General features: G+C 72.8%; 45 protein-coding genes (1 of these 45 running past the window's edge). 23 read left to right on the top strand and 22 right to left on the bottom strand.

Annotated elements, in window-relative coordinates; translation table 11 throughout:
- Positions 1 to 340: 340 nt before the first annotated feature.
- The gene (locus ABZ862_RS28620; protein ID WP_360963913.1) at positions 341 to 1108 is read right to left on the bottom strand and encodes a CDP-alcohol phosphatidyltransferase family protein; all 768 of its coding nucleotides are present in this window, start codon (positions 1106 to 1108) and stop codon (positions 341 to 343) included.
- Positions 1109 to 1392: 284 nt separating this feature from the next.
- Here ABZ862_RS28620 and ABZ862_RS28615 point away from each other — a divergent pair, with 284 nt between their 5' ends.
- From ABZ862_RS28615 to ABZ862_RS28605, 3 genes are all read left to right on the top strand, one after another.
- The gene (locus ABZ862_RS28615) at positions 1393 to 2784 is read left to right on the top strand and encodes a condensation domain-containing protein (protein WP_360963910.1); all 1392 of its coding nucleotides are present in this window, start codon (positions 1393 to 1395) and stop codon (positions 2782 to 2784) included.
- Between the two features lie 69 nt (positions 2785 to 2853).
- A complete protein-coding gene (locus ABZ862_RS28610; RefSeq protein ID WP_360963907.1) occupies positions 2854 to 5100 on the top strand; it encodes a hypothetical protein in 2247 nt (748 codons plus the stop codon).
- Positions 5101 to 5135: 35 nt separating this feature from the next.
- The gene (locus ABZ862_RS28605) at positions 5136 to 6683 is read left to right on the top strand and encodes a hypothetical protein (RefSeq protein WP_360963904.1); all 1548 of its coding nucleotides are present in this window, start codon (positions 5136 to 5138) and stop codon (positions 6681 to 6683) included.
- Positions 6684 to 6708: 25 nt separating this feature from the next.
- Here the strand turns inward: ABZ862_RS28605 and ABZ862_RS28600 are convergent, their stop codons facing one another.
- The 8 genes from ABZ862_RS28600 to hemL form a co-directional block, all read right to left on the bottom strand.
- Positions 6709 to 7116 (bottom strand): hypothetical protein, encoded by a 408-nt coding sequence (locus tag ABZ862_RS28600; RefSeq protein ID WP_360963901.1) that lies wholly within the window; start codon positions 7114 to 7116, stop codon positions 6709 to 6711.
- 63 nt (positions 7117 to 7179) lie between these two features.
- Complete coding sequence (gene ccsB / locus ABZ862_RS28595) at positions 7180 to 8316, bottom strand: c-type cytochrome biogenesis protein CcsB (protein WP_360963898.1); 1137 nt, start codon at positions 8314 to 8316, stop codon at positions 7180 to 7182.
- Positions 8313 to 10196, bottom strand: a complete 1884-nt coding sequence (locus tag ABZ862_RS28590; protein ID WP_360963895.1) for a cytochrome c biogenesis protein ResB — start codon at positions 10194 to 10196, stop codon at positions 8313 to 8315. Before ABZ862_RS28590 ends, ccsB begins: the two co-directional genes overlap by 4 nt.
- Before the next feature lie 4 nt (positions 10197 to 10200).
- Positions 10201 to 10962, bottom strand: a complete 762-nt coding sequence (locus ABZ862_RS28585) for a cytochrome c biogenesis protein CcdA (RefSeq protein WP_360963978.1) — start codon at positions 10960 to 10962, stop codon at positions 10201 to 10203.
- A 40-nt stretch (positions 10963 to 11002) separates the two neighbouring features.
- Positions 11003 to 11662, bottom strand: a complete 660-nt coding sequence (locus ABZ862_RS28580; protein WP_360963892.1) for a TlpA disulfide reductase family protein — start codon at positions 11660 to 11662, stop codon at positions 11003 to 11005.
- Between the two features lie 76 nt (positions 11663 to 11738).
- A complete protein-coding gene (locus ABZ862_RS28575; protein WP_360963889.1) occupies positions 11739 to 13076 on the bottom strand; it encodes a hypothetical protein in 1338 nt (445 codons plus the stop codon).
- Between the two features lie 239 nt (positions 13077 to 13315).
- Positions 13316 to 13963 (bottom strand): histidine phosphatase family protein, encoded by a 648-nt coding sequence (locus ABZ862_RS28570; RefSeq protein ID WP_360963975.1) that lies wholly within the window; start codon positions 13961 to 13963, stop codon positions 13316 to 13318.
- A gap of 47 nt (positions 13964 to 14010) precedes the next feature.
- The gene (hemL, locus tag ABZ862_RS28565) at positions 14011 to 15327 is read right to left on the bottom strand and encodes a glutamate-1-semialdehyde 2,1-aminomutase (RefSeq protein WP_360963886.1); all 1317 of its coding nucleotides are present in this window, start codon (positions 15325 to 15327) and stop codon (positions 14011 to 14013) included.
- A gap of 482 nt (positions 15328 to 15809) precedes the next feature.
- On the opposite strand from hemL, the gene ABZ862_RS28560 reads away from it, so the two are divergent.
- A complete protein-coding gene (locus tag ABZ862_RS28560; protein WP_360963883.1) occupies positions 15810 to 16439 on the top strand; it encodes a hypothetical protein in 630 nt (209 codons plus the stop codon).
- 214 nt (positions 16440 to 16653) lie between these two features.
- On the opposite strand, the gene ABZ862_RS28555 is transcribed toward ABZ862_RS28560, so the two are convergent.
- Both ABZ862_RS28555 and ABZ862_RS28550 read right to left on the bottom strand, forming a co-directional pair.
- Positions 16654 to 17343, bottom strand: a complete 690-nt coding sequence (locus ABZ862_RS28555; RefSeq protein ID WP_360963880.1) for a YdcF family protein — start codon at positions 17341 to 17343, stop codon at positions 16654 to 16656.
- On the bottom strand, positions 17340 to 18383 hold the full coding sequence (locus ABZ862_RS28550) for a hypothetical protein (protein ID WP_360963878.1): 1044 nt from the start codon (positions 18381 to 18383) through the stop codon (positions 17340 to 17342). Before ABZ862_RS28550 ends, ABZ862_RS28555 begins: the two co-directional genes overlap by 4 nt.
- Positions 18384 to 18502: 119 nt before the next feature.
- Between ABZ862_RS28550 and ABZ862_RS28545 the strand changes: the two genes are divergently transcribed.
- The 8 genes from ABZ862_RS28545 to ABZ862_RS28510 all read left to right on the top strand — a co-directional run bounded on the left by ABZ862_RS28545 (position 18503) and on the right by ABZ862_RS28510 (position 23218).
- Positions 18503 to 18919, top strand: coding sequence for a hypothetical protein (locus ABZ862_RS28545; RefSeq protein WP_360963875.1), 417 nt, complete (start codon positions 18503 to 18505; stop codon positions 18917 to 18919).
- A complete protein-coding gene (locus tag ABZ862_RS28540; protein ID WP_360963872.1) occupies positions 18919 to 19332 on the top strand; it encodes a hypothetical protein in 414 nt (137 codons plus the stop codon). The genes ABZ862_RS28545 and ABZ862_RS28540 overlap by 1 nt, the downstream gene beginning before the upstream one ends.
- Complete coding sequence (locus tag ABZ862_RS28535; RefSeq protein ID WP_360963869.1) at positions 19329 to 19565, top strand: hypothetical protein; 237 nt, start codon at positions 19329 to 19331, stop codon at positions 19563 to 19565. The genes ABZ862_RS28540 and ABZ862_RS28535 overlap by 4 nt, the downstream gene beginning before the upstream one ends.
- On the top strand, positions 19562 to 19684 hold the full coding sequence (locus ABZ862_RS28530; RefSeq protein WP_360963866.1) for a hypothetical protein: 123 nt from the start codon (positions 19562 to 19564) through the stop codon (positions 19682 to 19684). The genes ABZ862_RS28535 and ABZ862_RS28530 overlap by 4 nt, the downstream gene beginning before the upstream one ends.
- Positions 19685 to 19787: 103 nt before the next feature.
- Positions 19788 to 20948: a radical SAM protein gene (locus tag ABZ862_RS28525; RefSeq protein ID WP_360963863.1), complete on the top strand. Its 1161-nt coding sequence runs from the start codon at positions 19788 to 19790 to the stop codon at positions 20946 to 20948.
- Complete coding sequence (locus ABZ862_RS28520; protein WP_360963861.1) at positions 20945 to 21157, top strand: hypothetical protein; 213 nt, start codon at positions 20945 to 20947, stop codon at positions 21155 to 21157. The genes ABZ862_RS28525 and ABZ862_RS28520 overlap by 4 nt, the downstream gene beginning before the upstream one ends.
- Before the next feature lie 121 nt (positions 21158 to 21278).
- Positions 21279 to 22082, top strand: coding sequence for an aminoglycoside phosphotransferase (locus ABZ862_RS28515; RefSeq protein WP_360963858.1), 804 nt, complete (start codon positions 21279 to 21281; stop codon positions 22080 to 22082).
- A 611-nt stretch (positions 22083 to 22693) separates the two neighbouring features.
- Positions 22694 to 23218: a hypothetical protein gene (locus tag ABZ862_RS28510; protein ID WP_360963855.1), complete on the top strand. Its 525-nt coding sequence runs from the start codon at positions 22694 to 22696 to the stop codon at positions 23216 to 23218.
- A gap of 65 nt (positions 23219 to 23283) precedes the next feature.
- Here ABZ862_RS28510 and ABZ862_RS28505 read toward each other — a convergent pair whose 3' ends face one another.
- Complete coding sequence (locus ABZ862_RS28505; RefSeq protein ID WP_360963852.1) at positions 23284 to 24267, bottom strand: winged helix-turn-helix domain-containing protein; 984 nt, start codon at positions 24265 to 24267, stop codon at positions 23284 to 23286.
- A gap of 139 nt (positions 24268 to 24406) precedes the next feature.
- Here ABZ862_RS28505 and ABZ862_RS28500 point away from each other — a divergent pair, with 139 nt between their 5' ends.
- The 3 genes from ABZ862_RS28500 to ABZ862_RS28490 all read left to right on the top strand — a co-directional run bounded on the left by ABZ862_RS28500 (position 24407) and on the right by ABZ862_RS28490 (position 26334).
- On the top strand, positions 24407 to 24850 hold the full coding sequence (locus tag ABZ862_RS28500) for a peptidase inhibitor family I36 protein (protein ID WP_360963849.1): 444 nt from the start codon (positions 24407 to 24409) through the stop codon (positions 24848 to 24850).
- A gap of 165 nt (positions 24851 to 25015) precedes the next feature.
- A complete protein-coding gene (locus tag ABZ862_RS28495; protein ID WP_360963846.1) occupies positions 25016 to 26089 on the top strand; it encodes a beta-ketoacyl-ACP synthase 3 in 1074 nt (357 codons plus the stop codon).
- Positions 26071 to 26334, top strand: a complete 264-nt coding sequence (locus ABZ862_RS28490) for an acyl carrier protein (protein WP_360963843.1) — start codon at positions 26071 to 26073, stop codon at positions 26332 to 26334. Before ABZ862_RS28495 ends, ABZ862_RS28490 begins: the two co-directional genes overlap by 19 nt.
- A 31-nt stretch (positions 26335 to 26365) precedes the next feature.
- On the opposite strand, the gene ABZ862_RS28485 is transcribed toward ABZ862_RS28490, so the two are convergent.
- The 6 genes from ABZ862_RS28485 to ABZ862_RS28460 form a co-directional block, all read right to left on the bottom strand.
- Entirely contained in the window at positions 26366 to 27235 is an 870-nt protein-coding gene (locus ABZ862_RS28485) for a methyltransferase (protein ID WP_360963841.1), read from the bottom strand.
- Between the two features lie 18 nt (positions 27236 to 27253).
- Positions 27254 to 29839, bottom strand: coding sequence for an FAD-dependent monooxygenase (locus ABZ862_RS28480; RefSeq protein WP_360963838.1), 2586 nt, complete (start codon positions 29837 to 29839; stop codon positions 27254 to 27256).
- Complete coding sequence (locus ABZ862_RS28475) at positions 29836 to 37473, bottom strand: amino acid adenylation domain-containing protein (protein WP_360963972.1); 7638 nt, start codon at positions 37471 to 37473, stop codon at positions 29836 to 29838. The genes ABZ862_RS28480 and ABZ862_RS28475 overlap by 4 nt, the downstream gene beginning before the upstream one ends.
- Positions 37474 to 37475: 2 nt before the next feature.
- Positions 37476 to 38738 carry a cytochrome P450 gene (locus ABZ862_RS28470; protein ID WP_360963835.1) on the bottom strand — a complete coding sequence of 421 codons (1263 nt, stop codon included), beginning with the start codon at positions 38736 to 38738 and terminating at the stop codon, positions 37476 to 37478.
- 162 nt (positions 38739 to 38900) lie between these two features.
- Positions 38901 to 39692: a methyltransferase domain-containing protein gene (locus ABZ862_RS28465; RefSeq protein ID WP_360963832.1), complete on the bottom strand. Its 792-nt coding sequence runs from the start codon at positions 39690 to 39692 to the stop codon at positions 38901 to 38903.
- 171 nt (positions 39693 to 39863) lie between these two features.
- On the bottom strand, positions 39864 to 40415 hold the full coding sequence (locus ABZ862_RS28460) for an EF-hand domain-containing protein (RefSeq protein WP_360963829.1): 552 nt from the start codon (positions 40413 to 40415) through the stop codon (positions 39864 to 39866).
- A 291-nt stretch (positions 40416 to 40706) separates the two neighbouring features.
- Here ABZ862_RS28460 and ABZ862_RS28455 point away from each other — a divergent pair, with 291 nt between their 5' ends.
- The 8 genes from ABZ862_RS28455 to ABZ862_RS28420 all read left to right on the top strand — a co-directional run bounded on the left by ABZ862_RS28455 (position 40707) and on the right by ABZ862_RS28420 (position 47642).
- Positions 40707 to 41579, top strand: coding sequence for an SDR family oxidoreductase (locus ABZ862_RS28455; protein ID WP_360963826.1), 873 nt, complete (start codon positions 40707 to 40709; stop codon positions 41577 to 41579).
- A gap of 21 nt (positions 41580 to 41600) precedes the next feature.
- Positions 41601 to 42137, top strand: a complete 537-nt coding sequence (locus ABZ862_RS28450; RefSeq protein WP_360963823.1) for an inorganic diphosphatase — start codon at positions 41601 to 41603, stop codon at positions 42135 to 42137.
- A 113-nt stretch (positions 42138 to 42250) separates the two neighbouring features.
- Positions 42251 to 42544 carry a zinc-ribbon domain-containing protein gene (locus ABZ862_RS28445; protein ID WP_360963820.1) on the top strand — a complete coding sequence of 98 codons (294 nt, stop codon included), beginning with the start codon at positions 42251 to 42253 and terminating at the stop codon, positions 42542 to 42544.
- Between the two features lie 96 nt (positions 42545 to 42640).
- Positions 42641 to 43579: an MIP/aquaporin family protein gene (locus ABZ862_RS28440; RefSeq protein ID WP_360963817.1), complete on the top strand. Its 939-nt coding sequence runs from the start codon at positions 42641 to 42643 to the stop codon at positions 43577 to 43579.
- A gap of 151 nt (positions 43580 to 43730) precedes the next feature.
- Positions 43731 to 44315, top strand: a complete 585-nt coding sequence (locus ABZ862_RS28435; RefSeq protein ID WP_360963814.1) for a sigma-70 family RNA polymerase sigma factor — start codon at positions 43731 to 43733, stop codon at positions 44313 to 44315.
- Positions 44312 to 45070: an anti-sigma factor gene (locus tag ABZ862_RS28430; protein ID WP_360963811.1), complete on the top strand. Its 759-nt coding sequence runs from the start codon at positions 44312 to 44314 to the stop codon at positions 45068 to 45070. The genes ABZ862_RS28435 and ABZ862_RS28430 overlap by 4 nt, the downstream gene beginning before the upstream one ends.
- A gap of 150 nt (positions 45071 to 45220) precedes the next feature.
- Positions 45221 to 46894, top strand: a complete 1674-nt coding sequence (locus ABZ862_RS28425) for a molybdopterin-dependent oxidoreductase (protein WP_360963808.1) — start codon at positions 45221 to 45223, stop codon at positions 46892 to 46894.
- A 79-nt stretch (positions 46895 to 46973) separates the two neighbouring features.
- Positions 46974 to 47642: a fasciclin domain-containing protein gene (locus ABZ862_RS28420; RefSeq protein WP_360963805.1), complete on the top strand. Its 669-nt coding sequence runs from the start codon at positions 46974 to 46976 to the stop codon at positions 47640 to 47642.
- A 72-nt stretch (positions 47643 to 47714) separates the two neighbouring features.
- Here the strand turns inward: ABZ862_RS28420 and ABZ862_RS28415 are convergent, their stop codons facing one another.
- The 4 genes from ABZ862_RS28415 to ABZ862_RS28400 all read right to left on the bottom strand — a co-directional run.
- On the bottom strand, positions 47715 to 48335 hold the full coding sequence (locus ABZ862_RS28415) for a sigma-70 family RNA polymerase sigma factor (protein ID WP_360963802.1): 621 nt from the start codon (positions 48333 to 48335) through the stop codon (positions 47715 to 47717).
- A 199-nt stretch (positions 48336 to 48534) separates the two neighbouring features.
- Entirely contained in the window at positions 48535 to 49266 is a 732-nt protein-coding gene (locus ABZ862_RS28410) for a hypothetical protein (protein ID WP_360963799.1), read from the bottom strand.
- Positions 49267 to 49332: 66 nt separating this feature from the next.
- Positions 49333 to 49935, bottom strand: a complete 603-nt coding sequence (locus tag ABZ862_RS28405) for a copper chaperone PCu(A)C (RefSeq protein ID WP_360963796.1) — start codon at positions 49933 to 49935, stop codon at positions 49333 to 49335.
- On the bottom strand, positions 49932 to 51759 hold the 3' portion of the coding sequence (locus tag ABZ862_RS28400) for a heavy metal translocating P-type ATPase (protein WP_360963793.1). Its footprint extends 539 nt past the window's final position; the window shows 1828 of its 2367 coding nt (coding positions 540-2367); its start codon lies beyond the right edge, outside the window; its stop codon occupies positions 49932 to 49934. Before ABZ862_RS28400 ends, ABZ862_RS28405 begins: the two co-directional genes overlap by 4 nt.

Genomic DNA, 51759 nt, shown 5'->3' with positions numbered 1-51759 from the left:
CACCGTCGGCGCGTGCCGGAACGACACGGACGGGCGCAACCGCGCGGCGGAGCCGCACATCGGTGCGGCCCCGCAGGACTGCGCGGGCGAGGGCGGCGAAACACCGTCGGCGCGTGCCGGAACGACACGGACGGGCGCAACCGCGCGGCGGAGCCGCACATCGGTGCGGCCCCGCAGGACTGCGCGGGCGAGGGCGGCACGGAAACACCGTCGGCGCGTGCCGGAACATCTGGGCGTGCCCGCGCCGCACAGCCGCATGCCGGTGCAGCCGCGCGGGCGTGGGGACGCCGTCGGTGGGGGGCGGGGTGGCGTATGACCGTGTGGTGGTGCGGGGGTGGGGTCAGCGGAGGCGGGAGGAGGAGAGGATCGAGAGGAGGTGGGCCGGGACCATCAGCCAGGTGATGGCTGCCAGGGCCGTCAGGGCCCAGCGGGTCGGGTCGAGGGTGTCCGTCGCCGTGTCGGCGATCGCCGCGACCAGGAGGACCAGGGACGCCTCTATGCCGTTGGTCACACGGTGGATCTTGAAGGCCGCCGCCAGCCGACGCACCGTCGCCACGCCCTCGGAGCGCGGACGGCTCGCCTCGTCGTCGGCGACGCCGAGACCGCGGCGGGCCCTGGCCACGTCCACCAGGTCGGTCGACGCCTTCAGCAGGACCACGCCGAGCGCGGTGGCGATGCCGAGTGACAGCCAGCCGCCGTAGCCGGAGCCGGCGGCGCGGAATCCGGCGCCCGCCAGCAGCGCGGCGTCGGCCAGATAGGCGCCGAGGCGGTCGACGTAGATGCCGGCCGCGCTGTTCTGGCCCCGCCAGCGGGCCACCTCGCCGTCCACGCAGTCGAAGAGCAGGAACAGCTGCATCAGCACCACGGCGAGGACCGCGCCCGTGAGGCCCGGGATCATCAGTGCGGCGCCCGCGGCGACCCCGCACACCACCATGGTCCAGGTCAGCTGGTCCGGGGTGATCCGGGTCCGTACGAGCCGGCGGGTGAGGCGCAGGGATATGCGGCGCATGTAGAGGCGCCCCGCCCAGTGCTCGCCGTTGCGGCTCGCCAGCTTGGCCTGCGGCTGGCAGACCTCCCGGAGTTCTTCAAGAACCGGTGCGGCGACCATGACCGTTCCTCCCGCCCGCCCGGACCCCGCCGGCCCGGTGACGGGGTCAGCGTACCGAGGACGATCACCCGCCGTTCACCGACGGCCCGCCGTCAGCCGACCCGTCGTCAGCCGGCCCGCCGTCAGCCGCCCTGTGCAGACATCGGCGTGACGCGCGGTCAGCGACTCGCTCCCACGTTCCACAAACCATCCGAACGGCTCAACTTTCGCCGCCTCACCCATCCGGCTTGCTGATGAAGCTTACGTTTGTTCGGCTTGTCCCTCTTTGCCATCGGAGGCTCCGAATGCGCATCACCGAGATCCAGAGCTGCGACGTCCGGCCGGGAAGACTGGTCGAGTGGGCGCTGAGCCCGGACTCCGTCGCGGCGGCGGCACACCTGCCCGACGACGCTCGGCCTCCCGCATACATCCAGGAATCGCACTTCAGGACCGCCCGGTCGGTGCACGAGGACGGGCTGTCCGTGCCGACCTGGCTGGCCGTGTGCTTCGACATCCCCGGCCGGGCCGATCTCGACGCGCTGGAACGGGCCCTGCTCGACTGGACCCTCCGTCACGAGACCCTGCGCAGCGGCTTCCGCTGGAGCGGGGACACGATGAGCCGGTTCACCCTGGCCCCGGAGGCGGTGACCCTGCGCCGTACGGTGATCGGCGAGTTCACCGACGCGGAGCGGCTCGTACGGCATCTGGAGGACCGCTTCGACGCGACCGCGAACGCCCTGACCTGGCCGAACTACCTCTACACGGCGGTCGTCCGGGACGACGGCGCGAGCGTGTACCTGGCGTTCGACCACAGCAATGTCGACGCGTACTCCCTCCACCGGCTGCCCGCGGAGATCCGCGAACGCTACGACGCCCACACCGGCGGCCACGCCGAGCCCCCGCGGCCCGCCGCGAGCTACGTCGACTTCTGCGACCTGGAGCGCGCGGACGCGGACGCCATCGACGAGGACCACGAGATCATCGCCCACTGGCGGGAGTTCGTCCGCCGCAACGACGGACGGCTGCCCGCCTTCCCCGTCGACCTCGGCCTGGAGCCCGGCGGACCGCTGCCGCGGCAGAGCGTGATGCACCACATGCTGGTGGACGCCGACGCGGCGGCCGGATTCGAGGCGTTCTGCCGTCCCTACGGCGGCACCCAGGTCGGTGTGCTGGCCGCGACCAGCCTCATCGTGCACCAGATCGGCGGCGTGCCCGAGTACCGCACGGTGGTGCCGATGCACACCCGGATGAAGTCCCGCTGGACGGACTCGGTGGGGTGGTACGTCGGCGGCGCGCCGATCGAGATCCCGGCCGCCCCCGACCTGCCCAGCGCGATGCGCAGCGTGCGCGCCGAGCTGAAGGCGAGCCGACTGCTGGCGCGGATGCCGCTGGGCCGGGTGCTGCGGCTGCTGGGCAGCGACTTCCGGCCGACCTCGCCCGACCTGCACTCGATCGTCTCCTACCTCGACGCCCGCGATCTGCCGGGCTCGGAGCACTGGACCGAGCTGAACACCTACGGCGTGCTCCGGGTGTCGTACGGCGACCAGGTGTGCGTGTGGATCAACCGGGTCCACGAGGGGCTGTGGTTCGCCTGCCGCCATCCGCTCACCGACACCGCGCACAAGAACATGCGGCTGTACGCGGAACTGCTGCGGGACATGATCCTCTCCATCCCGCGCCAGCAGCCGCATTCGTAACACAACGGACACCATCCGCTACGTTCCGAAACAACTCCCCTCTTTTTACACTGAAGTTGAGGGGGTGCGGTGGACAGACAGCTGCATGGGCGGGGGGCGCTGTTCGATACGGATCCGGCGGGTCTGGCGCCGCGGCTGGTGGGCCTGCGCCCGTACCGGCATCTCAGCCACGCGCCGGAGCACGAGCCCCCGGCCGGGCCGCCGTTCCTGGTGCTCAGCGGGGCGCGCGGGCTCGGCAAGAGCGCGGTCCTGGAGGAGCTGAAGGCGGCCTACACGGGGCACACCCCGGTCGCGCTGATCGACTGCGCGGACGCGCAGTTCGCGGCGCCGCCCGCGGAGCGGCCCGCCGAGTCCTGGTCACCGGTGGCGCAGGCCCTGCTGGTGCTCGCCGAACTCCTCACGGAGCCGGTCACCGGAGCGGGCGGCATCGCGTTCCCCCGGCTGATGGCGGGGCTGCTCGCGGTGGCGGCGGGCGGCTGGCGGAACGCCGACTCGGAGCGGATGCGGCGCGAGGTCGACCGGATCCTGCTGCTCAACGAGGGCGGCACGCCGATGGGCTTCGCCGGGCGGTGGGCCGGGAAGGTGGCGGCCAAGGTGGTCGCCGCGGCGACGGGCAGCGACGCGGTGCTGGCCGGGGCCATCGAGGCGACCCTGGAGTCCATGACCGAGGGCCTCGCGGGCCGGCGCCACCGCCGCGAGGCGCAGTGGTACCGGACGTATCCCGGCTCCGGTGACAACGCCAAACGCGGGCTGATCCTGCTGTCCGGGCACTTCCAGGCGGGCGGCAGCTCGCGCAGGCATGCCGAGCGGCATCTGGTGCGGGCCCTGCTCGCCGACCTGACCGACGCCTACACCGGGGTGCTGCCGCGGATGCGGCGTCTCGGGCGGCCCCTCGTCCTCCTCGACAACGCCCAGGAACGGGCCGGGCGCGGGCTCATGACGGCCGTCCTCCAGGACCGTGCCGCGGGCTTCACCGACCGGACCGCCTTCGTGGCCGCGCTGCGCGGGGACGGCCGTACGGTGCTGCCGGGCGCGGTGCGCCGTACGCTGCCGGAGGTCGCCCGGCGCACCGAGTGGGCACCCGACGACGCCGAGCCGTTCTCCCGGGCGCTGCTCGTACCGCTGCCGCCGCTGGGCCCCGACGACGCCCTGCACATCGTCGGCGCGATCTGCGGCGGCGTCCAGGTGCCGCCCCGGCTGCCGGCCGCCGTCCACCGGCTGACCGGCGGCAACCCGCTCGGCATCGTGCTGCTCGCCGAGGCCGCCGCGCAGCATCCCGAACGGGCCACCGTGCTGGGCGAGCTGCTCACCGCGCCGCTGCGTCCGCACGACGGCCGGCGCGGCGGCGGCCGGGGCCACGGGGACTCCCCCGCGTACGCCGAGCTCCTCGCCCGTCTGGTGCCCGCCGACCGGCTCGACGAGCTGACCGTGCTGGCCGCCGCCCACGACCACGGCTCCGCCTGCGCACTGGCCGACGCCCTGCTGGCCGACGACTTCGGCTCCTCCGCGGTACGGGCCCTGCAGACCCGGCTCGCCGCGGAGGGACTGCCGGGCACCCCCGGCCAGTTCGTCGGCGATCCCTTCGTCCGGACCCTGCTCCTGCTGAGGCTGCATCTGGCCGACGCCGACCACGCCCGCTGGCGCACGGCCCACGAGACGCTGATCGCGCACTGCACCCCGCCCGGGACCCCGCCCGACCCGCAGGGTGGCGGGCCGGGCGACGGGCAGCCCGGTGGAGCGGCGGGCGGACCGGCCGGTGGCTCGGACGCCTTCCGGTTGCAGCATGAACTCGCCCTGGGCCGGACGGAGTCCGCGGTCACCCGGCTGCGCGGCGCCTTCCCCGTCCTGGACGCCCGCGCCTGGCTGCGCATCCTGCGCACGGTGGCGTCGGCGCCGTACCTCCACGCCCACGACGACGAGGGCCGCGACTTCGGCGGCCGGGGCGACCGGCGGACCGCCGTGGCCCTCGGCCGGACCGACGCCCGGCTGCCGGTGCCCGACGGCATCGACACCGCCGGCGCCGAACTGCACCTGCGCATCAGGCGGTTGCTGCACGCGGTGTGGCAGCTGTCCGACCCGCTGGTGCTGCCCGACCCCCGGGTCGCCGACCGGCTGCGCTTCGAGCTGGAGCAGCTGTCCGATCTGCGGCCCGCGGGCAACGCGGTGCTGTGGCGGGCCTCACGGGACTGGCCCGCGGCGGCACTCGCCGGCCGTCCGCTGCCGGACCCCCGCACCCGGGAGTCCCCGGACGGCGGGGACGGCGACGACGACGGCGAGGACGCGGACGACCGGAACGGCGACGGCACGAACGGCTAGGCACGAACGGCGTACCACGAGCGGGGGGAGGCGTGATGGCACGCAGGAGCTGGGGCACGTGGCTGCGGGAGGGCGTGTGGGCGATACCCCTGCGCCGGTATCTGGCGCTGGTGGCGACGGCGCTGGTGGTGGCCGGGGCCGTCCTCCTCGCGCTCCGGCTCACGCACGACGACCGGTCCTGCGCGCCCGGGGTGCACCGGCCCGTCGGCAGCTCCGAGTGCGTGGGCGTGTCGGCGACGGCCTACGACTTCGGCAACCCGAAGCTGAAGGACACCGTGCGCGCGATCGCCCGGGAGAACGCCCGCCTGGCGCCGGGGAGTTACGTCACGGTCGCCGTGATGCTGCCGTACACCTCCACCGCCCCGGCCAGTGTGAGCGACGTGCTGCACGGGCTCCAGGGCGCCTATCTCGGGCAGTACCACGCCAACCATGACGCCAACGGCGAGTCCCCGGCGATCCGCCTGGTGCTCGCCAACCCCGGTGCCACCAGCGCCTACTGGCAGGAGACCGTCGACCGGCTGGCCGGGATGACCGGGGGCGCGGACCGGCTGCGGGCGGTCGAGGGGATCGCGCTGAGCACCGGCAACAACAAGAACGCGGTCAAGGAGCTGACCCGGCTGGGCATTCCGGTGGTCGGCTCCTCGATCACCGCCGACGACCTGGCCAACGGGCAGGACGGCAAGGACCCTTACCCCGGTCTCGCCCGGGTCGCCCCGACCAACACCGACCTCGCCCGTGCGCTCGCCTCGTTCGCCGAGGTGGGCGCGGGCAAGGCGGTGCTGGTCTACGACAAGCCCGGCGACCCGTACACCCGCACCCTGCAACAGGCGTTCACCGGCCTGATCAAGGGATCGCCGTACGAGCCGCAGCCGTTCACCCCGCCCGCCGACCGCAACCAGACGGGCACCACCGCGAACACCTTCCGGCAGATCACCCACCTGATGTGCGACACCGCGCCGGGCACCGACACCATCCTGTTCGCCGGACGCCACACACAGCTGGTGCAGTTCATCAACGCGCTGGGCGGACGCGGCTGCCAGGAAAGGAAGTTCACCGTGCTGGCCGGGGACACCGGTTCCTACCTCACCGAGGAGAAGAACCTCGACCGCGACGCCCTGCGCCACCGTCTCACCGTCCGGTACGCCTCCCTGGCCCACCCCGACGCCTGGGCGAAGGACTCCGCGACGACGGGCGGCTCGGCGGCGGACACCGGCGTACTGCTGAAGCTGCTCGCGAGGAGCGGGCGCGCGCCCCTCGGGCCGATCGGCGCCGCCGACCTGGTCGACGGGCAGCTGATCATCGGCTACGACGCCCTCCAGCTGGCCGTGCACGGCATCCGGGAGGCGGTCCCGGACGGGCGGAAGATCCCCTCGCTCGCCGACGTCGGCCTGCAATGGCCGCAGGTCAAGGGGTCGCTGCGGGTGAACGGGGCGAGCGGCTGGATCTGCCTGGACGCCCACGGCAATCCGTACGACAAGGCCGTACCGATCGTGGAGCTGACCCCGCAGGGCGGCGCGCGGTTCGTCCGGATCGCCTGGCCGGAGGGGAAGCCGCCGGGCAAGGCGTGCCTGCCGCCGTCCTAGCCCGGAGAACCCCGGCCCTGCGGGACTACGGGGACGCCCCCTCCAGGAGGTCGATCAGCTGTTCGAAACGGGCCCGCCAGCGGGGTTCCGTGTCGCCCTCGCCCTGAAACTCCTGGGTGAACCGGAGCAGGCATGCGGCGTCGCCGTCGCGCTCCAGATGGAAGCGGACGCGGTTGCCGTCCGCCACGGTGTACTCGGCGATCCGCTCCACGTCCCACGCGGTGATGTGCCCGTCGCCGAGACCGCGCAGGGTGACGGCGCCGCCGAGCCGGGGTTCCAGGACGTCGGCCGGGGTGAACCAGCCCGCCAGGCCCTCCGGGGTGGACAGGGCGGGCCAGGTCTCCTCCATGGACACCGGCAGCCGCACCAGGAAGTGCAGGATGTGCGTGTTGCCGTGGGTCTGGCTGGTGCCCTGCTCGACGGAACCGGTCATGACACCAGCGTGACCCCCGGCGGGGCGTTCCGCACGCCGCCGCCGGGCCGGTTCCCGCGCTGGTCAGACGCCCGCGTAGGAGTGCTTGCCGGAGACGAAGATGTTGACGCCGTAGTAGTTGAACAGCCAGCAGCCGAACGCGATCATCGCGAGGTAGGCGGCCTTGCGGCCCTTCCAGCCGGCCGTGGCGCGGGCGTGCAGGTACCCGGCGTAGGCGACCCAGGTGATGAAGGACCAGGTCTCCTTGGGGTCCCAGTTCCAGTACCGGCCCCAGGCGTCGCCCGCCCAGATGGCGCCCGCGATGATCGTGAACGTCCACAGCGGGAAGACGGCCGCGTTGATGCGGTAGGCGAACTTGTCGAGGGTCGCGGAGGCGGGCAGCCGCTCCAGGACCGAGGTCGCGAAGGCGCCCGGCTTGCCGCCGCTCAGCAGCTTGGTCTCGTACGAGTCCTTGAACAGGTAGAGGATCGTGGCGACCGCGCCGACGTAGAACACCGCGCCGCAGAAGATCGCGGTGGAGACGTGGATGTAGAGCCAGTACGAGTGCAGCGCCGGGACCAGCTGGTCGCTCGCCGTGTACAGGACGGTGACCGCGAGGCCGAGGTCCAGCAGGACCGTGGTGATCAGGAACAGGCCGAGCCAGCGGACGTTCTTCTTGAGCGCCAGCAGCGCGAGGTAGACGGCGACGGCGACCGTGGAGAACGTGATGTTGAACTCGTACATGTTGCCCCACGGCGCCCGCTCCACGGAGGCCGCGCGGGCGACGACGCCCGCCAGCTCCACCAGGAACGCCAGCACGGTGAGGGAGATCGCGATCCGCCCGTACAGGTCGCCCTGCTCGTCGCCGCCGTGGGCGCCGGGACCGTCCGGCACGTCACGGGCGCCGGACGCGGAGCGCACGACCACCTCGGGCCGCTCCAGCACGGCGGTGCCGCCGCCCTCCTTGCGGACGGTGACCGCGGGCGCGCCCTTCTTCGCCGCGCCGCTCTGCTGCGACGCGGACGCGGTGAGCGCGGCGGCCGTGCGGCCGACCTTGCTGCGGCTGCCGAGCAGCCACTCCGCGATGTACGCGAAGAACGCCAGCGTGTAGACGGCCATCGCCGAGTAGACCAGCGTGTTGCTGATGCTCGCGAGATGCTCGTTCGTGGCGGCGGCCAGGTCGGTCACGGCCGCTGGTGAGGTTGCGGCGGCGAGGGTCATTTCTCAGCCCCTTCGGCAGGTACGGCTCCGGACGCGGAGTCGGGGGACGGTGAGGATCCGGCGGAATCTTCCGGGGCGGGGTCGGGAACGCCCGGGGCCCGGTCGTAGAGGACGCCCGCGAGCTCGCCCAGTTCCTCGGGCACCTTCGCGGACTCGCTGCGGCCGAGTCCGGCCATCTCGACGACGGTCACGCCGTCGGCACCCGTCGCCGCGCGCACCCACACGCGGCGGCGCTGGATGAACAGGGACGCCGCGAGACCGAGGACCGCGCCGACGGCACCGGCGAGCGCCCACTCACTGCCGGGTTCCTGGACGATCTCAAAACCGGCCCACTCCTTGATCTCCTTCTCGAAGGTGACCGACCCGGCGCCGCCCGGCAGCGTCATGGTCTCGCCGGGCTTGAGGTTCTTGCGCAGCTGGCTGCCGTCGGACTTCTCGAAGAACTTCAGATGCGACTTGTCCAGCTGGTACACGCTCTGCGGGATGCCCGAGTTCACCCCGAGGTCGCCGTGGTACGGCGCCAGGTTGAGCACCGGGTTGAGCAGCGACGGGAACACGGACAGCACCGAGGCGCCCTCGCCGTAGGTCGGCAGGAAGAACGCCTGGATGCCGAGCTGCTCGCTCGTCCCCTTCGCGTCCTTGTAGCCGTCCATCACCTTGATCACGCCGTTGGAGGTGACGTTGCCGTCGAGCGGCAGCAGCGGTACGGCGTCGTGGTAGACGACCTTGCCCTTGCCGTCCCGGACGGTGACGACGGGCGCGTAGCCGTGGCTGACCAGGTAGACCTTGGCGTCACCGATCCTCAGCGGCTCGTTCACCTTGATGGTGGTGGACTTCTCCTTGCCGTAGGCGCCCTTGCTGTAGCCGAGGGTCGCCTGGAAGGTGCGCGGGGTGCCGCGGTTCGGGCCGGTCAGCTCGTACGTCGCCCTGAAGTCCTTCAGCGTGAAGCTGAACGGCGTCAGGTCGTCCATGGTGAAGAGGCTGCCGGACTTGAAGTCGTCGTACTGGGTGATCGTGTTGGCGAAGCCGTCGCCCTCGACGATCAGCTTGTTGCCGTCGGACTTGTAGAGCTGGCCCCAGGCGAAGGAGACCAGCAGCACGATCAGCGCGACATGGAAGGCGAGGTTGCCCAGCTCACGGACGTAGCCCTTCTCGGCGGCCACCGCGTTCCCCGTGATGTGGGCGCGGAAGCGGCGCTTGCGCAGGAGGGCGAGCGCGGCCTCCCGGACCTCCTCGGGGGCCGCCTCGGTGCGCCATGTGGTGTAGGCGGGCAGCCGGTCCAGCCGGCGGGGCGCGGCGGGCGGACGGCCGCGCAGCTGGCCGGTGAACTGCCAGGCGCGCGGGATGATGCAGCCGATCAGGGAGACGAACAGCAGGATGTAGATCGCCGAGAACCACACCGAGCTGTAGACGTGGAACAGGCCGAGCCTGTCGTAGACCGGCGCCAGGGTGCGGTGGGCGCTGCGGAAGGCGGCGACCTTGTTGACGTCGGCGCCGGTCTGCGGGATCAGGGAGCCGGGGATCGCGGCGAGCGACAGCAGCAGGAGCAGCAGCAGCGCGACCCGCATGGAGGTGAGCTGCCGCCAGAACCAGCGGGCCCAGCCGATCACCCCGAGGGAGGGGAGGGCGGGGGGCTCGTCGAGGGGGGCGGTGGAGAGCTGGGAGGCGGCGGCGCCGAGGTCGGTGTCCTCGGCGGCGGGGGCCGGCGTCTCGGCGGACGCGGTCTCGGCGGATGTCTCGGCGGACGTCTTCACGGCTGTCTTCACGGCCGTCTCCGGGGCCTTCTCGGAGGCCGTCTCGGGGGCCTTCTCCGGGGTGCCGGAGCCGTCGCCGCCGCCGCCCGTGTCCGGCGTCGTGCCCTTCGATGTCGTACCGCTCATCGCCTCAGATCCCCACAGTGAAGCCGGTGGACCAGGTCTGCATCTCCTGAACCAGTCGATCCCACGCGCCGGTCAGCAGCAGCACGCCGGTCACGATCATCATCGAGCCGCCGATCCGCATGACCCACACGTAGTGGCGCTTGACCCAGCCGAACGCGCCGAGCGCCTTGCGGAAGGCGACAGCGGCGAGCACGAACGGAACACCCAGTCCGACACAGTAGGCGACGGTCAGCAGCGCCCCGCGACCGGCACTCGACTGGTTCATCGCGAGCGCGTTCACCGAGGCCAGCGTCGGGCCGATGCACGGCGTCCAGCCGATGCCGAACAGCGCGCCCAGCACCGGCGCCCCGATCAGACCGGTGGCCGGACGGCGGTGGAAACGGAACTCGCGCTGGGTGAGCCAGGGCATCATCCCCATGAAGAAGACGCCCAGCAGGATCATCAGCACGCCGAGCACCTTCGACAGCGTGCCCTGCTCCTCCTGGAGCGTGGCGCCGAAGTAGCCGAACAGCGCGCCGCCGGACACGAACACGGCGGTGAAGCCCAGCACGAAGAGGGAGGCGCCCGCGACCATCCGGCCGCGCCGGGCCTCGCCCAGGTCGGTGCCGGTGACACCGGTGACGTAGGAGAGGTAGCCGGGGACGAGCGGCAGGACGCACGGGGAGAAGAAGGAGACCAGCCCGCCGAGCACGGCGACCGGCAGGGCGAGCAGCAGCGCGCCGCTGAAGACGGTCTCGTTGCGGCCCGTCACCGCGGCGAGCGTCAGCAGGGCACTCGCGTCGCTCACGTGGCTCACGTCGTCCCGCTCACTTCTCCGCGAGGACGGGCTTGATCATCTTGACCAGGTTCTCCTCGCTGAGCGCCTCCAGGGCCCGCGCCGCGATCTTCCCGTCCCGGTCGACGACCAGCGTGGAGGGGATCAGCTGCGGGTTGAGGGTGCCCTTGGCGAAGCGGAGCATCAGCTTGCCGGTCGGGTCGTAGAGGCTCGGGTAGGTGATGCCGAGCTGCTTCTCGAAGCTGACGGCGGGGGTGGTGCTGGTGTCGCGGGTGTTGATGCCGAGGAACTGCACGCCCCGGTCCGCGTACGCCTGGGAGACCTTCGCGAAGTACGGTCCCTCGGCGCGGCAGGGGCTGCACCAGGAGCCCCAGACGTTGATGACGACGACCTTGCCCTTGTAGTCGGCGATGTCGGCGCTCTTGCCGTCGATGGTCGCGCCGGACAGGTCGGGCACCGCGGTCCGCTTGCCGCGCGTGACGGTGTCGATGCCGTTCTTGCCGGTGACGAAGTTGGTGTCACCGCCGCCGCCGGAGGTGCCGCCGGAACCGCAGGCCGTCAGCACCAGCGCGGCGAGCGCGGCACCGGCGCCGAGCAGCGCGGTGCGGCGGGTACGGCGGCCGGTCCTCGGGGGGCGCTTGGTGCGGTTGACGGGGTTCGAGCGCAGGGGGGCGCGGCAGGCGGCACTCATGTGAAAAGTTTCGCATGCCCGTTCCGCGGATCTTCGGCACCCCCCTCACGCGTCCCGGTGACCGGGGAACCGCAGGTCAGGCGGCCTTCCCGCGGCCGGAGGCGCTGCTGCCGGTGGTCCCGCTGCCGGCGGCGCCGCTCGGGGTCGCCTTCGTGTCGGCGAGGAACGTCTTCCAGCCGCCGGCCGGCTGCTGCCCCACGTCCAGGGTGCGCAGCTTGGCCAGCACCTCCGGCTTCTGCACGTCGATCCAGTCGGTGAACTGCCGGAAGGAGACCAGCCGGACGTCGGCGCCCTTCTCCTTCTCCCGTGCCATGTGCTTGAACGCCTGCTCCACGGCGTCCATGTAGATGCCGCCGTTCCAGTGCTCGAAGTGGTTGCCTATGAAGAACGGCGCCCGGTTGCTCTCGTACGCCCGCCGGAAACCGGATATGTACGCCTGAGCGGCCTGCGTGCGCCAGCCGGGGTAGTTGTAGGCGGGTGCGTTGGTGGAGTTGACGGACTGGTTGGCGAGCATGTTGTAGTCCATGGAGAGCACCTCGAAGGAGTGCCCGGGGAACGGCACCTGCTGCAACGGCAGGTCCCACACCCCCTGGCGCCGGTCCGGCCAGACCTGGCGGCCGCCGGGCGAGGAGGCGTCGTAGCGCCAGCCGAGCGAACGGGCGGTGGGCAGCAGGTTGTCCTGGCCGAGCAGACAGGGCGTACGGCCGCCGGTGAGTTCCTTGTCGTAGTCGAACGGCAGCGACGGCAGGTCGGTCCAGCCGGTGTTGGTGCGCCACTCCTTGACGAACGACTTGGCCTGGTCTATCTCGCTGCGCCACTGCTGGGGCGTCCAGTTGGCGACGGTGCCGGAGCCGCCGCAGAAGTGGCCGTTGAAGTGGGTGCCTATCTCGTGGCCCTCGAGCCAGGCGCGGCGGACGTTGGTGAGCGTGGCCTTGACGTGGTCGTCGGTGAGATAGCCGATGTCGGAGGCGCCGCGCGGGTTGTTCGGGGGGTTGTAGAGGCGCTTCTTCGACTCGGGCAGCAGGTACAGCCCGGAGAGGAAGAACGTCATGTGGGCGCCGTGCTCCTTGGCGAGGTCGAGGAAACGGGGGAAGAGCCCGTTGCCGACCTCACCGGCGCCGTCCCAGGAGAACACGACGAACTGCGGCGGGGTCTGGCCCGGCTCCAGCGGCTCGGGGGCGGCGGGCTGGAGGGGCTGCTTGCCGGTGTAGGCGGTGGAGCCGTCACCGATGGGCTTCGACAGCTGGCGGGCGGGCTTCCTGCCGGACCCGGAACCGCTGCCGCCGTCCTTGCCGGCGGGGCGGCCGGGGTGGCCGGAGCGGCCGGCGGACTGGGTGCCGCAGGCCGCGAGTCCGGCGGCGGCCGCGGCGGAGGCACCGATCCCGAGCATTCCCCGGCGGGTGAGCGTGCGCATGGGTCCCCGATTCGTCACGTTCTCTGAGTTCGCTGTAGGTCACCCATGGAGAGGCCGTGACGCGCCGGTAGGTTCCGGCGCCGGGTACGGGGTTGGCAACGTACGTCACGAATTCGTCTTGGCGGCCCTGCCCGCACGCGCGGGGGGCCGTCCGCCGGTGACGCGGACGGCCCCTGGAACGCGCAGGCCGCGTACGGCCCGCCACGGCGGTCCAGGCGCCGTGGTTCAGGCGCCGTGGTTCAGGCTCCGAAGGCCTTGCCCTGCCCCTTGACCGGCTTGGCGCCGGCGAGGAGGTGGGCGGGGACGAGATCGCGGGCGGGCTCGCTGTAGCCGACGGAGACGATCCTGTCGCCCCGGTAGGTGAAGGACGTCAGCGAGGCGAGCGTGCACTGCCGCTTGCGCGGGTCGTGCCACAGCCGGCGCCGCTCGACGTACGACCGCACGGTCCAGATCGGCAGCTGATGGCTCACCAGCACCGCCTCGTGCCCCCGCGCCCGGTCCCGGGCGGCGTCCAGCGCCTGCATCATCCGTACGACGATGTCGACGTACGGCTCGCCCCAGGACGGCCGGAACGGGTTCGTCAGGTGCTTCCAGTTGGCGACCTTGCGCAGGGCGCCGTCGCCGACACCGAAGGTCTTGCCCTGGAAGACGTTGTCGGCCTCGATGAGCCGGGCGTCGGAGGCGAGGTCGAGCCCGTGCGCCTTGGCGATCGGGGTCGCGGTCTCCTGGGCGCGCTCCAGCGGGGAGGCGACGACATGGGTGATGTCGCGTCCGGCGAGGTGCTCGGCGACCTGGTCGGCCATCCGCAGGCCCAGCTCGGAGAGGTGGTAGCCGGGCAGCCGCCCGTACAGCACCCCGGTGGGGTTCTCGACCTCGCCGTGCCGCATGAGGTGGACGACGGTGATGTCGTCGCCGGTGGGGGTGTTCTCGTCGCTCACGCGGTGGCCTCCGCGGCCGCTCGGGCCGCCGCCGGAAGGGCGTCGGCGATCTTCTGGACGGCCCGCTCGTCGTGCGCGGTGGACACGAACCAGGACTCGAAGGACGACGGCGGCAGATAGACGCCGTGGGAGAGGAGGGAGTGGAAGAAGGCGGTGTAGCGGAACGAGTCCTGCGCCCTGGCGTCCTCGTAGTTCCGTACGGCCCGGTCGGTGAAGAAGACGGAGAACATGCTGGCGGCGCGCTGCACGGTGTGGGCGACGCCCTCCTTGCCGAGCGCCGCCGAGACCAGCTCCTGGAGCTGGGTGGAGACGTCGTCGAGGATGTCGTAGGAGGCGTCGTCGAGCAGGCGCAGCTGGGCGAGTCCGGCGGCGGTGGCGACGGGGTTCCCGGAGAGGGTGCCGGCCTGGTAGACGGGCCCGGCGGGGGCGAGGTGGGCCATCACGTCGGCGCGCCCGCCGAAGGCCGCGGCGGGAAAGCCGCCGCCCATGACCTTGCCGAAGGTCATGAGGTCGGGCCGCACGCCGTCGACGCCGTACCAGCCCGCGCGGCTGGTGCGGAAGCCGGTCATGACCTCGTCGGAGATGTAGAGGGCGCCGTTGGCGCGGCAGGTGTCCTTGAGTCCCTGGTTGAAACCGGGCAGCGGCGGGACGACACCCATGTTGCCGGGCGAGGCCTCGGTGATGACGCAGGCGATCTCACCGGGGTGGCGGTGGAAGGCCTCCTGGACGGCTTCGAGGTCGTTGTAGGGCAGGACGATGGTGTCCCCGGCCTGCGCCCCGGTCACGCCGGGCGTGTCGGGCAGCGCGAAGGTGGCGACCCCGCTGCCCGCGGCGGCGAGCAGCGAGTCGACGTGGCCGTGGTAGCAGCCCGCGAACTTGATCACCTTGGGGCGCTGGGTGAAGCCGCGGGCCAGCCGGATGGCCGACATGGTGGCCTCGGTGCCGCTGGAGACCAGCCGGACCTGCTCGACGGGCTCGACCCGGGCGACGATCTCCTCGGCGAGGGCGACCTCGCCCTCACCCGGCGTGCCGAAGGAGGTGCCGCGGGAGACGGCCTCCTGGACGGCGGCGATGACCTCGGGGTGGGCATGGCCGAGGATCATGGGGCCCCAGGAGCACACCAGGTCGACGTACTCGCGTCCGTCGGCGTCCGTGAGGTAGGGGCCGCGGCCGGACACCATGAAGCGGGGTGTGCCGCCGACGGCGCCGAAGGCGCGCACCGGGGAGTTCACACCGCCGGGTGTGACGGCGGCCGCACGGTCGAACAGGGCCTGTGAGACAGGCGCATCGTATGAATAGGGCAGTTCGCTCATGAGCTGCGGCTTCTCCGACCTCTCGCGCTCCGCTGGTGGATGACCACCCCAGGGTAGGCCAGGGGCGCACGGCGTCCGGGGGGCGCGGGGCGACCACGGCGCACCACCGCGCGGGGGAGCGCGGGACCCGCCGGGCGCGACCGGGCCAGGACCTGCCCCAGCGCCCCGCACCGCCTACGCGCCCGGCGCACACTGCCGACTCCGCCCGGCACCGGCGCACCACCCCCGCAATCCACTGGACCGCCCCCTGTGATCTGCGAAACTGGGAGCCGGCACACACAGTCCGGCCGGTGGCTGATACGCACGGCCCTCGCAGGCGTATTGATCGGTGCGGCAACCGGAGTCGGCAGCCGGTGGAGCAGGAGAACCGCGGCGTGTTCTGCCCGTACGTTTCGGCGGGCGGCCGTGGGGGAGGTCACTGACACGATGATCGGGTTGCGCGACGGGGGTCGCGCAGCCTAGAAAAGCAGTCGGGTGGAGATATGCATCGCGGTGGCGGACTGGGCGAGGGGACCGATGACCTGGGTCCTCGGCGTGCCCGGCGGGGAAGGCACCGGCGCGACGCGGAGGAGGCCGCCGAAGCGAGGCAGCATGGGCACGGAGTACCGCCCGAGCCGGAGAGACCCGAACGCCGGGCCGACCGGACGGGGGCGGGGATCAGGAATGGTGGTCGGGTGGGGGTGACGTACAAATACTTCGGCGCGCCCGACGGCGCGACCGCGGCCCGCGTCCCGATCTCGATGCGCCCCGAGGAACTCGGCGGCGACGAGCTCGGCATGAACGGCATGTTCACCAAGATCAAGCCGGAGACGATGGCGGCCATGGTGCTCACGGGCATCGAGGGCGTCCCCCTGCACAAGGTCCCGCCCCTGGAACTCGTGGTCCTCCACCCGGACTACGCGGTCGTCAAGCTCCCGATGACGGTCGTCGACCCCCTCCGCGACATCGGCGAGGAGGCGGTGGGCGCGGCGGCGTTCATCTGGTCCACGGTCCCCGACCGCGGCGGCCCCCGCGACGCCTTCGACGTCTACCAGCTGCTGCACGAGTGGCAGGACTTCTCGCATCGGTTGCACGAGGCGGGGCATCAGCCTTACTGCCTTGTTTGGCCCTGAGCTGGGGTTTCGGTGGTTTTCGGGCGGGGTTTCCCGACCCCGCCCTCGTCATGCGCCGGGAGGGGCCGTCAGGCGGCCGGGGCGCATGGATGGGGACGGGGGCACTGATGTGCCCTGGTCGGCGGCGTACAGCTTGGCCGGCGTGGACAGCCGTGGGAAGAGGTTCGGTCGGCGGATCGCACACCCCCCCCTCGGCGGACCGGCGTGGAACGGGTCAGGTGCCGATGAGGCGGCTGTCGAATCCGTCACGCATAAGGCGCTCGTAAGCGTCATACACATCCCCCGGTACGTCCTGCTCGACAGCGAAGCCGAGCTTCGGGTACTCGATCACCCGTTGCAGGTCACCGACGAGCATGTCGACGACAAGCTTCTCGTCGCCGATGGACTTGATGTAGTCGTCCAGCTCCAGCGGCTCCGAAGCGCACACGACCTCAGCCTCGGGCCACAGCCTGCGGCAGGTCGCGTACGAGCGGCGCTCCATGTACGGCTTCGAGATCAGCAGCAGCGACTCGACCGCGATGCCCGCCTCTGCCAGCAGTTCACGGGAGAAGGTGATGTTCTGGCCGGTGTTGGCCGCCGCGGGCTCGACCAGGATCGCCTCGTCCGGCACGCCCAGGCTCAGGGCGTGCTCACGGTAGTGGACGGCCTCACCGCGCGGGAAGCGGGCCCGGGTGGTGGGGCTGTTGCCCCCGCTGAACACCACGACCGGGAAGAGGCCGGCGCGGTAGAGGTCGGCGGCCGTGGTGGCCACTCCGAGGTCGTGGCTGCCCAGACCGACCGCCGCCGAGCAGGGCCGCTGCTCATGACCCATCTGGTGGTAGTTCCAGATCAGCGTCGCGTCGTGGAACTGCTCGTCGGTGATCTGGCGCTGCTCGTGCTCCGGCACTGGCACTCCCTGGCTCATCCCTGCTGGTCCTTCCGAATGCCCTCGATACTGCGCAGTTGGTGGATCAGCCCGTACCGGCCGGCCACCTGTGCCGCCTGATCAAGGACCGACAGCCCATCATTCCGGGTCGCCGCATCCGACAGAAGGATGTGCCCGTATGCGGTGTCCAACCGCACCCGCTGCATCGGGGAGTCCACCGTGCCGGTAGTGCGCGCGATGTCGATGCAGTGCAGGGCCTGCTTCAGGTCGCCGGCGCCTCGGTGGGCCAGGGCCAGCTTCTGGTGGGCGACCGACCAGTCCTCCGGCTCGCCCAGATCCTCGAAAGCATGGGTGGCGTCGGCCATGGCACCAGTGGCGTACTCGTTGTTGCCCTCCTTGCTCAGCGCCGTACCCACCCAGAGCCGGGCCCTGGCACGATCGCGGGGACTCAAGCGCTCATCCCCGGCGAGGAGTTCGTATTGGCGGGCGGAGGCTTCCAGCCGGCCGGACATCTCCTGGACGACGACGAGGGAGAGCTCGATCTGGGCTACCCGGCGAGGGATGTCGAGCTCGGTGAACATGTCGCGGGCGGTCAGGTAGGAGTGCCGGGCGGAGAGCGGACCGAGGATCGCACCCTGGTCACGTTGAAGGTCACCTAGAAGCACGAGGGAACGGCCGTAGAGGTAAAGGCCCTTGTCATCCAGGGCATGTGGGTCGTGGCGAGTCAGCCAGCGGTTCAACAGCAAGGTGGCAAAGGGGAAGTTCTGGCGGCTGGCACAGACCACAGCCCGCTCGATGTCCTCGGCCCAGGTTTCGTAGTCTGCCGGCCGCGCGCTCTTCCTGCTGGGGAACATCAGCGCCTCGAACCTGGCCTGAGCAGCGGAGTCCGCGCGGGCCAGTGCTGTGTCGAGGATGGCCTGGGTATCCGGGCGGGGCTGGGTGGCGGTACCGAGGCTCTCCCACTTGGCGACCGTACGCAGCGCGACACCGAGGTGCTCGGCGAAGGCACGCGTGCTCATACGCAGCGCGGCGCGCAGGGCACTCGCCTCCCGGCCCGTCCATTGCTGCACGCTGACCACAGATGACCTCCCTCCGTCACGTAGGGAAGCACTGTCGGTGACGACGTGGGGCGGAAAGTGCAACGGAAGTACAACAGCAAGTCATTTCGAGGCCGCTCACGACGGCCGACGCTGTGGGCATGGACGACGACCTCATCACCGAACGCCGCTCCGTCGCCTGCCCCCAGGTCTTCGGCTACCTGCGCCATGTCACCGGCGGCCCGGCCCGCCACGTGGTGCTCGTCGACTGCCTCACCAAGTACTGCCGACAGCACGAGCTGACTCTGTGCGGCGTGTTCACCGACCACGAGACGACGGTGGCCGTCCGCTCTCCCGCCTTCGTCGGCCTCCTGGACGCACTCGAATTGCCCGACACGTATGGCGCCATGGTCCCTTCCCTCAGCCACCTCGGCCCAAAGCGCGTCGTATCTGAGCGGCAGCGGCAGATAACGGCAACAGGCACTCGTCTGATCGTGGTACGTCCCATCAGACCGACGACGGAACGTGCGCCGCAGTTCGGCGTGAGCCCCGGCCTCCAGCACCAAGGGGATATGTGATGTCCGTCCGTGAGGCGCTGCGCAGCGCGCTCATGGTCAACGATGTACCCAGACTCCGCCTGCTCCGCGTCGGCGACGGCTGGGACCTCGTACGCACCTCCTCGGCGGTCGGCTTCCTGGCCCTGGCCCACCTGCGGGCCACCGGCACGGCAATCGGCCCGGTGCTGTACGACGGGCCCAGCGAACGCCTCTACTACGCCATCGACACCGGCACCGCTGGGAGTTGGGGCGATCTGCCGGTCCGGCATCTCACCACCGACTCGTGGCTCGTCGCGCCTGGGACGGAAGGGATAGACGACTGGTTCGGCGGCTGGTGCGAACTGCCCGACGACGACACCCTCACCGATGCACACACACTCCGTGCCGCACTCCAGCACCCGTACGTCGTCACGGCTCTGGAGACGGTTCGATGATCAGCCGCGCGATCATGTGCCACAAGGAGTGGACCCTCCAGCCCGACCGGGAACCCGACGCCGAGCCCACCACGTACGCGATGCAGTGCGCAGTCTGTGGCGAGACCTCACTGCCCGGCACCGACTTCGCCGAACCGCAGAGCTGGGTGTTCACGCATGGTCGCCGCAATCCCTCGCACCACACGTACCGGGAGATCATCAGCCGCCCGTGGAGGGCCTGGTGGAAGCTGTGAGCTGCCGAGTCACCACCCAGGTCGCCCGCTACGCCAGACCACTGCTGATCGTGCTCGTGTCCACCTCGCGCGGCTTCATGATCGGCGTGATCACCTCGACCGCACGGATCACGCCCTGACCCACGCCTGGAGAAGGTATCCACCGGCCGAGTGGGCGGCCAACCTGATCGCCGCCCACCACCAGGCCCGACCAACCCGTCGCACCCACCTCGTGGAGGCCTCATGATCGAGACGGACACCAGCACCAAGAGGCTGAGGCCCGAAGCAGCTCCGCAGCTCGTGGCCAGCCCGTTTCTCGCCCAGCACCTCCTTGTCCAGCCCGGCCGGGCGACCGGGGTGCGCATCCCGAAGGTCCGCTACGAAGAGCTGCGGGCCGCGGGCGCTGAAGGCCGATCCGTCCCGGACTGGCTGGCCGATGCGGCAAGGGAAGCGTGGGGGACCGAGCTGCCCTCGTCGCCGGTCGGCGACGTCGTCCTCGTCCGCGAGCGGTCACGGCACGGGTACGGCAAGGCGTCGTGGGAGATCAACCTCGGCTGCGACTACGACTGCGAGTTCTGCTACCTCGGGGAGAAGCGGTTCGAGGGCCTGGACTGGGCCGGTAAGCAGACACTGCTCCGGACGCTGCGGGACGCCGGAGTCCTGTGGCTGCAGATCACCGGCGGTGAGGCACTGATCGACCGCGAGTTCGGCGCCGCGTACGAGTACGCCCACCAGCTCGGGATGATGGTCCAGGTCTCGTCGAACGGCTCCTCGCTGCGGAAGCAGCCGATCCGGGACCTGTTCGCCCGCCACCGGCCGTACCGACTGACCCTGAGCGTCTACGGAGCCACCGCCGAAACGTACGACAAGGTGACGCAGAACCGCGGGGCGTTCGACCGGTTCCTGAAGGGCCTGGATGCCGCCCGCGAGGACAGGCTGCCGGTCCGCCTGAACGTGATCGTCTCGGACGGCAACACGCACGAGACAGATGCGATGGTGTGCCTCGCCAAGTCGTACGGCTTCCCGCACCAAGTCTTCACGAACATGTCGCCCACGATCGACGGCGAGGCGAACCCCCTGGCGACGCAGGCACTGGACCGTCTCAAGGCCCGCAGCGTCTTCACCGGCTGCAACGCCGGCCACACGTTCTTCCACGTCAACCCACACGGCATCGCGTCGATCTGCAAGGTCGGCCGCGACCCGAGCGTGAACCTCATCACCGAGGGCGTCGAAGCCCTCCCCCGACTCGGCGCGGTTGCCGAGTCCCTGCAGCTCCGCACCGGTGGATGCTCCGGCTGTACGAAGGTCGGCACGTGCCGCACGTGCCGACCGCTGGCCAGGCTCTACCAGGAGGCGGGGGACCGACGAGAGCTCTACTGCCAGCATGGAGGTTACGGATCATGACTCCGCCCACCACACTCCTGACCCCGCCCCGCGAACCGGTCATGCTCACCATCGGCCGACGTCCGGCGGACAACCCGAGCAGCGCCCCGCCGGTGCCGCTGACCGCCGCGTCGATCAAGGACGACGAGTTCCAGATCATCGCCGACCTGGACGAGGCCGCCGAAGGCGCCGAGTGCAGCTGCTCGGCCGGCGACGACCAGCCGTACTAGATCCACCACGGGCGACCCCCGTGCCGCCCGCTCGTTCCGCCTCCTCAGTGCCGTCCCGGCCGTACCCTGGCCGGGGCGGCATTCCCCATACCCGAGCGCCCCTGAGGAACCGCGCGTGTCCATGTCCCGTATCCCCTTCGAGCAACTTCCCGCCGACGTCCGCCGAGCCGTCACCGATAAGAGCGGCGCCGTTCACCAGGCGGTGACCGTGCAAGGCGGCATGAACTCCGGCATCGCCTCCGTCCTGGAGACGAACAGCGGCAGGGTCTTCGTGAAGGGCATACCGGCCGACCATCCGCAGGTCGGTGCTCAACGCCGTGAGGCAGCCGTCGCACCGTACTTGCCGGCATCCTGTCCGCGCCTGTACTGGCATCTGGAGCTCGACGGCTGGAGTCTTCTCGGCTACGAGGTGGTTGACGGCCGCCATGCCGACTACACACCTGGCTCGACGGACCTGCCGCTCGTGGAAGCCGTGCTCACCGAGCTGCAGGGGATCACGGTCCCGACCGACATCGAGATCAAGGACGCTGCGGACCGGTGGGAGAGCTACGCCCCGCCGGGCGCATTGCAGCACTTCAGCGGCAACGCACTGCTGCACACAGACTTCGCCCCGGACAACGTCCTGATCGTCGGCAAACGGGCCCGGCTCATCGACTGGGCCTGGCCGACACGAGGCGCAGCCTGGATTGACCCCGGTGCCCTGGCACTGCGACTCATGGACGCCGGGCATCCGGCGGAGGCGGCGGTCGCCTTCGCGGGTCGCTTCCCGTCGTGGCGGGACGCCGAGCCGGGAGCACTCGCAGCGTTCGGCACGGCCACAGCGGCACTGTGGCGGGAGATCACCGCGGAGGACGGGACACCGTGGAAGCGGAGGATGGCGAAACAGGCGGCGACGCTCGGGCACATCCTCGCCGAGAGGCCGTAGGGCATCTCGATCCCAGGTCGGCAACCAAATGGCTTGCGGCAGGAAAAGTTAACCGGTCTGGGATGCTGGTCCAGCGCTCGGCCTGATGAAGGAACTGCCAGCCCAGCATGGCTGATGCAAGCGTCTGCACGATGGAAACGATCAGGAGCAGAGGATCGACAGCGCGAGAACTCCAAAATGCGATCAGGACTTCAGCCATTGGCTGCACGAGGCGAGGTATCAGCCGTACTGCCTTATGTGGCCGTGATCTGGGGTTTCTTACGGATCGGGCGAGGTCTTCGGGCCTCGCCCTTCTTGGTGCCGGGGAGGGGCCGTCAGGCGGCCGGGGCGCATCGGTTTCGCCGGGGACGCTGGTGGGCCCTGGGCGGCGGGCGGGTCGCCGTCGTCCTGCTTGTCCACGGCCTGGCGTCGTTCGTGCTCTCCGAGCGGGGCAGACCCCGGCTCGTTGTTCGGCGTTGTTCGGCTTGTTCGGCTTGTTCGGCGTTGTTCACGCGGGCTGTGAGCGCCTTGCTGCACAGTCCGGCCGGGCGTAGTCCTGTGCTCGTCGGAGGCCGCGGCCGCACCGCCGGGGCCTCCCTCTCCAGACGGATGATCTCGACGGAGGGACACCCATGATCGGGCACCTTGCCAGAACCACCCGCGCCAGGCGGACCGTGTCGTTGGTGGTGAGCGCCGCCGCACTGCTGCTCGGCCAGCTGGCCTTCGGTCCGACGGCCGCGTACGCCGCCTCGGCGAGCGCGTGCGCCGCCAACCCCACCGCGGCCAACTGCGACCATGTCGATCCGACGTCCGGCAACGGCGTCTGCCTCCAGAACACCTGGGAGGTGAGCGGCTATCCGGTCGTTCCGAAGTTCGACGTCAACTACGGCGGTGGCAATGTCCCCGTCCGGGTCGAGCTGTGGTGGTCGCAGACCTGCCGGAGCAACTGGGCGCGCGTGGTGTCCACCGGCTACTCGGGCTACGCCGAGGTGTTCGTCTGGCGCAGGTCCGACGGCGCATACGACCGGTACGGGCACACCATGACCGCCACCGGCACCTGGTCGGCGCTCTACACCAACCTCATGTACACCCCCGGACTGGCCGCGGCATGCGCCGACGACGCGAGCACCTGGGGCGGCTGCGGCCCCGACAAGTGATCACCACTCCGCCCGCCCTTCGCGGGGCGCCGACCGGACTGCCCGGTACGGCCCTGAACTGACGCTCAGCGGTCGCCCGGGGTCGATCGGAGGAGGGCGGCTCCGAGGGGGGTCAGGGTGTGGAGGACCGTGTTGGCGTGGCGGTGGCTGGTGATCAGGCCCGCGTCGCGCAGGACCGCGGTGTGGTGGCTCGCCGTCGTCGGGGTCACCCCGGCCCGGCGGGCGGCCTCGGTGGTGGTGGAGCCGGTCGCGCTGGCTCTCAGGATGGCGGCGCGGGTGGGGCCGAGCAGCACGTTCAGCGGTGCGGAGTCGGTCTGCGGGGGCGCCGCCGGCAGGTGGTGGAGGGGGCAGAGGAGGACGGGCGGGAGTCCGGAGTCGGCCAGGGCGATGGGCGCCTGCCAGCAGAAGTGGGACGGGATCAGGAGCAGGCCCCGCCCGTCGAGACGGACGTCGCGGTGTTCGGGGTACGGATCGATCTCCAGGACCGGTGGCCGCCAGTGGATCGTGGGGCCCAGGCCGGTGAGCACGCCCTCGGTCCCGGCGCGGAACAGGGTGTGGGCGTGCCGGACCCGCTCGGCGTGCAGACGTTCCTGGATGCCCTCCTCGTGCGGGGCGATCACGGCGCGGTGGTAGGCGCGCAGGGCGTCCACGAGCTGCTCGCGCATGTCCCGCTCGGTGAGCCGGCGTGACCAGGCGGGGGCGCCGACGGCCCGGTTCAGCACGCCGACCTCGCTCACGACGCGCTCGTACGGTGTCGCCAGCACCGCCTCGAGACCGGCGTCCAGTCCCTGGGTGCCCTCCGGCGGTGTGAGGAAGTCGGGGAAGTAGCTGGCACGCGGGAAGAGCGGCAGCAGGAAGGTCTTCACCGTCCGTTCGAGCCCGGTCCGGTGCAGCGCGGCACACGCCGTACGGAACCAGGACGCGTAGGCCCAGCGGCCCTCACGGGTCTGGAACCGGTGCAGACTGGCCGCGATCTCCCAGAGCGCGTGCGGCTCGGTCGCCACCCTGACCTTGGTCAGGTCCTCGGGCGTGAAGTGAAAGCGGAGCATCCCTTTCTCCGTCGGTCCCCGTCGTCTGCCTGCGAACTGTCAGCACGGTCACATGAGCATGACAGCGACATACCGGGCCGGGAACATGAATTCCAGTCAGCCGCAGGCCCATTGGTACCGTTCACGAGAAAGGCACCGTATGTCCTTGCAGGAGCAGAAAGCCGACCGCACGTCCGGCCGCACCCGCCGCCGGGGCCGCAGGGCCCTCGTCGCCGCGGCGCTCACCTTCGTCACGGCCGCCCTGGGCCTGATCGCGCCGAGCGCCGCGAGCGCCTCGGCACAGGCCTGGGAGTGCAGCAGCGGCAACGTGTGCGTCTACACCGGCGCCTACGGCACGGGCAGCCGGTGCCTGTGGAGCAACGCCGACCCGGACTGGTACAGCGGTTCCATCACATGTTCGTGGTCCAGCAGCACGAACGTCGGGTCGGTCTACAACCTCGGCACGTCGTCCTCGTACGGCTACGTCGTCCTCTACACCGGCGCCAACTACACCGGCACCGGCTACTGCATCTCCCAGAACGGCGGCTACTGGGCGGACCTCAACGTCCGGATCCGCTCCCACCGGTGGGAGGCCTCCTGCTGATCGGCCGGGCGGCAGGGTGACCGGACGACAGGCCGGCGGGTCACGGAGTGCCGGGGCCCGCCGGTCTCCGGCGCGTGCGCGTGCGCGGGCACGGGCGTGGGCACGGGCGGTGCGCGTCGGTCGGGGTGTCGTACCGTTCCGCGTGATACGACTCTACGCGTGCGGGTGACTACGCCGAGTGCCGTTCCGGCGGCCGTTGTGGTGGGTGTCGGGGCGTGTCTGCCGGCGCGCCGGGTGGCCAACGAGGAGCTGAGCGGGCGTCTGGGGCGTTCCGCGGCATGGATGTTCCAGCGGTCCGGGATCCGGTTCCGGCACGTCGTGGAGCCCGGGACCGGCGTCGGGGATCTGGCCGCCGCCGCCGGGCGCCGGGCGCTGGAGCGGGCGGGGGCCGGGGAGGTCTCGGCCGTGGTCGTCGCCACCTCGTCGCCGGACCGGCCGTGCCCCGGTACCGCTCCGGACGTCGCCTCGCGGCTGGGACTGACCGGTGCCGCCGCGCTGGACGTGCAGGCCGTGTGCGCCGGGTTCGTCTACGGGCTGGGGGTCGGGCAGGGGCTGATCGCCGCGGGTACGGCCACGGGTGTGCTGGTGATCGGCGCCGACGCGCTGTCGCTGAGCGTCGCCCCGGACGATCCCACCGGCATGCTCTTCGGCGACGGCGCGGGGGCCGTCGTGCTGCGGGCGGGGCACCGTGCGGAACCCGGCGCGCTGGGGCCCTGTGTGCTGGGCAGCGACGGCGGGGGGCGTGATCTGATCACCGTGCGGGGAGGCGGGTGCGAGGAGCGGTCCCGGACGGGTTCCGCCCCAGGCGTCAGAGGGGCTGGACCGGAGTCCGACCCCTACCTGCGGCTGGAGGGGCGGGAGGTGTTCCGGCGGGCGCTGGAGCACATGGGATCCGCCTCCCTGGCGGCCCTGGACGCCGTCGGGTGGAAGGCGGCGGACGTGGACCGGATCGTCGCCCATCAGGCGAACGCGCGGATCCTCGCCATGCTCGCGGAGCGGCTCGGCGTCGCACCGGAGCGCGCGCTGTCCAACATCGAGCAGGTCGGCAACACCTCGGCCGCGTCGATCCCGGTCCTCCTCGACCACGCCGCCGGCAGCGGGGACCTCGAACCCGGCCACCGCGTCCTGCTCACGGCCTTCGGCGGCGGGCTCGCCTGGGGCGCCACCACCCTCGTGTGGCCGCACCTCCCGGCCCACCCCCCGACCCTTGAGGAGACGGTATGTACGACACCTTGGTGACCATCCTGACCGGCCGCTTCCAGGTGCCGCCCGAGCTGGTCTCCCCCGAGGCCACCCCGGTGTCGCTCGGCCTGGACTCGCTGTTCGCGGTGGAGCTGTCGCTGGTGCTGGAGAAGGACCCCGGCTGTGTGATCGGCTTCGACGAGCTCGCGGAGGCCCGCACCCTGGCCGACATCGCGCGGCTGATGCGGGACAGCCGGGACACGGCGGTCGGCGGGGAGACACAGGCGCAGGAGCAGGCGTAGGCGCGGGCCGAGGACGGAGCAGGCGCGGGCGTCAGCGGCCGGGGGTGTGCGGGGGGCGCCGGAACATCAGGGCGTGGACCGTGAAGCGCAGCCCGTCGAACTCCGCCCGGCCCTCCGCCCGCCGCTCCTTCAGGAGGGTCAGCATGGTGTCCTGGTGCTCGGCGTACGCCAGCAGCGGGATGTCCATCTCGGAGATCTCCAGCGTGTCGCAGGTGTAGCCGCGCCGGGTGAGGTCCGTGACGGTGCGGGGGATGTCGGCGAGCGAGGAGTGCGCCATGAGCAGGGTGCCGCCGGGCGCGAGGAGCGTGTCGACGCGCTCGACGACGGCGTCGTACATCGCGCGGCCGCCCCGGTGCGCGACGAGTGCGGTCTCCAGGCCGTCGCCCCGTGCGTAGCTCGGGTCGTGGGGCAGGTGCGGCGGGTTGGTGATCACCAGGTCGAAGCGTTCCGCCGGTGCGTACTCCTCCAGCGGTGCGGTGACACAGGTGAGGCGGGCGGCGTCCAGGCCGTTGGCCATGACGTTCGCCGTGGTCTGGGCGGCGGAGGCGGGATTGATGTCCAGGGCCGTCACCCGCTCGGCGCCGGCCGCGAGCAGGGCGACGCTGTAGAGGCCCGAACCGGCGCCCAGGTCAAGGGCGTCGACACCCTTCAGGTCAGGCGCGCCGGCCCCGTCGAGGGCGGCGAGCAGGCTCAGTCCGCAGTCGGTCGGGAACAGGACCTCGGCGGGATCCTCCACCATGAGCCGCAGCCGCAGGCCGCGGAACCCGACGATCCCGCACGACGGCCGGGTCTCCCACAGCGAGCCGTTCTCCCCGGCGGGCAGGACACGGCGCCGCACCGGCCCCGCGGGCCGGGCAGGGGGAACCGCGGGAGCGGCGGGAGCGGTCAGGGCATCGGTCATCGCGGGGTGGGCCTTTCGTCACTCGGCGAGGGCGGACAGCACGGTGTGGACGGAGTCGTCGGCGATGCGCCGGGCACGCGACGCCGGGATCAGGTCGTCGATGTAGCCGAAGTTCCAGGCGAGTTCGTCATGGCTGGTGGTCGCCGTCGCCACCATGGCGCCCATCACCGAGACACCCGTGAGGAACTGGGCGCCGCTCACACGCCACGGGCCCACCCGGTCGGGGAAGTCGTAGCGGCCGACGTTGGACAGGCACAGGTTGATCGGGCCCTTCTCGTCCATGAACCGCATGAACGGCTCGCTGTCCGCCAGCGACCACGGTCCCGCCGAGCGCGGCAGGCTGATCGTGGCCAGGTGTTCCCGGCGCCTCTTGCGGCGTACCAGGTCCTGGCTGACGGCCCGGGCCACGGTCCACAGCGGCCGGCCGGGCTCGTAGCGGACGCGGGAGGGGACCGTGGCCACATAGGTGCCGGCCTCGTCGGGGGCGACGGGCGGTTCGAGGTCGGCGCGGAAGTCGACGGGCGAGCCGATCGAGACGTATGTGCCCGCCGGGGCCCCCGCGTCACGGGCGACCGCCGTCACCATCGCGGCGGCCAGCACGCCGTGGACCGTGGCGCCGTGCCGTCGGGCCGCCCGTACGAGCAGCTCCAGCTGCCCGGCGGTGAGCCGCCGGTGCAGCATCCGGGTCCGCCGCCGGTCGAAGGGCACCTGGTGGCTCGGCACGATGCGCTGCGCGGGGCGGCGGCGGGCGGCCCGCTGTTCCCGCCGCATCAGCGCCTCGAAGGCCGCGACGCCCGCCGCGCCCCGGTGGCGGCGCGGAAGCAGGTCGTCCGTGGCGGGCAGGGCCCGGCGCGGGGCGGCGGCGGGCAGGGTGCCGCGGTCCAGCTGCGCGGCGAGTTCGGTCCATTCCCGGACCAGGGACAGGCAGGTCTTGCCGTCGGCGATGATGTGCGACGCCGTCAGCAGGAGGTCGTGGACGGCCCGGTGACCGGCCGGGTGGACGGCCCGTCCGTCCTCGCCGTTCGTCTCCTCCGAGCCCTGCGTCTCCTCCGATGTGACCACCACCGCGCGCAGCAGCGGTCCGGTGCGCCAGTCCAGACGTTCCGCGAGCTCGCGCTCGTCGGTCTCGCGCTCCCATCGGGTGCCGGCCGCCGGGTCGTCCGGCGGTACGTGGACGTGGCGCAGCGGGATCTGCCGTCCGTCCAGCGGGACGAAGGCGGGGTGCGCTCCGGTGCCGTCGTCGGTGATCGCCACGCGCAGCAGGGGGTGCCGGAGCTGGAGGACGTCCAGGCAGCGGCGGTGCAGCGCCGGGGGCAGGTCGCCGTGGACGCGGGCGCGGGCGATGACGTTGAGGGGTGAGGTGCGGTCGGCGATCCAGTACAGGCGCTCCAGCGGGCTCAGTGGGCGCCGGACGGTGCCGGTCCGGGAGGTCCCGTCGTCCGGGAAGGTGAGGGCCCGCACGGTCTGCCGGGTGAGGGCCGGGCCGGGCATCAGCCTGAAGTACGCCTGCCGGCCGAGGCGTTCACGGAGCCGGGCGCCCTGCGTCAGGTCGCTCATGGTGCGGGACCCGAGCACCGTCGCCCTGGTGCGGTCGCGGCGCCGGTCCTCGTAGGCGCGCAGGGCCCGCGCCGGGTCGTCGCCCGTCGCCGGGGCGGCCAGCGTCCGGGCCAGGACGACGGCGTCCTCCATGGCCATGCCGGCTCCCTGGGCGAGGGTGGTGAGCATGGGGTGGGCGGCGTCGCCGAGCAGGGTGACGGGCCCTTCGCCCCAGCGTTCCAGGAAGGCCCGGTCGCGGGAGGGCACGGTGAGGATGTCGGCGGGCGGGGTGGCCTCGATCACCGCCCGTACCTCGTCGGCCCAGCCGTCGAAGGCCCGTACGAGGGTGTCCTTGGCGCGGTCGTCCGGGGCGGCGGCGCCGGTGCCGCCGGCCGGGTCGGCGGACGTGCTCAGCGCCGCCCACCAGTAGCAGCGGCCGTGGCCGATGTCGATGAGGCCGAAACGCCGGTCGGTGCCCCAGTAGTGGCGGACGGCGCCGGTGGTGAGGCAAGGGTGCCGGAAGGGGACGATGCCGAGCCGGAAGAAGTAGCCGCTCTCGCGGACCGGTTCGGGACCGGTGAGGTGCCGTCGTACGGCCGAGTTGATGCCGTCGGCGCCGATCAGGAGGTCACCGGCCGCCGAACGGCCGTCCGTGAAGCGGACGGTGACTCCCCCGCGGCCGGTCTCGAAGCCCGCGGCGGTCGCACCGAGGTGGACGGGGCAGTCCCCGGCCTCCGCCAGCAGGGCCTCCTGGAGGTCGGAGCGGCTGAGGCAGTAACTGGGCGCGCCCGCCCGCTCGCAGGCGTCCGGGAACGGCAGGTCCCGGATCCGCCGGCCGCGCCGGTCCATGATCCGGAACGACTCCACGGACTGGCCTCGTTTGTCCAGGCCGAGGTCGATGCCGAATCCCGTCAGGGCGGTGACGGCGTTGCTCATGACCGAGAGGCCGGAGCCCGCCTCGCGCAGTTCGCCGGCGCGCTCGTACACCTCGACGTCGATGCCGACGCGCCGCAGCGCGACCGCGCACGTCAGTCCGCCGATCCCGGCGCCGATGACCAGGGCTTTCACGGGGCACCCGCGTATGCACCGGCTTCGGCACCGGCTTCAACACCGGCATCGGCCGGGGTTTCGGTACGGGTTCCGGTACGGGTTCCGGTGTCGGTGCTGATCAGCCGCGCGACCGTATCGGCCAGGTGTGCCACGTTCGGCTCCTCCATGAGCGTCAGATGGTCGCCGGGGACGGTGACGACGTGGATCCGGCCGCCGGTCATGGCGCTCCATCCGTTGCGGGGGTCCTGGTGCCGGGTCCGGGCGGCGCCGTGCAGGGCGGCCAGGGCGGCGGGCAGCGGCTGCTCGGCGCGGATCAGCGTGAGGTCGTGGTCCTCGCGCGGCGGCCGGTAGGCCAGCGTGGCCTGCCAGTTGGCGCGGTAGACGTCGTACAGACGGCGGACGACGGCGCCGGAGCTGCCGGCCGGCAGGACGCCGCTCTCGCTCGCGACGCGCGCCATGTACGCGAACTCCTCCTCCGGCGTGCCGAGTCCGGCGGGAAGGGTGCGGGCCGGTGAGGCACCGCCGTCGCGCGGCCAGAGCAGTTCGTGGAAGAACCACTCCGGCCTGGCGTCCTCGTCGTGCGGGGAACGCGGCCCCTGGTCCAGGGCGGTGGTGTCCAGCACCAGCAGGGCCGTCCGCTCCCCCGCGGCCCGCAGCCGGCGGGCGATCTCGAAGGCGACGAACCCGCCGAACGACCAGCCGCCGACGGTGTACGGGCCGTGCGGCTGCACCCTCCGCAACGCGGTGAGGTAGCTGTCCGCGAGGTCCTCCACCGTGCGCAGCGGGACGGTGCCGGGGTCGGCTCCCGCGGCCTGGAGGGCGTAGAGCGGCTGGTCGCCGGGGAGATGCCGGGCGAGACCGACGTAGCACAGCACGGTGCCGCCCATGGGGTGGACCAGGAACAGGGGCGGGCGGGTGCGGACGCGGGTGTCCCGCGGGCGGATCGGGACGAGGGGGTCGTACGAGGCGCTCGCGCCGCCGTCGCGCAGCCGGGCCGCGAGTCCGGCGGGGGTGGGCGCGGCGATGAGGTCCGCCAGGGGGACGTGCGTCCGGTAGCGCTGTTCGATGCGTACGACCAACCGCATCGCGGCCAGGGAGGTGCCGCCGAGGTCGAAGAGGCTGTCGTGCACGCCCACCGTGTCACGGCACAGCACGTCCGCCAGCATCTCGGTCAGCGCCCGCTCGTACGCGTCGCGCGGCCCGGCGGCGCCCGGCCCCGCGCCGTCGGGACCCGCGCCGCCCGGCGCCGCGCCGTTCGGGTCCGCGTCCCCGGGGCGGCCGGGGGCGGTCAGCGGGGTACGGCGCAGGGCGGCGTCGTCGCGCTTGCCGCTCGGGGTGAGCGGCCACCGGCCGATCCACTGGAGGTGCGCGGGGACCAGGTGGTCGGGCAGGCCGGCGCGCAGCCGCTCGCGGATGCCCGTCAGGTCCGCGTCCGTGCCGTCGCCGAGCAGGAAGGCGGCGAGGAAGGTCTCGCCGTCCGTGCGCCGGCGGGCCACGACCGCGGCGTCCCGCAGGCCGGGGCAGTGCTCCGTCAGGCCGGTGAGGGCGAGTTCCACCTCGGCCGGTTCCACCCGGAAGCCGCGCACCTTGACCTGGGCGTCGTCGCGGCCGAGGAAGACGACGTCGCCGCCGGGCAGCAGCATGCCGCGGTCGCCCGTGTAGTAGAGCCGGTCGTCCGGGCCCGCGAAGGGGTGCGGCCGGAACCGCTCCCCGGTCAGGTCCGGGCGGCCCTCGTAGCCGTCGGCGAGGAAGCCGCCGCCGAGGTGGAGGTCGCCCGGCACGCCGGGCGGCAGCGGGCGCATCCGTTCGTCCAGGACGTGCACCTCGGCCCCGTCGACCGCGCGGCCGATGGGCGGCAGCGCGGGGAAGGCGGCCGGGTCCCCGGTCATGGTGTACGCGGTGACCACGTGGGTCTCGGTCGGACCGTACTGGTTCTCCAGCACGGCGCCGGGGAGCGCGGCGCACAGCGCGCGGATCTCCGGGGTGACGCGCAGCTGCTCGCCGCACGTGATCATCACGCGCAGGGCGCGCGGGACGAGGTCCAGGGTGCGGGCGGCCTCGGCCAGTTGCTGGAGGGCCACCGGCGGGAGGAAGACCCGCTCGACGCGTTCCCGGTCGAGCAGGCGCAGCAGGGCGGGCATGTCACGCCGCTCGGCGTCGGCGGCCAGGCACAGGGTGCCGCCGGTGCAGAGCGTGGCGAAGATCTCCTGGAAGGAGATGTCGAAGCTGAGCGGCGCGTACTGCAACGTCACCCCGTCCGCCACCGCGCCGGCCGCCCCGGCCTGCCAGGCCACCAGGGCGGCCAGGGTGCGGTGCGGCATGGCGACGCCCTTGGGGGTGCCGGTGGAGCCCGAGGTGAACAGGACGTACGCGGTGTCCGTGGGCTTCGTCCGGTCCGGCTCCGGGCGGGCGGGACCGGATGCGGGGCCGGGTGCGGCCACCGACTCGGCGGGCAGCAGCAGCGCCGGGTCGCCCGCGAGATGCGCGTACGGGGCCTCGGCGACGACGCGGAAGGGCCGGGCCTGCTCCACCATCGTGGCCAGCCGGACGGCGGGATAGCCGACGTCCATCGGGACGACCGCGCAGCCCGCCCGCAGGACCCCGAGGAGGACGGCCATGGTCAGCGGGGACCGGTTCATGGCGATGCCGATACGGGCTCCGGGCGGGGCGCCCAGCGCGCACAGCCGCCCGGCCACGTTCCCGGCGGCCTCGGCCAGCCGGGCGTAGCTCCAGCGCTCCCCGCCCGCCACCACGGCGGTCGCGTCCGGGGTGCGGGCGGCCTGCGCGGCGAAGCGCGCCACGACGGTGGGGTGCGCGGCGGGGGCGGCGAGGACGGGCGGGGCCGCGAGGAACGCGAAGTCCGGCCTGCCGTAAGGCTGTTCCAGCATGCGGCGCAGGATGCCGAGGTAACCGGCCGCGAAGAGGTCGCCCTGCTCGGCCGGGAACGTCACGCCGTCGCAGTCGATCCGCAGCCACATGCCGCCGCCGTCCGGTTCGGTGACGGCGTTCACCAGGAGCCGGAAGTCGTTCTCCTCCCAGCTGCGGAACTCCCTGAGCCGCAGACCGGGCAGGCCGAGGACGTGGGACAGCTGGCGGAAGTGCACGTAGTTGAAGGCGGTGTCCAGGACGGGGCCGCCGTGGTCCTCCTGGACGGCGCTCAGCGGGCGGCGGCGGTACGGATGGCCGTCCTGTTCCTGGCGGAAACCCTCCCGGGCCACCTCCAGCCAGCTGTCCCGCGCGGTGTCCAGGCGCAGCGGTACGGCGTTGAGGAAGAGCCCGGCGACGCGTTCCGCACCGGCGAGTTCGGGGCGGCCGTGGGTGATCAGGCCGGTCGTCACGTCGCGGGTGCCGGCGAGCATGGCCAGGGTCAGGGCGTGCGCCGCGAAGAGCACGGACTTCACGGGCAGCGCGTGTCCGGCCGCGAACCGCCGCACCCGCCGGGCGAGGTCGTCGGGCAGGTCGACCCGCCGCGAGGCCGGGGGGTGGCCGGTACCGGGCAGGTGACCGCCGGGCCGCTCGCCACCCAGGGGCAGGTGGGGTGAGAAGGACTCGATCGGCAGGGGTTCACAGCCGGCGAGCTTCTCCTGCCAGTAGCGCCGGGCCTCCCGCGAGCGCAGGGCGTCGCGCTCCAGGGGTACGTAGGCCGCCGGGGAGGGAGGCGTCGTGCCGTCCACGGGGCGGGTGTCCAGGCCCAGGGCGTGGGCGTAGTCCTGGAGGAGTTCCTGGAGCAGGGTGGCGACGCTGCCGCCGTCGAGGAGCGCGTGGTGGAAGCTGACGACGAGGTCCACGGTGCCGGGCGGGCGGACGTGGGCGCGGAACAGGTACAGCGGTGCCCGCTCGAACACGTAGGGGTGACGGCGGCGCCGCTCGATGTGCGCGCACACCTCGGCCTCGGCCGCCGCGTCGTCCAGCGGGCGCAGGTCGGCGACCTCCAGGCCGCCGTGCACCCGGGCGTGGACGACCTGAAGCGGTTCGGCTCCGGCGAGGTCGAAGGCCGAGCGCAGCGCCGGGTGCCGGGCCGTCAGCCGGGTGAAGGAGCCGCGGAACTCCGCCTCGTCCCAGGGCATGTCGAGGGTGTAGCGGAAGACGTCACGGTAGCGGGCCGAGGTGTCGTGCCTGCGGCTGTGGTAGAGCATGCCGAGCTGGAGGCGGGTCAGCGGCCAGGCGTCCTCGGCGTCCCGGAGACGGGGGCGGTCGACGTCGGCGACGAGGGCGAACGGGGCCGGGACGGCCTCGGGTCCGGGGCGGGGGCCGGGGGCGGGGCCGGCCGCGGGTTCGGTGCCGCCCGCGGTCGCGGGGGCGGGTGCGGGGTGGGTCTCGGTGTGTGCGGCGAGGCCGGCCACCGTGGGGTGGCGCAGCAGGTCGGTGAGCGAGAAGCGCAGACCGTGGGCCTCCGCCCCGGCGCGCACGCGGAGCATGGTGATCGAGTCGCCGCCGAGGGCGAAGTAGTCGTCGTGGATCCCGACCGCGGGACGGTCCAGGACGCGGGCCCAGACCTCCGCCAGGACGGCCTCGGTACGGTCGCGCGGCCGCCCGTCCGGGGCCCCGCCCGGTACGGCGGCCGAGGCGGTGTCCCGGGGGGTGCCGTGCGGGGCCGGGAGCGCGGCGTGGTCGGTCTTGCCGTGGGGGGTCAGGGGAACGGCGCCGATCCGGGTGAAGGACGCCGGGATCATGAACTCCGGGAGCTTCCGGCCGAGTTGTTCGCGCAGCGGCACCGTGTCGAGCGGGGTGCCGGCGACGTAGTAGGCGGCCAGGACGGTTCCCCGGCCGGGGGTGGCACGGCCCACCACGACGGCGTCCCGGACACCGGGCACCGTGCGCAGGGCGGCGGCCACCTCGCCGGGCTCCACACGGTTGCCCCGGATCTTGACCTGGCCGTCGAGCCGGCCGAGGTACTCCAGTTCGCCGTCCGCGAGCCAGCGCGCCAGGTCCCCGCTGCGGTAGAGGCGGCCACCGGGCACGAACGGGTCGTCGCCGAACCTCTCGGCGGTCAGCTCCGGGCGGCCGAGATACCCCCGGGCGACACCGGCGCCGCCGATGCACAGCTCCCCGGCCGCTCCCACGGGCTGCGGCAGGTCGTCGGCGCCGAGGACGTACAGCGCGGTGTTGTCGATGGGCCGGCCGATGGGCACCCGTGCGATGCGGTGGGCGGGGTCCGCCGGGCAGTCGTGGGACGAGACGTCGACCGTGGCCTCGGTGGGGCCGTACAGGTTCACCAGGCGTACCGGGTGCCCGGCGCCGGCCTCCCGGCGGGACAGCCCGGCCAGGCGGTTGAACCGCTCGACCAGGGCGGCCGGCAGTGCCTCACCGCTGCAGAAGACGTACCGCAGGGTCCGGATGTCCGCGCGGGAGGCCGCCGACTCCGCCAGCAGGTCGAGGAACGGGCCGAGCATCGAGGGGACGAAGTGCACGGCGGTGACCCGGTGCGCGCGGATCGCCCGCAGGACCTCGCGCGGGTCCCGCCGGCCGCCGGGCGGCAGCACGGTCACGGCCGCGCCCTCGACGGCCCACCAGAACAGCTCCCACACCGAGACGTCGAAGGAGACGGGTGTCTTCTGCAGGAGGACGTCGCGTTCCCCGAGCGGGTAACGGCGCTGCATCCACGCCAGGCGGTTGACCACGCTGCGGTGCTCGACCATGACGCCCTTGGGCCGGCCGGTGGAGCCGGAGGTGTAGATGACGTAGGCGAGGTCCCGGGGGCCGGCGAGCGGCTCGACCGGCGCCCCGCTGCCGGTCAGCAGGCTGCCGACGCGCCGCACGGAGACCTCGGCGGGCAGGCCGGCGGGTGCGTCGGCGGGTGCGTCGGCGGGCGTGTCGTCGTCGACGATCACCACCTTGGCGCGGCTGTCGCGCAGCAGGAACGCCACCCGTTCGGCCGGGTGGCCGGGGTCCACCGGTACGTAGGCGCCGCCGGACTTGAGGACGCCGAGCAGCACGGCCGGCAGCCGCGGGCCCGGCCGCGTCAGCACCGCGACCCGGTCGTCCGGGCCGACGCCCTCCGCGCGCAGGGCCCGCGCGACACGGTTGGCGTCCTCGTCGAGCCGGGCGTAGGTCAGCGTCTCCCCCGGCGCCGCGACGACGGCGGTCCGGTCCGGCCGGCGGGCCGCCTGCTCCTCGAACAGTCCGTGCAGGGTGGCCCGGTCCGCGTACGGCACCCGCCAGCCGCGGGCCCGTCCGGCGGTGAGGTCGCGGTACTCGGCCGGTGTGAGCATGGGGAGTTCGGACAGGGGGCGGTCCAGCAGGTCCGGTCCGTGTGCGAGGAGCGTCCTGAGGTGACCGGCCGCGGCGGCGACGGGGAAGTCCGCGTCGAAGACGTCGAGGGCGTGGTCCAGGTCGACGCGCAGACCGGCCGGGCCGTCGCCCGGGCCGGCCGGGGACACCAGCACGCCCAGCGCGTCCTGGTCGTGCGAGGGGGCCAGCAGGGTCCTGCGCCGCACCGTCTCCGGGACCCGCTCCGCCCCGGGGGCCGGGTCCGGGGACCGGTCCGGCCGGGACCAGTTCAGGAAGGAGAGCGTCACGTCGAAGAGCTGCCGCGGGCCCTGGGCCGGCACGGCCGACGCGGGCGCTTCCCGCAGGATGTCGCCGAGTGCGAGCCGCTCATGGCGCCGGAGCACGCGCGTCGCGTCCTGGATCCCGGCGAGCAGGTCCCGCAGGGTACGGCCGCCGGGTGCCGCGATCCGCAGCGGCAGGGTGTTGGCGAACTGACCGAGCACGTCCCTGTGGCGCTCCGCCGGACGGTTCAGGAAGGGGACGCCGAGGACGACCTCGTCGCTGCGGTGCAGGCGGGCCAGGTACACGCCGAGCAGGGCGGCGACGTACGTGAACGGCCAGTGGCCCGCGGCACGGACCCGGCCGACGAGGTCACCGTCGATCACGAACGAGTGCCGGCCGCGGGCGCGCGGACCGGCCGCCGTCCCGGAGGTCTGCGTTCCGGGAGTCTCCGTCCCGGGGGCCGCCGCGCGGGTGAAGAGCGCCGGTGTCACGCCGTGGAGGTACTCCCGGTAGAACGCCCGGTCGCGGTCGCCGTCCGCACCGGCGCGGTAGGCGGCCTCCTCCTCGACGAACGCCAGGTAGGAGGAGGCTCCGCCGGCGCCGTCCCGCGGACCGCCGGACGGCACCCGCGCGTAGTCGTGGAGGATCTCGCGGCCCAGCCGGTCGAGGGTCCAGCCGTCGGCGACGATGTGGTGCGCCTTGATGTGCAGATGGGTGACGTCCGGGCTCTCCAGGAGCAGGGTGGCCTCGGCCAGGGGGCCGCCGGTGAGGGGCAGCGCGCGGGCCAGCGAGTCGCGCATCCACGCGGCGCAGGCGGTGACCGGGTCGGGTTCGTGCGAGAGATCGACGACGGCGACCGGCACCCGCTCCCCCGTCACGCGCTGCACGGGAACGCCCGCGTCGTCGGCGAACCGCAGCCGGAACGTCTCGTGGCGGTACAGCCCGCGTTCCGCGCACGCGGCGAGCCTGCCGTGGTCGAGCCCGCCCTCCAGACGCTCGTGGAGGACGCAGTTGAACTGCGGTGACTCCGGAGCCCGGCAGCCGACGGCCCAGATGTCCCGCTGGTACGCGGTGAGCGGGTGCGACGCGGGCGGGTGCGGGGTGAGCGGGTGCGGCGTGAGCGGGTGCGGCGTGAGCGGGTGCGGGGTCTGCTGGTTCATGCTCACCTGGGGAGGTTTCCTTCGAGCCGTACCGGGATCTCCCGGTGCCCGTTGAAGATGAGGGACGGCAGGGGTGTCAGGGATCCGGGCGCGACGGCGAGGCCGAGGCCGGGGAACCGGGAGAAGAGCGCGGACAGCGCGATCCGGCCCTCCAGGCGGGCGAGTTCGGCACCCAGGCAGTAGGTGGGGCCGAGGCTGAAGGCCAGGTGGTCGCGGGCGGTGGTCCGGGTGAGGTCGAAGAGCTCCGCGTCCGGGCCGTGCACCCCGGGGTCACGCCCGGCCGCGGCGTAGTTGATGACGAGGGCGTCGCCCGGCGAGAACGTCAGCCCGGTCGGCTCGTCGTACAGCTCCTCGGTGGGGAAGCGCATCATGAAGCTGGCCACCGGAGCCTGGTGGCGCAGGGTCTCCTCCACCACCTGGTCCCAGCCGACCCGTCCGGACACGGCCAGGTCCCGCTGGTCCGGGTGCGTGAGCAGGGCGACCACGGCATGGTCCAGCAGATTCGCCGTGGTCCCGTACCCGGCGCCGAGCACCATCCAGATGTTGTCGGCCAGTTCACGCTCGTCGAGCAGGCCCCGGTGGTGGGCGTCGAGCAGGGCACTGGCGATGTCGTCACCGGGGTGCCGGGTCTTGATCACCAGCAGCTCGGCGAGGAGCCGTTCGGCCTCGGCCGCGTTCGCGTCGGCCTGCCCGGTGGTCAGATCGGTGGTGAACACGGTGTCGTTGACGGCCTGGAACCTGTCGTGCATGGTCTCCGGCAGGCCGACCAGTGCGGTGACCGTCCGCCACGGCAGCCGCGCGGCGAAGTGCCTCCGCAGGTCCACGACCCCGTCGGGGGCCGCGGCGGCCGCCTCGGCGAGGTCGTCCAGCAGCGTGGCGGCGGTCTCCTCGAGCCACGGGGCGAGGGCCCGTACGCGGCGGGCGGCGAACGCGGGGACCAGCGGCTGGCGCATCCGGGTGTGGTCGGGCCCGTAGGCGGTCTGGACGGTGCGGATGTCGACCCAGATCCGCAGCGGCCAGTCGGCGGGCAGGCCGCCGTCGCGGAGGGCGGGCCAGTGCCGGCGGGCGTCCTTGGAGATGCGGGGGTCGACCAGCAGCCGCCGGACGAGGCCCGGGTCGGTCACCGACCACGCCGGTACGCCACCGGGCAGCTCGACCCGGGCGGCGGGCCCCAGAGCGCGCAGCGCCCCGGCTTCGCCGTGCAGGTCGGCGGCGCTGCCGTCCAGCCGGTAGGGGCAGCGGGTCCGGAGGGAGGGGGAGGACATGCTTCACGACCTCGACGGCGACTGGAGGGGCTGGCGGGGCTGACGTGACGGGAGGCGGCCGGTGGGGCCGGGGGCCGGAGGGCCGGGGCTGAAGGGGCGCCCCGGGACGAGGACGCCCGGGACCGGGCATGGCCGGGTCCGGAGACGGACAGCGGACGGCGGTCAGAGGCGGACGGCGGTCAGAAGTCCGTAGCGGAGCTGGGGGACCTCGCCGAAGAACCACGCGCCCAGCTCGGCCGCCGTCTCCATCTCGCGCGCCTCCCGGCCGTCGAGTTCGCGGGCGGCCTCCCGCCAGCAGCGGATCATGCTGTCGTAGGAGGGCCGGACGTTCTCGGTGATGTCGGTGTGGTCCACCACTTTCAGCCCGGCTTCCTGCAGCTGCTCCCGGTAGCCGTCGGTGCTCAGCGAGAACTTGAAGAACGCGTACGCCTCGGTCATACGGGCGGCGTCCGCTGCGCCGAGCTCGCCTTCGAGGCGGTGCTCGGCGATGACCAGCCGTCCGCCGGGGCGCAGGACCCGTGCGAGGTGGCCGATGGCCGCGTCCTGGTCCTTCATGTGCATCAGGGACTCGATGGCGTACGCACCGTCGAACGACTCGTCCGCGAAGGGCAGTTCCATGGCGTCGGCCAGCTGGAAGGCGGCCCGGCCGGGCAGGTCCGGCGACTGCGGGCGGCCGGCGGCCACGCCGATCTGGTAGTCGCTGACGCTGACGCCGGTGATCCGGACGGCGTGCCGGGCGATGATGCGCGCCGCGGTGCTGCCGTGGCCGCAGCCCACGTCGAGGAGGTGCTGGCCCTCGGCCGGTTCGAGGCGTTCGGTGACGAGGTCCGTCAGCCGGTCGGTCGCCGCCCGCATGGAGCTGTCGTCCGCGGCGTCGTCCCAGTAGCCGACGTGGATGTTGCCGCCGAGCGCACGGTCGTACACGTCCGTGTGGCGGTCGTAGAAGGTTCCCACTTCGCCGGACGTGTGAGGGGGTCGCGTCAGCATCAGATGGCCTTTCACGCAGGTGGGGGGGCGGGCGGCGGTGCGGGAGGCCGGTCACGCCGGGTTCCGCGCACACCGCAACCGCGCCCGGAGCGTGCGCCGGGACGCGGTCGCGGTAGGTACCGGATCGGGCGGGTCGGCTCAGACGTGCCCGAAGAACAGGCTGCCGGGCGCGTCCGGATCGTTCGAGAGGAAGTGCTCGCGCACCGCGCGGATGAACTCGTAGCGGGAGATCACGCCGTCGCCGTCGGTGTCCAGCTTGGTGAACATGTCCATGGCGTCCGGCGCGTCGCTCTTCCACACGTCCCGCAGGAAGCGCGCGAACTCGTCCTTGCTGATCTCGTTGTCACCGTCGACGTCGATGACGTCGAAGATGGCGTGGCCGCCGCCCTCGGTCACGTTGAGGCGGCTGGTGTCGATGACCGCGAGGCGGTTGGCGGTGACGAACTGGTCCTTCGTGAGCCGGTCGCCGTCCACGCCCGCGTGGCGCAGCAGCTCCAGCCAGTAGATCTGGCAGAAGGTCTGGAGCGCCCTCGCCCGGCGGTCGTCCTTGCCGAGGCCGTAGGCCTGGATGTAGCGGTCGGCGAGTTTCTGGTAGTCCGACCAGTCCAGGTAGCCGTCGTGGTTGGCGTCCATGACGTCGAACGTGCGTTCCAGCTTGACGGTGATGATGTCGTGCGTGGCCGTGGCCATGTTTCCTCCTCGGGGGACGAAGGGGAATGTCCCGGACAACCATCACTTGCATGATTTCCGGGCACAACCGGACGAAAGGTATTCATACCGGCTTTCACCCCTTCGGCCGCATCCCCGTGCGCGTCGCCCCGGCGCTTCTCCCCGCATCCTTCTACTCTGGGCCGGCCGGACCCGCCCAAGGGGGCATGCACCCGGCATCTCATGCATCTCACGCACCTCGCGCATCTCGCCCGTACCGCGAGGAACCGGCCCCCGGACTGGAGCAATCACGTGTCGAGACCGTCGGGGCCCATGGCACCCGCAGGCCGGGCCGTACTGATCACCGGAGCCTCTTCCGGGCTGGGGGAGGCCTGCGCGCTCCATCTGTCCCGGGTGGGTTTCCACACCCTCGCCGGGGTCCGCCGCCCCGAGGACGGGGAGCGGCTGCGGACGGCCGCCGCCGGACGGCTGACGCCGGTGCTCCTCGACGTGACGGACGAGAAGTCGGTCCGGGCCGCCGCGGACGGGGTCACCGGGCTGACCGGCGGGGCCGGACTGTGGGGCCTGGTCAACAACGCGGGCATCGCGGTCACGGCTCCGCTGGAGTGCGTCCCGCCGGAGCTGATGCGCCGGCAGCTCGACATCAACGTGCTGGGCCAGCTGCACATGGTGCAGGGATTCCTGCCGCTGCTGCGCGCCGGTGCCGGACGGATCGTCAACGTGTCCTCGGGCCTCGGGAACGTCGCGCTCCCCTACCTCGGCCCCTACGCCGCCTCCCAGTTCGCCAAAGAGGCGCTCAGCGACGCGCTCCGCCGCGAGCTCGCCCCGCAGCGGATCCCCGTCACGGTGATCCAGCCGGGGGCGGTCCTGACGCCGCTCTGGTCCAAGATGTCCGAGGTGGGCAACCGGGCGCTGGAGAGCGCGCCGCAGCCGGTCCAGGAGCTCTACCGCGGCCCGTTCCTGGGGTTCATGCAGGCCAACGAGGCATCCGCCCGCGCCAGCCGTACGACGCCCGGCGACGTCGCCCGGGTGGTCTTCCGGGCGCTGGTCGCCGAACGGCCCCGGACCCGCTACACCGTCGGCCGGGACGCGGCCGGCAGCCGGGTGCTGGCGAGACTGCTGCCCGACCGGGCGCTGGACCGGATCTTCGGCGGGTCCCCGGCGTGGACGCGCCTGAGGGACTGACCCCGACACAAGGAGGACGACGTGGAGTTCACCGTGACCGTGGAGATCCCCCAGGGCTCCCGCAACAAGTACGAGATGGACCACACGCTGCACCGCATCCGGCTGGACCGTCTGCTGTTCACCTCCACCAAGTACCCGGCCGACTACGGCTACATCGACGGCACCCTCGGCCGCGACGGCGAGCCGCTGGACGCGCTCGTCCTGACCGGCGACCCCACCTTCCCCGGCTGCGTCGTCGAGTGCCGGGCGGTGGGCATGTTCTGCATGACGGACGAACACGGTCCGGACGAGAAGGTGCTGTGCGTTCCCGCCCACGACCCCCGCTACGCGACCGTGCGGGACATCGGGGACATCTCCGAGTTCGACCGGCTGGAGATCACCCACTTCTTCGAGGTCTACCAGGACCTGGAGCCCGGCAAGTCCGTCGAGGGCTCCCACTGGGACGGCCGGGACGCGGCGTACGCGGAGATCGAGGCGTCCCGCCGGCGCGCGGTCGGCGCAGGCCCCTCCCCCTCTCCCACTTCCTCCTCTGCTCCCGCGCCCGGCGAGGAGGCGTGAGCGGCCCGGAGCGGGCGGCAGCCGGGCCGTGAGGGCGGCTCCCGGGGAACTTTCCGGCGGTCAGGGCGGTCATAGCCTGTGCCGAAAGGATTCAGCCAGGAAAGGATCCACCGATGATCGTTTTTGGCACCAAGGGATACCTCTACCAGCTCGCCGTGCTCACGCTCGTGTGCGGCCGGTGCGGAAACCCCGCCGCGCACACGCTCCGCAAACGCGTCACGAAGTTCACGCTGTTCTTCGTACCGCTGTTCCCGCTGTCGGTGAAGTACGCGACGCAGTGCACGTTCTGCGGCGCGGAACAGAAGGTGACCCGGGAACAGGCGGAACAGCTCCGGTCCCGGTCCGCCTCCGGCCAGGGCGGCCCGGCCTCCGGCATGCCGCAGCAGCAGCCCTACCAGCAGCCCTGAGCCCCGGTCGCGGGGAGCGGATCCGGCCGTCCTGCACGGACATCATTTGTGAGCCAAGATGGTGTTCGGCCTGATTGCTCCTGAAAGGGGCCAGCGATGGCTGTGGAAATACCTCCCCTCCTCAAGCCCTCCAAGCTCAGAAGCCGTGGAGGCCTGCTGGGTGAGTGCCTGGCAGAATTCCTGGGGACCTTCGTCCTCATCTCGTTCGGATGCGGGGTCGTGGCCATGGCCGTCGCGGCGCTGCCCGGGTCCGGGCGCGCGGCGACGCCCACGACGATCTTCCTCGCCGCCGGTGACTGGCTCCTGATCACCTGGGGCTGGGCCCTGGCCGTGACCTTCGGCATCTACGTGGCCGGCGGTGTCAGCGGCGCCCATCTGAACCCGGCGGTGACACTGGCGTTCGCCGTACGCCGCAAGTTCTCGTGGCTGAAGGTGGTGCCCTACTGGGTGTCACAACTGCTCGGCGCCCTCGCCGGGGCGTCGCTGGTCTATCTCGTCTACCACAACGCGATCAAGGCCTTCGACGACGCCTCGCAGCCCCCCAAGGTCGGCGGCCACACACTCGCCACGTTCTCGATCTTCTCCACCTTCCCGGCGCCGTACTTCCACGGCGGCAACTGGGGACCGCTGGTCGACCAGATCGTCGGTACGGCCTTCCTGGTCATGCTGGTCGTCGCGGTCATCGACGCGCGCAACACCGCCGTCGGGGCCAACCTCGGCCCGTTCATCATCGGCCTGGTCGTCGCCGCGATCGGCATGTCCTACGGGGCGAACGCCGGCTACGCCATCAACCCCGCCCGTGACTTCGGGCCCCGGCTGTTCACCTGGTTCGCCGGCTGGAAGAGCTTCGCGTTCCCGGGGGACGGGGCATGGTTCAGCGGCTACTGGTGGATCCCGATCGTCGGCCCGCTGATCGGCGGCGTGATCGGCGTGCTGATCTACGACCTCTTCATCGGCGACATCCTGCACGCCCGCCTCCAGCTGGGCGAGCTGCCGGAGCCGGGACGCACGCGGCCCACGGTCGACGAGGGCTGACGGGAGCCACGCGCCGTCCGGCCCCGGCGGCCGGCCCCGGCCGACCACGATGTCCGGGTGCGGTGTCCGGGTGCTCTTCCGCGGTGGGACCAATCCCGCGGTCACACGGAATCGGATTACGTCCGAAGACGTCGTGACCGCGGAGGGTGCCGTGAAAGAGGCCGTGTACATCGGTCGAGATCCGTCGGCGGGGCCGGATCTCGAAGAACTGCTGGGGCGGGTGGCCCTGGGCGACGAGGACGCGTTCGCCGCCGTCTACGACGCCGTGGCCGGCCGGGTGCTGGGGGTGGCACGCGCGGTGCTGCGGGACCAGGCGCAGTCGGAGGAGGTCGCCCAGGAAGTGCTGGTCGAGGTGTGGCGCACCGCTCCCCGGTTCAGCCCCGAGCGCGGCACCGCCGTCAACTGGATCCTCACGCTCGCGCACCGCCGCGCCGTGGACCGCGTGCGCTCGGTGGAGGCCGCGGCCGTACGGGACCACAGGGCCGCCCTGCTGGACCGGACACCGGAGTACGACGAGGTCACCGAGCAGATCGAGACCCGCCTCGAACGCGAACAGGTACGGCGCTGTCTGCGCGGGCTGACCGGGATCCAGCGGCAGGCCCTGGAGCTCGCCTACTACCGGGGGCTCACCTACCGTCAGGTGGCCGAGGCCCTGAGGCTGCCGCTCGGCACGGCCAAGACCCGTCTGCGCGACGGGCTGATCAGGATGCGCGACTGCCTGGGAGTGACCGCATGACCACCGCCGACCTGCACCGGCTGAGCGGTGCCTACGCCCTGCACGCGCTGTCCGAGGACGAACGCGACGCCTTCGAACGCCATCTGACCGGCTGTGAGGCGTGCGCACAGGAGACCGCCGAACTGTGCGCGACCGCCGCCCGGCTGGGCCTGGCCGCGTCGGCCGTGCCCCGCCGCGAGATGCGGGACCAGGTCCTGCGCCGGATCACCACCGTCCGCCAGGAGACGCCCCGCGCCGCCGGGCCCGTCGGCTCCCCCGGCCGGCCCGGGGCGCGGCGGGCGAGGCTGCTGTCCCGGTGGGCGCTGGCCGCCTGCCTCGCCGCGGCCGCCGCCCTCGGCGGCACGGCCGTCCGGCAGCACGACCGCGCCGAGACCGCCCTGGCGCGGGCCCGGGCCGCCGAACGGGGGGCGGCGGAGATCGCCGACGTGCTCTCCGCGCCGGACGCCAGGACCCGCGCCGGCACGCTGTCCGGCGGCGCGACCGGCAGCGTCGTCGTCTCCCGCAGCAGAGACAGGGCGGTGTTCGTCGTCTCCGGCCTGCCGCGCCCGCCCGCCGGGAAGGTGTACGAGCTGTGGTTCGACGACGGCGGCACGATGCGCTCCGCCGGCCTGCTGGACCCGGGCCGCGGTGACCAGACGGTGCTGATGCGGGGAGCCGTCGGCGGCTCGTCGGGCATGGGCGTCACCGTCGAACCGTCGGGCGGCTCCCCGCGGCCCACGGCCCCGCCGCTGGCCCTGATGAGCTTCGCCACCTGACACGGACGTCCGGTACGGGCCCCGTCGCCTCCTCCGACGGGGCCCTTTCCCTTTCCCCGGCGCCCGGAATGCTTTTCTCGCCCCTTCAAGGCATACGGAGCCGATGCCCTTTCGGATGGGTCCGGGAAAAACATTCACCGGATCGAGCGAATGACCAATCCGGCGGCCTTTCCGGACCGGATTCCCCACGTGACCGAAACCGAGACCGACACCGACGCCCATGAGGGCGGCAGCGCGAAGAAAGCGCGGGCCACGCGCCGCCGGACGCTTTTCGGCCTGGGCGCGCTGAGCGGTGTGCTGGCCGGGGCCGCGGCGCTCGCCGTCGCCGAGCTGGTGTCGGCCGCCGTACGGCCGCAGGCGGGTCCGGTGGTGGCCGTCGGCGGGGCGGCCGTCGACCGCACCCCGGCCGCGGTGAAGGACTGGGCGATCAGGAATTTCGGGACCGGTGACAAACTGGTGCTCGAATCGGGAATTCTCGCCACGCTCGCCCTTTTCTTCATCACGTTGGGAATTCTCGCGCTGCGCTTCCGGCGCGGCGGTTCCGCGGGCGTTCTCGTATGCGGTGCGGTGGGTGCGGCGGCGGCCGTCGGGCGGCCCGATTCCACCGGATTCCCCGACGCGCTGCCCTCCGTGGCGGGGGCCGTCGCCGGAGCGGTGCTGCTGTACGTCCTCACCGGCCGGCTCACGACCGCCCCGGCGCGCACCGGGGGGACGGCAACTGCCGGGTCGCCGGGCCGGGACCGGCGGGGGTTCGTGACGGCGGCCGGCGCCGCTGCCGTCGCGTCCGCCTCGGCGGGGGTGCTGGGCCGGTACCTGAACGCCGCCGCCGGGGGTGACGCGGTCGCCTCCCGGCGCTCCGTACGGCTTCCCGCGCCCGGCTCGCCCGCCGGGCCCGTGCCCCGGGGCGCCGGGCTGCGGATCCCCGGCGTCAGCCCGTTCACCACCCCGAACAGCGCCTTCTACCGGGTCGACACCGCCCTCGTGGTCCCGAGGATCGACGCCACGTCCTGGCGGCTGCGCATCCACGGCAAGGGCGTGACCCGGCCGGTCACCCTCTCCTACGACGACCTGCTCCGCCGTGAACTGGTCGAACGCGACATCACCCTCACCTGCGTGTCCAACGAGGTCGGCGGACCCTATGTGGGCAACGCCCGCTGGACCGGGGTGCGGCTGGCCGGCCTGCTGGCCGAGTGCGGGGTACGGCCTCCCTCGCGGGGCGGTCCGGCCGACCAGCTGGTGGCCCGCTCGGTGGACGGCATGACCCTCGGCAGTCCCGTCGAGGAGGTCATGGACGGCCGCGACGCCCTGCTCGCCGTCGGTATGAACGGCGAACCCCTTCCCTTCGCCCACGGTTTCCCCGTCCGCATGGTCGTCCCCGGACTCTACGGCTACGTGTCCGCCTGCAAATGGATCCAGGACATCGAGCTGACCTCCTTCGCCGCCCACGACCCCTACTGGGTGAAGCGGGGCTGGGCCCGCCGGGCGCCGGTCAAGACCCAGTCCCGTATCGACACGCCCCGGCCCTTCGCCCGTCCGAAAGCCGGCACCGTCATGGTCGCCGGGGTCGCCTGGGCCCAGCACCGCGGCATCGACAAGGTCGAGGTACGCATCGACGACGGCCCCTGGCAGCAGGCCCGGCTCGCCGCCGAGGACACCCGTGACACCTGGCGCCAGTGGTCCTTCCCCTGGCAGGCCGTCAAGGGCACCCACACCCTCACCGTGCGCGCCACGGACCGCACCGGCCGGCCGCAGACCGGGCAGCGTGCCCGCACCCTCCCCGACGGCGCCAGCGGACGGCACTCCGTCGTGGTCACCGTCGAGTGACCCCCTCAGCCACTTCTTTCCTCCCGCACATTCGCCCATCCATGCAGCGCACGCTGCGTATGCCGACAGGAGAACCCTCATGAACACCCGTCTCCGCCGTACCGCCGTGACCCTTGCCGCCGCGGCCGTCCTGCCCCTCGCGCTCAGCGCCTGCTCCGGCAGCAGCAACGGCGGCGGCAGCGACTCCGGCACGTCGTCGTCCGCCGCGAAGGCGTCCGCCACCGCCTCCGGCGACAGCATGGCCGGCTCCGGCAGCACCGCGTCCGCGGCGGACCGGCCGTTCGGCACCGCCTGCTCGGCGGTGCCGAAGACCGGCGCCGGTTCCTTCGACGGGATGGCCCAGGACCCGGTGGCGACGGCCGCCTCCCACAACCCGGCGCTGTCCACGCTGGTCTCCGCCGTCCAGAAGGCCGGCCTCGTCGACACCCTCAACAACGCCCAGGGCATCACGGTGTTCGCCCCGACCAATGACGCCTTCGCCAAGATCCCCAAGGCCACCCTCGACAAGGTGCTCAACGACAAGGCGCAGCTGACGAAGATCCTCACCTACCACGTCGTCGGCAGGAAGCTCACGCCGAAGCAGCTGGAGAACGGCTCCTTCGAGACCCTGGAGAAGTCGAAGCTCACCACCTCCGGCATGGGCGAGTCCTACACGGTGAACGACTCCGCCAAGGTGGTCTGCGGCCATGTCAAGACCGCCAACGCCAACGTCTACATCGTCGACACGGTGCTGATGCCCGCGTCCTGACGGGCCGTCCGCCGCCCACCGCCCGGTCCGGCGGTGGGCGGTGGGCGGCGGAGGCCGTGCGGCGGGGCTGCCTCAGGCCGCCAGGGCCGCGGCCGGTTCCTCCGCCGCGTCCAGCAGGCCCATCAGGGTCGCGCGGGCGCGCGCGACCCTGGAACGGACGGTGCCGACCGGGCAGGCGCTGACCTCGGCCGCCTCCGCGTACGGCAGGCCGAGGAGCTGGGTCAGGACGAACGCCTCCCGGCGCTCCTCCGGCAGGACGGCCAGCAGGTCGAGCAGCGCCACCCCGTCGTCGAAGCCCGGCAGGCCCCGCGGCTGGGCCCGCTCCACGGCGATCTGCCAGTCCGGCGCGTCGGACAGGCGGGGCCGGGCGGCGGCGTGACGCCAGCTGTCGACGACCGCCCGGCGGGCGATGGACAGCAGCCAGGAGCGCGCCGAGGAACGGCCCTCGAAGCGGTGCAGGCTGCCGAGCGCGCGCAGGAAGGTGTCCTGTGCCAGGTCGTCGGCGGCCTGGGGGTCGCCGCACAGGTGGGTGACGTAGCGGCGGACGTCGGGATGCAGGGCGCGGACGAACCGTTCGACGGCGTCGGCGTCCCCGCCGCGGGCGGCCAGCGCCCACGCGGTGACCGAGTCGTCAAAGGACGCGAAGCGCGGATCGTCCGCGACGGGCGGGGCGGGCAGGGCAGGGGTGATCACGTGGTGTCCTTCTCGGGATCCGTGACCCGGGCCGGGGCGTGCGAGGGCGCGGCGGTCCGGTGAGCGGTGAGTCGGCCCTACGGCGCGGCCCGGCGGCGCGCCGCACACGGGTGCGGCGCGCGCAGCACCTGCGGTGCCTGCGGGGGCGTACGGCCGACGTCCGGGGCGCGACCGGCGCGGCCCGGGAATCCGGCTGTCGTCAGACGACAGCGGTGCCCGTCGGAGGACCGCGCGAGGTGAGCGCGTCGGCGAGAAGGAGGAGCCCCGGTGCCCGGTCCGAGCGCGGGCGCCGGGGGCGGCACCGGGGCCGGTCCGGCACGGCCGGCAGGGCGAGGAGCAGCCGCAGCGGTGCCGCGAGCCGTCCGGCCACGGCGCGCAGGACACGGAACGCGGCCCGCTCCCCGTACGCCAGCCACACCCCGGTGAGCAGGGCGGCGAGGAGGTGGGCCGCGAACATGCCGAGCGTCATCGCGACGGCACCGCCCGCGGAACCCGCGTGCCCCGTCCCGGCCGTCCAGGCCAGGTGGTCCATGTGCTCCGCAGAGGGCATGGGGGCCATGGGGACGTGGGGATCCATGGGGGTCATGGGCATCGACCCCATGTCCGGGCCCATGCCCATGTTCATGCTCATACCGGTGCCCGTCGGAGGCGTTCCTCCGGTCGGCACGGCCGGCGCCCCCGGCTGCGCCAGCGAGAACGCGGTGTGCAGCGCCGTCTGTGCCGCGACCACCACCGCCACGATCAGCGGCAGCCCGCGCTCGCGTCCCGCGAGGGCCCAGCCGGCGGCGCCGGTGACGGCCGTCGCGGCGGCCGTCACCCCGGCGGGCACGGCCGCGCCGGACATCATGACGTGGCCCAGGGCGGCGAGCAGCACGCACACGGCCGCGAACACCGCGGCCCGTACCGTGCGAGACAACCACCCTGCTGTCATGGCGCCTCATCCTCGCATCCGGGCTCCGGCCGTCGTACGGGGGTACGGACGACACGCTTCCCGTGTTCAGGGGGTCAGGTCCCCCGGTGCCACCACCACCGCGAGGCTCCTGACCGCCCCGCCGTGCTCGAAGTACAGGGTGAACGGCACGAGGTCGCCCGTCCGCCAGGACGCGCCGGACGTCAGCGTGACGTCCAGTCCCACCGGTGACATCACCACCCTGCTCCCCGCGCGGACGGCGACCGAGGCCACCGTCTCCCGGTAGGCGGTCCCGTGCCCGGTCATCCGGTGCCGGCTCAGCTCGGCGTCACCGCCGCCGCTGCCGTCCCCGGCGCCGCGGGACACCGTGACCCCGGTCAACCGGTCGTCCGAGCCGCCCGTGTTGGCGAGGTCGAAGAAGGCGGCGGTCTCCGCTCCCGCGCCGCCGTACGGGAGGAACACCCGCCCGGCGGTGACGGTGATCCGGGCCGGGCCGCCCGCCTTCCCGGCCGCCGTCCACGCCGTCAGCCCGCCGAGGGCGAGGACGACCGCCGCGACCGGCGCCACGGCGGCGGTCAGCGCGTCGGCCAGCCGGCGGCGGGACGGCCGCCAGGCACTCCCCGGCCGCCCGTCCACCAACTGCCCGTCCACCGGCTGTCCGCTCGGCACGCCCGGCATGTCGTCGTTCATCGTGTACGCCTCCGGGCGGGTGAGGGCTGCCAGGCGCGCAGCCGCAGGCTGTTGGCGACCACCAGCACCGAACTGGCGGACATCGCGGCCGCCGCGAGCATCGGGTCGAGCAGGCCGACCACGGCGAGCGGCACGGTGACGGCGTTGTAGCCGAACGCCCAGGCGAGGTTGACGCGGATGGTGCCCAGGGTGCGGCGGGCGAGGCGGACCGCGTCGGCGAGGGCCTCGATGTCGCCGCGGACGAGCGTGACGTCGGCGGCGCCGATCGCGACGTCGGTGCCGCCGCCCATGGCGATGCCGAGATCGCCACGGGCCAGGGCGGCGGCGTCGTTCACCCCGTCGCCGATGACCGCGACCCGGTAGCCCTGCTCCTGGAGCCGCTGCACGAGGGCCGCCTTGTCCTCGGGGGTGAGGCGGGCGTGCACCTCGTCGATGCCGAGGTGCCCGGCGACGGCGCGGGCGGGGGCCTCGCCGTCGCCGGTGGCGAGCACGGGGCGTACGCCGAGCCGCCGCAGCCGGTCGACGGCACGGTAGCTGCCGGGGCGTACGACGTCCCCGACCGCGATCAGAGCCTGTGCCACGCCGTCCACGCGGACCAGGACGGCCGTGTGCGCGGCGGTCCCGGCGGCCTCCAGCGCGCCCGCGAGGGAGACGGGGGAGCCGGCGGGCCCGGTGTCCGGGGCGACGGCCTCGACCAGCCGGCCCTCCACCCGCCCGCGTACGCCCCGCCCCGGCAGCGCCTCGAACTCCGTCACCTCCGGCAGCCCTCCGGTGCCCGTCTCCCGCCGGGCGTACGCCGTGACCGCCCGCCCCAGCGGATGCTCCGAGCCCTGCTCGACCGCCCCCGCCAGCCGCAGGACCGCCGTTCGCCCGAGCCCGTCGGGCACGGTCGTCACCCGGGCGACGCTCATGTGCCCGGAGGTCAGCGTGCCGGTCTTGTCCAGGACCACGACGTCCAGGTGCTGGAGTCCTTCCAGGGCCTGCGGACCCGTGACGAGGACACCCAGCTGGGCGCCGCGTCCGGTCGCCGCCATCAGCGCGGTCGGTGTCGCCAGGCCGAGCGCGCAGGGACAGGCCACCACCAGCACGGCCACGGACGCCGTGACCGCCGCCTGGGGATCGGCCCCGGCACCCAGCCAGAAGCCGAGCGTCGTGACGGCCAGCGCCAGCACGACCGGGACGAAGACCCCGGCGACCGTGTCGGCCAGCCGCTGCGCCCGCGCCTTGCCTGTCTGAGCCTCCGTCACCAGCTGTGTGATGCGGGCCAGTCGGGTGTCGGCGCCGACCGCCGTGGCCCGGACCAGGAGCAGCCCGCCCGCGTTGACGGCACCGCCGACCACGGCGGAACCCGGCCCGACCTCGGCCGGTTCGCTCTCCCCGGTCACCAGGGACAGATCGACGGCCGAACTCCCCTCCGTCACCCGCCCGTCGGTGGCGATCCGCTCCCCGGGACGCACGACGAAGACGTCCCCGACCCGCAACTCCTCGATCGCGACGAGTCGTTCACGACCGCCGCCGCGTACGGCCACCTGTTTCGCCGCCAGTCGGGCGAGCGAGCGCAGCGCCGCTCCCGTGCCGTGCCGGGCGCGCGCCTCCAGGTGGCGGCCGGTCAGCACGAACAGCGGTACACCCACGGCCGCTTCGAGGTAGAGGTGCGCGACGCCGTCCTGGGCGGCGGGCAGCAGGCTGAACGGCATCCGCATCCCGGGATCGCCCGCTCCGCCGAGGAACAGCGCGTACGCCGACCAGGAGAAGGAGGCCACGACACCGAGGGACACCAGCGTGTCCATGGTGGCCGCCGCGTGCCGCAGCCCCCGCAGCGCC

This window comes from Streptomyces sp. NPDC047000, from assembly GCF_040644295.1.
In the GTDB taxonomy this organism is placed as follows: Bacteria; Actinomycetota; Actinomycetes; order Streptomycetales; family Streptomycetaceae; genus Streptomyces.
Note: the sequence above shows the minus strand (reverse complement) of the source record. Positions and strands in the feature narration are given on the sequence as shown.

Coding starts and splice junctions, on each gene's coding strand:
- ABZ862_RS28620 (WP_360963913.1), bottom strand. CDS start 1,108: ATGGTCGCCGCACCGGTTCTTGAAGAACTCCGGGAGGTCTGCCAGCCG.
- ABZ862_RS28615 (WP_360963910.1), top strand. CDS start 1,393: ATGCGCATCACCGAGATCCAGAGCTGCGACGTCCGGCCGGGAAGACTG.
- ABZ862_RS28605 (WP_360963904.1), top strand. CDS start 5,136: ATGGCACGCAGGAGCTGGGGCACGTGGCTGCGGGAGGGCGTGTGGGCG.
- ABZ862_RS28600 (WP_360963901.1), bottom strand. CDS start 7,116: ATGACCGGTTCCGTCGAGCAGGGCACCAGCCAGACCCACGGCAACACG.
- ccsB (WP_360963898.1), bottom strand. CDS start 8,316: ATGACCCTCGCCGCCGCAACCTCACCAGCGGCCGTGACCGACCTGGCC.
- ABZ862_RS28590 (WP_360963895.1), bottom strand. CDS start 10,196: ATGAGCGGTACGACATCGAAGGGCACGACGCCGGACACGGGCGGCGGC.
- ABZ862_RS28580 (WP_360963892.1), bottom strand. CDS start 11,662: ATGAGTGCCGCCTGCCGCGCCCCCCTGCGCTCGAACCCCGTCAACCGC.
- ABZ862_RS28575 (WP_360963889.1), bottom strand. CDS start 13,076: ATGCGCACGCTCACCCGCCGGGGAATGCTCGGGATCGGTGCCTCCGCC.
- ABZ862_RS28570 (WP_360963975.1), bottom strand. CDS start 13,963: ATGCGGCACGGCGAGGTCGAGAACCCCACCGGGGTGCTGTACGGGCGG.
- hemL (WP_360963886.1), bottom strand. CDS start 15,327: ATGAGCGAACTGCCCTATTCATACGATGCGCCTGTCTCACAGGCCCTG.
- ABZ862_RS28560 (WP_360963883.1), top strand. CDS start 15,810: ATGCATCGCGGTGGCGGACTGGGCGAGGGGACCGATGACCTGGGTCCT.
- ABZ862_RS28555 (WP_360963880.1), bottom strand. CDS start 17,343: ATGAGCCAGGGAGTGCCAGTGCCGGAGCACGAGCAGCGCCAGATCACC.
- ABZ862_RS28545 (WP_360963875.1), top strand. CDS start 18,503: ATGGACGACGACCTCATCACCGAACGCCGCTCCGTCGCCTGCCCCCAG.
- ABZ862_RS28540 (WP_360963872.1), top strand. CDS start 18,919: ATGTCCGTCCGTGAGGCGCTGCGCAGCGCGCTCATGGTCAACGATGTA.
- ABZ862_RS28535 (WP_360963869.1), top strand. CDS start 19,329: ATGATCAGCCGCGCGATCATGTGCCACAAGGAGTGGACCCTCCAGCCC.
- ABZ862_RS28525 (WP_360963863.1), top strand. CDS start 19,788: ATGATCGAGACGGACACCAGCACCAAGAGGCTGAGGCCCGAAGCAGCT.
- ABZ862_RS28520 (WP_360963861.1), top strand. CDS start 20,945: ATGACTCCGCCCACCACACTCCTGACCCCGCCCCGCGAACCGGTCATG.
- ABZ862_RS28515 (WP_360963858.1), top strand. CDS start 21,279: ATGTCCCGTATCCCCTTCGAGCAACTTCCCGCCGACGTCCGCCGAGCC.
- ABZ862_RS28510 (WP_360963855.1), top strand. CDS start 22,694: ATGATCGGGCACCTTGCCAGAACCACCCGCGCCAGGCGGACCGTGTCG.
- ABZ862_RS28505 (WP_360963852.1), bottom strand. CDS start 24,267: ATGCTCCGCTTTCACTTCACGCCCGAGGACCTGACCAAGGTCAGGGTG.
- ABZ862_RS28500 (WP_360963849.1), top strand. CDS start 24,407: ATGTCCTTGCAGGAGCAGAAAGCCGACCGCACGTCCGGCCGCACCCGC.
- ABZ862_RS28490 (WP_360963843.1), top strand. CDS start 26,071: ATGTACGACACCTTGGTGACCATCCTGACCGGCCGCTTCCAGGTGCCG.
- ABZ862_RS28485 (WP_360963841.1), bottom strand. CDS start 27,235: ATGACCGATGCCCTGACCGCTCCCGCCGCTCCCGCGGTTCCCCCTGCC.
- ABZ862_RS28475 (WP_360963972.1), bottom strand. CDS start 37,473: ATGAACCAGCAGACCCCGCACCCGCTCACGCCGCACCCGCTCACGCCG.
- ABZ862_RS28470 (WP_360963835.1), bottom strand. CDS start 38,738: ATGTCCTCCCCCTCCCTCCGGACCCGCTGCCCCTACCGGCTGGACGGC.
- ABZ862_RS28460 (WP_360963829.1), bottom strand. CDS start 40,415: ATGGCCACGGCCACGCACGACATCATCACCGTCAAGCTGGAACGCACG.
- ABZ862_RS28455 (WP_360963826.1), top strand. CDS start 40,707: ATGGCACCCGCAGGCCGGGCCGTACTGATCACCGGAGCCTCTTCCGGG.
- ABZ862_RS28445 (WP_360963820.1), top strand. CDS start 42,251: ATGATCGTTTTTGGCACCAAGGGATACCTCTACCAGCTCGCCGTGCTC.
- ABZ862_RS28440 (WP_360963817.1), top strand. CDS start 42,641: ATGGCTGTGGAAATACCTCCCCTCCTCAAGCCCTCCAAGCTCAGAAGC.
- ABZ862_RS28430 (WP_360963811.1), top strand. CDS start 44,312: ATGACCACCGCCGACCTGCACCGGCTGAGCGGTGCCTACGCCCTGCAC.
- ABZ862_RS28425 (WP_360963808.1), top strand. CDS start 45,221: ATGACCAATCCGGCGGCCTTTCCGGACCGGATTCCCCACGTGACCGAA.
- ABZ862_RS28420 (WP_360963805.1), top strand. CDS start 46,974: ATGAACACCCGTCTCCGCCGTACCGCCGTGACCCTTGCCGCCGCGGCC.
- ABZ862_RS28410 (WP_360963799.1), bottom strand. CDS start 49,266: ATGACAGCAGGGTGGTTGTCTCGCACGGTACGGGCCGCGGTGTTCGCG.
- ABZ862_RS28405 (WP_360963796.1), bottom strand. CDS start 49,935: ATGAACGACGACATGCCGGGCGTGCCGAGCGGACAGCCGGTGGACGGG.